43 protein-coding genes (1 of these 43 only partly in view) are annotated in these 42,682 nt (G+C 61.1%); 10 read left to right on the top strand and 33 right to left on the bottom strand.

Going from position 1 to position 42,682, the window contains the following annotated elements:
- A partial coding sequence (locus tag ACLEJQ_RS09815; RefSeq protein ID WP_440794411.1) for an RNase A-like domain-containing protein occupies nt 1–631 on the top strand: 631 nt, incomplete at its 5' end.
- On the top strand, nt 628–939 hold the full coding sequence (locus ACLEJQ_RS09810; protein WP_440794409.1) for a contact-dependent growth inhibition system immunity protein: 312 nt from the start codon (nt 628–630) through the stop codon (nt 937–939). The genes ACLEJQ_RS09815 and ACLEJQ_RS09810, both read left to right, overlap by 4 nt.
- A gap of 133 nt (nt 940–1,072) precedes the next feature.
- On the opposite strand, the gene ACLEJQ_RS09805 is transcribed toward ACLEJQ_RS09810, so the two are convergent.
- Both ACLEJQ_RS09805 and ACLEJQ_RS09800 read right to left on the bottom strand, forming a co-directional pair.
- On the bottom strand, nt 1,073–2,860 hold the full coding sequence (locus tag ACLEJQ_RS09805) for a bifunctional diguanylate cyclase/phosphodiesterase (RefSeq protein WP_440794407.1): 1,788 nt from the start codon (nt 2,858–2,860) through the stop codon (nt 1,073–1,075).
- Between the two features lie 129 nt (nt 2,861–2,989).
- Nucleotides 2,990–5,068, bottom strand: coding sequence for a carboxy terminal-processing peptidase (locus tag ACLEJQ_RS09800; protein ID WP_440794405.1), 2,079 nt, complete (start codon nt 5,066–5,068; stop codon nt 2,990–2,992).
- Between the two features lie 139 nt (nt 5,069–5,207).
- Here ACLEJQ_RS09800 and ACLEJQ_RS09795 point away from each other — a divergent pair, with 139 nt between their 5' ends.
- Both ACLEJQ_RS09795 and ACLEJQ_RS09790 read left to right on the top strand, forming a co-directional pair.
- The gene (locus ACLEJQ_RS09795) at nt 5,208–6,170 is read left to right on the top strand and encodes an NAD(P)H-quinone oxidoreductase (RefSeq protein WP_440794403.1); all 963 of its coding nucleotides are present in this window, start codon (nt 5,208–5,210) and stop codon (nt 6,168–6,170) included.
- Nucleotides 6,171–6,301: 131 nt separating this feature from the next.
- On the top strand, nt 6,302–6,916 hold the full coding sequence (locus ACLEJQ_RS09790; protein ID WP_440794401.1) for a hypothetical protein: 615 nt from the start codon (nt 6,302–6,304) through the stop codon (nt 6,914–6,916).
- 227 nt (nt 6,917–7,143) lie between these two features.
- Here ACLEJQ_RS09790 and ACLEJQ_RS09785 read toward each other — a convergent pair whose 3' ends face one another.
- From ACLEJQ_RS09785 to ACLEJQ_RS09760, 6 genes are all read right to left on the bottom strand, one after another.
- Nucleotides 7,144–7,797 carry an HAD family hydrolase gene (locus ACLEJQ_RS09785; RefSeq protein ID WP_440794399.1) on the bottom strand — a complete coding sequence of 218 codons (654 nt, stop codon included), beginning with the start codon at nt 7,795–7,797 and terminating at the stop codon, nt 7,144–7,146.
- 46 nt (nt 7,798–7,843) lie between these two features.
- The gene (locus ACLEJQ_RS09780; RefSeq protein ID WP_440794397.1) at nt 7,844–8,833 is read right to left on the bottom strand and encodes an ABC transporter ATP-binding protein; all 990 of its coding nucleotides are present in this window, start codon (nt 8,831–8,833) and stop codon (nt 7,844–7,846) included.
- Nucleotides 8,830–9,630, bottom strand: coding sequence for an ABC transporter permease (locus ACLEJQ_RS09775; protein WP_440794395.1), 801 nt, complete (start codon nt 9,628–9,630; stop codon nt 8,830–8,832). Before ACLEJQ_RS09775 ends, ACLEJQ_RS09780 begins: the two co-directional genes overlap by 4 nt.
- Nucleotides 9,617–10,453: an ABC transporter permease gene (locus tag ACLEJQ_RS09770; protein ID WP_440794422.1), complete on the bottom strand. Its 837-nt coding sequence runs from the start codon at nt 10,451–10,453 to the stop codon at nt 9,617–9,619. The genes ACLEJQ_RS09775 and ACLEJQ_RS09770 overlap by 14 nt, the downstream gene beginning before the upstream one ends.
- A gap of 5 nt (nt 10,454–10,458) precedes the next feature.
- Complete coding sequence (locus ACLEJQ_RS09765; protein ID WP_440794393.1) at nt 10,459–11,265, bottom strand: alkaline phosphatase family protein; 807 nt, start codon at nt 11,263–11,265, stop codon at nt 10,459–10,461.
- Between the two features lie 183 nt (nt 11,266–11,448).
- Nucleotides 11,449–12,516: an ABC transporter substrate-binding protein gene (locus ACLEJQ_RS09760; protein WP_440794392.1), complete on the bottom strand. Its 1,068-nt coding sequence runs from the start codon at nt 12,514–12,516 to the stop codon at nt 11,449–11,451.
- Between the two features lie 349 nt (nt 12,517–12,865).
- Here ACLEJQ_RS09760 and ACLEJQ_RS09755 point away from each other — a divergent pair, with 349 nt between their 5' ends.
- Complete coding sequence (locus tag ACLEJQ_RS09755; protein WP_440794390.1) at nt 12,866–13,597, top strand: UTRA domain-containing protein; 732 nt, start codon at nt 12,866–12,868, stop codon at nt 13,595–13,597.
- Between the two features lie 7 nt (nt 13,598–13,604).
- On the opposite strand, the gene ACLEJQ_RS09750 is transcribed toward ACLEJQ_RS09755, so the two are convergent.
- The 6 genes from ACLEJQ_RS09750 to minC form a co-directional block, all read right to left on the bottom strand.
- Nucleotides 13,605–13,787, bottom strand: a complete 183-nt coding sequence (locus ACLEJQ_RS09750) for a hypothetical protein (RefSeq protein ID WP_440794388.1) — start codon at nt 13,785–13,787, stop codon at nt 13,605–13,607.
- A 203-nt stretch (nt 13,788–13,990) separates the two neighbouring features.
- Nucleotides 13,991–15,280 carry a M18 family aminopeptidase gene (locus tag ACLEJQ_RS09745; RefSeq protein ID WP_440794386.1) on the bottom strand — a complete coding sequence of 430 codons (1,290 nt, stop codon included), beginning with the start codon at nt 15,278–15,280 and terminating at the stop codon, nt 13,991–13,993.
- 246 nt (nt 15,281–15,526) lie between these two features.
- Nucleotides 15,527–16,162: an RluA family pseudouridine synthase gene (locus ACLEJQ_RS09740; RefSeq protein ID WP_025214990.1), complete on the bottom strand. Its 636-nt coding sequence runs from the start codon at nt 16,160–16,162 to the stop codon at nt 15,527–15,529.
- A 106-nt stretch (nt 16,163–16,268) separates the two neighbouring features.
- Entirely contained in the window at nt 16,269–16,523 is a 255-nt protein-coding gene (gene minE, locus ACLEJQ_RS09735) for a cell division topological specificity factor MinE (protein WP_007960071.1), read from the bottom strand.
- Nucleotides 16,523–17,335: a septum site-determining protein MinD gene (gene minD, locus ACLEJQ_RS09730; protein WP_024779631.1), complete on the bottom strand. Its 813-nt coding sequence runs from the start codon at nt 17,333–17,335 to the stop codon at nt 16,523–16,525. Before minD ends, minE begins: the two co-directional genes overlap by 1 nt.
- Nucleotides 17,336–17,535: 200 nt before the next feature.
- Nucleotides 17,536–18,273, bottom strand: a complete 738-nt coding sequence (gene minC, locus ACLEJQ_RS09725) for a septum site-determining protein MinC (protein WP_440794384.1) — start codon at nt 18,271–18,273, stop codon at nt 17,536–17,538.
- A gap of 118 nt (nt 18,274–18,391) precedes the next feature.
- On the opposite strand from minC, the gene ACLEJQ_RS09720 reads away from it, so the two are divergent.
- Together ACLEJQ_RS09720 and ACLEJQ_RS09715 are read left to right on the top strand one after the other, a co-directional pair.
- The gene (locus ACLEJQ_RS09720; protein ID WP_440794382.1) at nt 18,392–19,324 is read left to right on the top strand and encodes a lipid A biosynthesis lauroyl acyltransferase; all 933 of its coding nucleotides are present in this window, start codon (nt 18,392–18,394) and stop codon (nt 19,322–19,324) included.
- Nucleotides 19,325–19,360: 36 nt separating this feature from the next.
- Complete coding sequence (locus ACLEJQ_RS09715; RefSeq protein WP_440794380.1) at nt 19,361–20,521, top strand: patatin-like phospholipase family protein; 1,161 nt, start codon at nt 19,361–19,363, stop codon at nt 20,519–20,521.
- Nucleotides 20,522–20,710: 189 nt separating this feature from the next.
- Here the strand turns inward: ACLEJQ_RS09715 and ACLEJQ_RS09710 are convergent, their stop codons facing one another.
- The 7 genes from ACLEJQ_RS09710 to puuE form a co-directional block, all read right to left on the bottom strand.
- Entirely contained in the window at nt 20,711–21,496 is a 786-nt protein-coding gene (locus ACLEJQ_RS09710) for an outer membrane protein OmpK (RefSeq protein ID WP_440794378.1), read from the bottom strand.
- Nucleotides 21,497–21,537: 41 nt separating this feature from the next.
- Nucleotides 21,538–21,720, bottom strand: a complete 183-nt coding sequence (locus ACLEJQ_RS09705; RefSeq protein WP_440794377.1) for a hypothetical protein — start codon at nt 21,718–21,720, stop codon at nt 21,538–21,540.
- A 179-nt stretch (nt 21,721–21,899) separates the two neighbouring features.
- The gene (locus ACLEJQ_RS09700) at nt 21,900–23,201 is read right to left on the bottom strand and encodes a urate hydroxylase PuuD (protein ID WP_440794375.1); all 1,302 of its coding nucleotides are present in this window, start codon (nt 23,199–23,201) and stop codon (nt 21,900–21,902) included.
- A 52-nt stretch (nt 23,202–23,253) separates the two neighbouring features.
- Nucleotides 23,254–23,757, bottom strand: a complete 504-nt coding sequence (locus ACLEJQ_RS09695; RefSeq protein ID WP_440794373.1) for an ureidoglycolate lyase — start codon at nt 23,755–23,757, stop codon at nt 23,254–23,256.
- Between the two features lie 146 nt (nt 23,758–23,903).
- The gene (gene alc / locus ACLEJQ_RS09690; protein ID WP_440794371.1) at nt 23,904–24,899 is read right to left on the bottom strand and encodes an allantoicase; all 996 of its coding nucleotides are present in this window, start codon (nt 24,897–24,899) and stop codon (nt 23,904–23,906) included.
- Nucleotides 24,900–24,964: 65 nt separating this feature from the next.
- Nucleotides 24,965–25,480: a 2-oxo-4-hydroxy-4-carboxy-5-ureidoimidazoline decarboxylase gene (uraD, locus tag ACLEJQ_RS09685; protein WP_440794369.1), complete on the bottom strand. Its 516-nt coding sequence runs from the start codon at nt 25,478–25,480 to the stop codon at nt 24,965–24,967.
- A complete protein-coding gene (puuE, locus tag ACLEJQ_RS09680; protein ID WP_440794367.1) occupies nt 25,477–26,418 on the bottom strand; it encodes an allantoinase PuuE in 942 nt (313 codons plus the stop codon). Before puuE ends, uraD begins: the two co-directional genes overlap by 4 nt.
- 410 nt (nt 26,419–26,828) lie before the next feature.
- On the opposite strand from puuE, the gene uraH reads away from it, so the two are divergent.
- The gene (uraH, locus tag ACLEJQ_RS09675) at nt 26,829–27,182 is read left to right on the top strand and encodes a hydroxyisourate hydrolase (RefSeq protein ID WP_440794365.1); all 354 of its coding nucleotides are present in this window, start codon (nt 26,829–26,831) and stop codon (nt 27,180–27,182) included.
- A gap of 93 nt (nt 27,183–27,275) precedes the next feature.
- Here the strand turns inward: uraH and ACLEJQ_RS09670 are convergent, their stop codons facing one another.
- From ACLEJQ_RS09670 to ACLEJQ_RS09650, 5 genes are all read right to left on the bottom strand, one after another.
- Nucleotides 27,276–28,589 (bottom strand): hypothetical protein, encoded by a 1,314-nt coding sequence (locus tag ACLEJQ_RS09670; protein WP_440794364.1) that lies wholly within the window; start codon nt 28,587–28,589, stop codon nt 27,276–27,278.
- Between the two features lie 421 nt (nt 28,590–29,010).
- Complete coding sequence (locus tag ACLEJQ_RS09665; RefSeq protein WP_440794362.1) at nt 29,011–32,736, bottom strand: calcium-binding protein; 3,726 nt, start codon at nt 32,734–32,736, stop codon at nt 29,011–29,013.
- Between the two features lie 139 nt (nt 32,737–32,875).
- A complete protein-coding gene (locus ACLEJQ_RS09660) occupies nt 32,876–33,505 on the bottom strand; it encodes a LysE family translocator (protein ID WP_440794360.1) in 630 nt (209 codons plus the stop codon).
- Between the two features lie 64 nt (nt 33,506–33,569).
- Nucleotides 33,570–34,919 (bottom strand): NCS2 family permease, encoded by a 1,350-nt coding sequence (locus tag ACLEJQ_RS09655; RefSeq protein ID WP_440794358.1) that lies wholly within the window; start codon nt 34,917–34,919, stop codon nt 33,570–33,572.
- A 336-nt stretch (nt 34,920–35,255) separates the two neighbouring features.
- A complete protein-coding gene (locus ACLEJQ_RS09650; RefSeq protein WP_440794356.1) occupies nt 35,256–35,687 on the bottom strand; it encodes a MarR family winged helix-turn-helix transcriptional regulator in 432 nt (143 codons plus the stop codon).
- An 80-nt stretch (nt 35,688–35,767) separates the two neighbouring features.
- Between ACLEJQ_RS09650 and ACLEJQ_RS09645 the strand changes: the two genes are divergently transcribed.
- Entirely contained in the window at nt 35,768–36,934 is a 1,167-nt protein-coding gene (locus ACLEJQ_RS09645) for a PLP-dependent aminotransferase family protein (protein WP_440794354.1), read from the top strand.
- 151 nt (nt 36,935–37,085) lie between these two features.
- On the opposite strand, the gene ACLEJQ_RS09640 is transcribed toward ACLEJQ_RS09645, so the two are convergent.
- The 5 genes from ACLEJQ_RS09640 to ACLEJQ_RS09620 all read right to left on the bottom strand — a co-directional run bounded on the left by ACLEJQ_RS09640 (nt 37,086) and on the right by ACLEJQ_RS09620 (nt 40,023).
- Entirely contained in the window at nt 37,086–37,457 is a 372-nt protein-coding gene (locus ACLEJQ_RS09640; protein ID WP_440794353.1) for a glutathione S-transferase N-terminal domain-containing protein, read from the bottom strand.
- 104 nt (nt 37,458–37,561) lie between these two features.
- The gene (folE, locus tag ACLEJQ_RS09635; protein ID WP_072431607.1) at nt 37,562–38,107 is read right to left on the bottom strand and encodes a GTP cyclohydrolase I FolE; all 546 of its coding nucleotides are present in this window, start codon (nt 38,105–38,107) and stop codon (nt 37,562–37,564) included.
- 77 nt (nt 38,108–38,184) lie between these two features.
- On the bottom strand, nt 38,185–38,742 hold the full coding sequence (locus tag ACLEJQ_RS09630) for a Smr/MutS family protein (RefSeq protein ID WP_440794351.1): 558 nt from the start codon (nt 38,740–38,742) through the stop codon (nt 38,185–38,187).
- 74 nt (nt 38,743–38,816) lie between these two features.
- On the bottom strand, nt 38,817–39,137 hold the full coding sequence (locus ACLEJQ_RS09625) for a hypothetical protein (protein ID WP_440794349.1): 321 nt from the start codon (nt 39,135–39,137) through the stop codon (nt 38,817–38,819).
- A 295-nt stretch (nt 39,138–39,432) separates the two neighbouring features.
- Complete coding sequence (locus ACLEJQ_RS09620; RefSeq protein ID WP_440794348.1) at nt 39,433–40,023, bottom strand: cysteine hydrolase family protein; 591 nt, start codon at nt 40,021–40,023, stop codon at nt 39,433–39,435.
- Nucleotides 40,024–40,277: 254 nt separating this feature from the next.
- On the opposite strand from ACLEJQ_RS09620, the gene prmB reads away from it, so the two are divergent.
- On the top strand, nt 40,278–41,186 hold the full coding sequence (prmB, locus tag ACLEJQ_RS09615) for a 50S ribosomal protein L3 N(5)-glutamine methyltransferase (protein WP_440794346.1): 909 nt from the start codon (nt 40,278–40,280) through the stop codon (nt 41,184–41,186).
- Between the two features lie 182 nt (nt 41,187–41,368).
- Here the strand turns inward: prmB and ACLEJQ_RS09610 are convergent, their stop codons facing one another.
- Together ACLEJQ_RS09610 and ACLEJQ_RS09605 are read right to left on the bottom strand one after the other, a co-directional pair.
- The gene (locus ACLEJQ_RS09610) at nt 41,369–42,157 is read right to left on the bottom strand and encodes a hypothetical protein (RefSeq protein ID WP_440794345.1); all 789 of its coding nucleotides are present in this window, start codon (nt 42,155–42,157) and stop codon (nt 41,369–41,371) included.
- A gap of 99 nt (nt 42,158–42,256) precedes the next feature.
- On the bottom strand, nt 42,257–42,682 hold the 3' end of the coding sequence (locus tag ACLEJQ_RS09605) for an alpha/beta hydrolase (protein WP_440794420.1). 531 nt of this gene lie beyond the right edge of the window; only the last 426 of its 957 coding nucleotides appear in the window; its start codon lies off the right edge, out of view; it ends in the stop codon at nt 42,257–42,259.

Here is a 42,682-nt window from a genome sequence, read left to right as displayed (position 1 = left end):
CGGCGAACAACTGGAACAACCGCTGCGCTTCCAGGGCCAATACTTCGACCCCGAAAGCGGCCTGCACTACAACCGGCATCGCTACTACAATCCCGAGACTGGCCGCTACCTGACACCGGACCCGAGTAAGTTGGCGGGTGGGCTCAATGGGTACCGCTACACCCTGAATCCGACGGGGTGGGTGGATCCGTTGGGGTTGGCGTGTAACTGTCCGGGCGATATTGAGGCCGACGGGCCGTTTAGCGAGATTGTGCCGGGAGGCGGCCTGGCGGCGCATGAGGCTCGCGGTGGGCATTTGATTGAGAAACATATTGGTAGGACGGATGCGCAATTGGCTAAAAGGATAGAGAAGGAGCCAAATGTTCCCGCCGCGTCGACGTTCCCAGATCGAACTACAGCTGAGCTATCAGCAGCTAGGACGCTAGCAGCAAATCAGAGAAAAATTGAAAAATTCTTGGCAAGTAAAAAAGACAAGACGACTGTAACTCATGTTTTTGCTCATCCAGTTGGAGTCAGCCTGATAAATGGCCGTACCGACTACCTGCCAGCACACAAAGTATTACTGGTCTTGAAGAAAGATAAACAACAACCAGCAGGATACTTTTTGATTACAGGATTTCCGGAAGTATGAATCAACGATTTCCAGAACTGCATGATTTTTTTGGGGCCTATTTTCATCAAGATTGGCCAGCTGAGTATCAAACCGCTGAACAAGCGCTAGATGCATTCCTTTCAGAATCTGACTCGGAAATCCTAAAGACAGTTCTGCAGGAACTTGACGTTCTACTCAAGCAAAGAAAAACCGAGTGTGAGATGCAGGGATATCTGCTAAGGGAACTGAGCTGTTACTACAGCTATTGGACTGCCTGGGAAACGAGCGAAGCATGGCTACATCATATTACTTGCAGAATAGCTCGTAAGATCGACCAGATTGGCTGAGCCAGACAACTCGGAGTATCAGGAGGAATGAGCTTGCTGCTTTAGGGCTGCTACGCAGCCCAGCGGGAGTAAGCTCCCTCGCCACAAGGTTAGTGTCCGGCGTTCCGGCCGAGAGCGGCAGTGGGGAATCCGCTCAAACCGATAACCCCAACTCCGCCACAGCCTTCCGCTCGACCAAACCATCAACTAAATACACACTTCCCCCCAAAATCCCCTTCGCATGATGCTTCGCCTGCGAAGCCAGTTCCGCCAACTGGCTCGCATCCAACTCCCCACACGCTTCCGACCTCAGATGCACCACGCCAATCGATAGCGACAGCAAAGCAAAATCCTGGCGAACCCCCTGTCTATTCAACGCCGTGAAGTACCCGGCTTCCAGGTGTTCAGGACGGTAGAAGCGGCGGCAGTGGGTCTGGAAGTCGGTCAGGAGTTGGTCGAGGCGTTTGCGCCAGTCTTCCGGGCCGAGGACCAGGAGGAAGTCGTCGCCACCGATGTGGCCGACGAAATCGCGGGTGGGGTCGATGCGTTCGTTCAGGCATTGCGCCAGGCACAGTAGGACTTCGTCGCCGCGGCCATAGCCGTAGATGTCGTTGAAGGGTTTGAAGCTGTCGATGTCGACGTAGCAGATCACCGATTCCTGGCGCTGCTGCAGCACGCGGGTGAGGCATTGCTGGATCGGTACGTTGCCCGGCAGCAGGGTCAGCGGGTTGGCGTAGCGGGCCTGTTGGATTTTCAGTTCGGTGATCAGCTTGAGCACGTCGATCACTCGGCCCAGGCCCAAGTAGCTGCCATTGAGGGTGATGATGAAGTCCTCCTCGATGCGTTGCCGGGCGCGGCTGGTGATGAGGCGGCTGACCTGTTGCAGCGACTGGCTCAGTTCCACCGCGAGGAAGTCGTCGCTCATCAGGCGGCTGATGGGCTTGCGAGCGAACAGGTCGGTGGCGAAGGGCTTGAGCAAGGCGTCGGAAAGGGAATGGCGGTGCACAATGCCACAGGGTTGTTCCCGGTCATCCAGCACGGCCAGGGAGTTGAGGTTGGCCTGGCGCCGAAATGCTTCCAGCACGGTAGCGGTCGGGGTGTCGTGGGCCACTGCCGGTTGTTCGTTGAGCAGCGCGCCGAGATCGTTGATCTCGTCGTTCAGTGACGCCACTCCAGCGTCCTGCTTGGGCATCAGCGTCCTCGCATCGCGAGCCGGTTGTTCCTGAGGCCGGGCGAGCAGATACCCCTGGACCAGGTCGACGCCCATTTCGATCAGCACCGCCAGTTCTTCCGGCAGTTCAATGCCTTCGGCAATCACCTGGGCCCGTGACGTACGGGCGATCTTCAATATTGATCCGACGAACTCGCGCTTGAGGGCATCCTGATGAATGCCGTCGATGAAATGCCGGTCGATCTTGACGTAGTCCGGGCGTAATTCGGACCACAGCCGCAGGCTGGAATACCCGGCGCCCAGGTCATCCAGGGCAATCGAGAAGCCCATGGCCCGGTAATGATGCAGCGCATTCTGCAAAAGCTGGAAGTCATCGATAGGTGTCTGTTCGGTCAGCTCGATCACCACCTGGCTGGGCGGGATGCCGAAGTCTTGCAGCAGTTGCAGCGTGCGCCCGGTCTGGTGCGCGGCTTCCAGGAGGGATTCGGGCGAAACGTTGAGGAACAGCTTGCCCGGCAGCTTCTGCTCGTTGAAGCGGTGGCAGGCGCTGCGGCGGCAGGCCAGTTCGAGTTCGCTGAGGCGTCCGGCCTGGCGGGCTACGGAGAGCAGGGCGATGGGGGAATGCAACGGGCTGTTGGACGGGCCGCGAGTCAAGGCTTCGTAGCCGACGATACGTCGTTCGGATAGGCAGAGGATCGGTTGGAACAGGCTGTGCAAACCGCTTTGAGCCAGGATCGAACTCAAGGCGCCCAGCTGTTCTGTCGTGGTCATGGCTTTCTCTGGCGATAAAAAATGGACCGGGCGCTATCCGCTCAGGAAGCGCCCGGTCCATATTTCACGACAGGATGATGTCAGTTTGATGACACTCCGACGCGCATCACCATTAAATCGCCATCATCGTCAGTGTTTGGCAACCGCCGTGTTGAGTTTCAGGTAATCCAGCAGGATCCGCCCGGTTTCGCTCAGGTAGGCATCGTCTTCCGGCTTGGTTTTTTCCGGCTCGGTGATGAGGTCTTCGTCTTCTTTTTTCAGCTCTTTGAGCGGTTCTTCGCCCTTGGCCTTGCGACGCAGGTTTTCCATCGCCAGTTGCTTGGCTTCGATGTCGGCGTGCTGCGCGCGACGGTCGGCTTCGTTGAGGGTGACGGTTTTTTCCAGCATCAGTTTTTGCGCCAGGGCCAGCTTGTCGCGGATGAATACGAACTCCGCGTCCTGGGCCGTACGGCTGTCATGTTCGGACTTGAGCTGGGCCAGGAATGGCTTGAACGGATCCACGGCCGGCTTGATCGCAGGCTTGATGGTGTCCCACGGCATGGCCTCGGGCAGGGCGCTCTCGCCGATTTCCTTGGTGTCGATGATCGACGGGTAATCGATGTCCGGCAGTACGCCCTGATGCTGGGTGCTCTGGCCGGAGACCCGGTAGAACTTGGCCAGGGTCAGTTTCAGCTCGCCATGGTTGAGTGGCTGGATGGTCTGCACGGTGCCTTTGCCGAAGGTCTGGCCGCCGATGATCAGCGCACGGTGATAATCCTGCATGGCGCCGGCGAAAATCTCCGAGGCCGAAGCCGACAGGCGGTTCACCAGCAGCGCCATCGGGCCTTTGTAGAATGCGCCCGGGTTTTCGTCTTCCAGCACGTCCACGCGGCCATCGGCATTACGCACGAGCACGGTCGGGCCCTTGTCGATAAACAGGCTGGTCAACTCGGTGGCTTCCTGCAGGGAGCCGCCGCCGTTGTTGCGCAAGTCGATGACCACGCCGTCGACTTTTTCCTTCTGCAGCTCGGTCAGCAGCTTCTTGACGTCGCGGGTGGTGCTCTTGTAGTCCGGATCGCCGGCGCGGAACGCCTTGAAGTCCAGGTAGAAGGCCGGGATCTCGATGACGCCGAGCTTGTAGTCCTTGCCGTCCTGTTTCAGGTTGAGAACCGACTTCTTCGCCGCCTGTTCTTCCAGCTTCACGGCTTCCCGAGTGATGGCTACGATTTTGCTGGTCTGATCGTTCGGTGCGTTGCTGGCCGGGATGACTTCCAAGCGCACCACCGAGCCTTTCGGCCCACGGATCAGCTTGACCACTTCGTCCAGGCGCCAGCCGACCACGTCGACCATTTCCTTGTTGCCCTGGGCAACGCCGATGATCTTGTCCGCCGGACCCACCTGCTTGGTCTTGTCCGCCGGCCCCGCCGGCACCAGGCGCACGATTTTCACCTGGTCGTTGTCGCTTTGCAGGACAGCGCCGATGCCTTCCAGGGACAGGCTCATGTTGATGTCGAAGTTTTCTGCGTTATCCGGCGAGAGATAATTGGTGTGCGGGTCGTAGGACATGGCGAAGGTGTTGATGTACGCCTGGAAGATGTCCTCGGCACGGGTCTGGTCCAGGCGCGCCAGTTGGTTCTTGTAGCGCTTGGTCAGGGTTTCCTGAATCTGCTTGGGCTCCTTGCCGGCGATCTTCATGCGCAGCACTTCGTCCTTGACACGTTTGCGCCACAGGTCGTCGAGCTCGGCGGTGCTTTTGAGCCAAGGCGCGTCCTTGCGGTCGACCAGCAGGGTTTCCTTGGCATTGAAATCGATTTTATCGACGCCTTTGTTCAACTCGGCGAGGGCGTAGTCCAGACGCGCCTTTACGCGGTCCAGGTAGCGCTTGTAGATGATGAACCCGGCATTGAGGTCGCCGCTCTTGAGGAAGTCGTCGAACTGGGTTTTCCACTTGTCGAATTCGGCGATGTCGCTGGCCAGGAAATAACTGCGCGACGGATCAAGCAACTTAATGTAACTGTCATAAATGATGACCGAGCGCGCATCATCGAGCGGCGGCTTGCTGTAGTGGTGACGCTTGAGCAGCTCGACGACGTTAAGGCTGGCTATCACCTCGTCACGATCGGGCTGAAGCTTGTCCCAGCTGTTGGCCGCAAACGTATTGCTCGAGAGCGTGGAAACGCCAAGGCCAATGAAAAGGGCAAGTGCAGTGCTGGGGAACAAACGCTTCATACTGATTCGACGCAGGGACAATTGATCACGCATATTAGGCCGTCTTTGAAGTCGCCGGTTCCATGTGGCCCGGGCGCATAATGCAAGAAAGCCCGGCGTTACAGCAGCGGGCCCAGTCGAGACTCACTATGGAGGCACCGTGAAAGCATTGCAAGGCGTTGAAGGCCAAGTGGTATGGGCACAGGAGCCAACTCCTGTGTGTGATGCAGGGCAAGTTCGCATCCGGGTAGCGGCCGCCGGCCTGAATCGGGCCGATTTATTGCAGAAGGCCGGGCTTTATCCGCCGCCGCCCGGCGCGAGTCAGGTGTTGGGGCTGGAGTGTTCCGGGGTCATCAGCGAAGTCGGACCAGGCTCGTCCTGGGCAGTCGGCGACCGCGTTTGTGCCTTGCTTGCCGGCGGTGGGATGGCCGAAGAAGTGGTGGTCGATGGCCGCCACGTGTTGCCGGTACCGGAGGGCCTGTCCTTGGCCGAAGCCGCCGCGCTGCCTGAGGTCTACAGTACTGCGTGGCTGAATTTGTATCAGCTGGCCGCGCTCAAGCCGGGTGAAAAAGTGCTGTTGCACGCCGGGGCCAGTGGCGTCGGCTCGGCTGCGATCCAACTGTGCAAGGCGTTCGGCAACCCGTGTTGGGTCAGTGTCGGCTCGGCGGATCGGCTGGCCTATTGCCAAGCCCTCGGTGCCCAGGGCGGGGTGATTCGCACCGACGATATCAACCGCTTGAGCGAATTCGGTCCCTTCGATGTGATCCTCGATCCCGTGGGTGCGAACTACGCCGGACTCAACGTGAAACTTTTGTCAGTTGACGGACGCTGGGTGTTGATCGGGCTTATGAGCGGCCGCTCGGCGGAGTTTGACCTGGCCCAGGTACTGGGCAAGCGTATCCAACTGTTGGGCTCGACCTTGCGCAGTCGTGACGATCAATTCAAGGCTGATCTGATCAGTGAGTTGGGCCGGCAAGTCTGGCCGCTGTTCAGCGAAGGCCGCCTGAGCCCGCAACTGGCCCGCACCTTTGCCATTGGGGATGCCGAAGCGGCGTTCAAGGAACTGGCGACCAACACGGTGTCGGGGAAACTGGTGCTGGTGATCGATGAGAGCCTGAGCTGATTCGGCACGTTGGATAGGCGTACACCCTGTCGGATCTGACAGTAGACACCCTCAAATGCCTGACTCTAGAGTCGAGGTGAGAGAAGGTGTCTCTCTGGCCAGTCTTTTCCCGATCCAGGCAGGGCCCTGTCATGTCCGATTACGCCGCTTTACGCATGCTGGTTATCACGCTTTCCCTGTTGGCCTACGAGGGCGCCCGGGGACAAGAGACCGGAAGAGTGCCTCCGGATACTTCAGAACAAGGCCAATGGGGAAATTGGGGACCCATGGCGTATTGCCCGCAGAGGCAACATGTCTGGGGCTTCCGGCTCAAGAGCGAGCCCTATCAGGGCAACGGCGACGATACCGCCTTGAATGCGATCCAGTTGATCTGCAAGAGCAGCGCCACGGGAGCGCCGACCTACATCCAGAGCCTGGAAGGAGGGTGGGGAAGTTGGGGCAAGGATTACGTTTGCCGCGAACATCCCGCCATAGCTTTTGCCATTCAGGTGGAGCGGTTTCAGGGCAGGGACAAGGAAAAGGGCTCGAAGGACGATACCGCCGCCGGCAATATCAAGATCAATTGCGGCTCGCAAATCCTGGTCGGTGACCCGCCCGCCGCGTGGGGGGAGTGGACCGGATTCTACCGTTGCGCCGACGGCATAGGTGGCGGGAAAGTGAATGGTTTCAGGACTCGGGTGGAACCCGACCAGGGCAACGGCGACGATACGGCCCTCAACGCCATGCAGGTGTCTTGCGCGTACTAAGGCAAGGCATTGGATAGTTCGAAGACGGGAGCCACGCTGGATCAGCCGGTTCTGCGACTGCTTCGCAGCCGAGCGGGAGCAAGCTCCTTCGCCACAGGATCCGGGCGCTGGTACATGTGGGAGCGAGCTTGCTCGCGATGGCGTCGGTCAGCAATGGAGGATTGACTGACACACCACTATCGCGAGCAGGCTCGCTCCCACAGGTGCGTCACAGACCCTAAAAGCATTTACTTCCAGGTATGAATCGGCCATCCCGCTGATTCGGCATGGGCTTTGAGCACCGGGTCCGGGTTGACGACGTGGGGGAAGTCCACCCGTTGCAGCAGCGGCAGGTCGTTGCGCGAGTCGGAATAGAAACTCGCGCCTTCGAGGTTTTCTTCTTCGGCATCCAGCCAGTCCAGCAGTCGGGTGATCTTGCCTTCGCGGTAGGTCAGGGTGCCCACGGTCTTGCCTGTGTAAGCCCCGTTGACGACTTCAAGGTCGATCGCCAGGATCTCATCGATACCCAGGCGTTCGGCGATGGGTTTAACCAGGTGTGTGCCCGAGGCCGAGATCACCAGGATCCGGTCGCCGGCCTTGCGGTGCTCGGCGATGGCGCGGGTGGCGTCGCTGAAGATGATCGGTTCGATGAAGTCTTCCACCCACGGCGTCACCAGGTGTTCGATTTCCTCCGGGGTGCGGCCGATCATCGGCTCCAGGCTGAAATCCATGTAGGCCTCCATCAGCAGCTTGCCGTGGCTGTAGGCGTCCATCAGCTCGTTGTTGCGGCGCATGAAGGACTCGGGATCGACCCAGCCCAGGCGGCCCATTTGCTCGCTCCAGAGGGTGGCGCAATCGCCGTGGATCAGGGTTTCGTCCAGATCAAAAATTGCCAGGGCCATCAGCGCGTTTCCCTTCTCAAGATCAGCTTCAAAATCAACAAGGCCATCAGGCTACCTCACACAGGGCCGACGGATCGATGGAAAGCGACAGCCGAGCCCCATCGGGATGCAGATCGGCCGCCGAACGGTTGAGGACATCGACCACCAGCTCCACGCCACGGGCCTCGACCCGGTAGCGGATGACGTTGCCCAGCAGGCTGTGGCTGTGGATCAGCGCATCCGGCTCGCCGTTGCGACTCAGCTCGATGGCTTCCGGGCGAATGGCGATGCGTGCCGTCACCGGGCGTTGCAGCAGCCGGCTGGCGCTGTCGGCGTCCAGCAGGTTGTAGTTGCCGATGAAGCCGGCGGCGAACACATCGACGGGTGCTGTGTACAGGGTTTCGGCATCGCCGCTCTGTACGATCTTTCCCTGATTCATCAGGAAAATCCGGTCTGACATGGTCAGCGCTTCTTCCTGATCGTGCGTGACGAAAATCGTGGTCAGGCCCAATTCGCGCTGGATCTGACGGATCTGTTCGCGCAGGTGCTTGCGAATCCGCGCATCGAGGGCCGACAGCGGCTCGTCCAGCAGTAACAGGCGCGGGCGGGTCACCAGAGAGCGGGCCAGGGCCACGCGCTGGCATTGGCCGCCGGACAGCTGATGGGGATAGCGACCGGCAAATTCATGCAACTCCACCAGGCGCAAGATCTCCAGCACCCGCTGGCGGCTGTCCTGAGCATCGACCTTTTGCATGCGCAGGCCAAAGGCGACGTTCTGTTCCACGGTCATGTTGGGAAACAGGGCGTAGCTCTGGAACACCATGCCGATGCCGCGCTTTTGCGGGCTCAGCGGGACGATATCTTGCCCGTCCAGCAGGATCTGGCCGGCGTCCACTGGCGTCAGGCCGGCAATGCAGCGCAACAGCGTGGACTTGCCGCAGCCGGAAGGGCCGAGCAGGGTGACGAACTCGCCCTTGCCGATCTGGCAGTTGATGTCGCTGAACACCGGCGTGCCGGCATAGGTTTTCTGCAGGTGTTGGACGCTGACGTAGCTCATTGGCTTTTGTCCCTGTTCAAGATGTTGGCCGCCCAGGTCAGGACCAGTACGAAGAGGAAGTAGGAGATCACCAACGCACTGGTGAAGTGACCGCTGCTGTTACGCATGTTGTTCAGGTACACCTGCAGGGTTTCATAGCGGGTGCCGACGAGGATGTTGGCAAACACGAACTCGCCGAACAGGAAGGAGAAGGACAGCAGCAACGCGACCATCAGGCCCTTGCGCAGATTGGGCAACACCACCAGCACGGCGGCCTGGAAGGTGCTGGCGCCGAGCAGTTGGGCGGCGTCCATCAGGTCCCGCAGGTTGATGGCTTGCAGGTTGTTGGTGATCGCCCGGTACATGAAGGGCAGGGCGACGGTGAAGTAACAGCCGATCAGGATCCATGGCGTGCCCACCATGGCCATCGGTCCGGAGCCGTAGAGTTGCAGCAGCCCCACCGATGACACCACCGGCGGCACCGCGAAGGGCAGCAGGATGAGGATGTTCATCAGCGCGTCGAGTTTCGGGAAGTGGTAATGCACCACGAACAGCAGCGGCAAGATCAATACCACCGAAAGCACCAGCGCCCCGACGCAAACCAACAGCGACTGACCGAAGGCGCTGAGAAAGCGCGGATCGCTCCACAACTGCACATACCATTTGAAGGTGAAGCCTGCGGGCAGCACGGTGGCCGACCAACTGCTGGCGATGGAATAGATCAACGTGCCGGCCAGGGGCAGCAGCAGGATGGCGAACAGCAGGTACACCACCGCCCGATGATAGAGCCCGGCCGGGCTCGATTCAGCGCGAGACATGGTAGCTCCTCTTGAGCAACAGCTGATGGATCACGGTCACCAGGGTCATCAACGCCACCAGCACCACGGCCAGGGCGCTGGCCATGTTCGGGTCCAGGGAAATGTCCCCGGAGACCATGGCCGCGATGCGAATCGGCAGCACGTTGAAGTTGCCGGTGGTCAGCGCATAGACCGTGGCATAGGCGCCGAGGGCATTGGCCAGCAGGATCACGAAAGTTCCCAGCAGCGCCGGCGTCAGCACCGGCAGGCCGATGTGCCGCCAGAACTGCCAACCGCTGGCGCCCAGCAGTTCTGCGGACTCGCGCCAGTCTTCACGCAGGGCATCGAAGGCCGGATAAAGCAGCAGCACGCCCAGGGGAATCTGGAAATAGGTGTAGAGAATGATCAGTCCGGTCTTCGAATAGAGGTTGAAGTCCTCGATGATTCCCGCCTGCTTGAGCATCAGGGTGATGCTGCCGTTGAACCCCAGCAGGATGATGAAGGCGAAGGCCAGGGGCACGCCAGCGAAGTTGCTGGTCATGTTGGCGAATGCGTTGACGAAGTTGCGCAACCGCGAATCGACCCGGCGCAGCGAGTAGCTGCCAAGCACTGCGATGACGATACCGAACACGCTGGACCAGAAACTGATCTCCAGGCTGTGCTGGATCGCTTGCAGGTAAAACTTCGAATTGAAGATCTTGCTGAAATTGGCCAGGCCCCAGCCGAATTCTTCGGATTCCAGGCTGTTGACCAGCACCCAGAGCAGCGGGGCGATCTGGAACACGATAAAGAAGATCGCGAAGGGCACCAGGCATAGGGCCGCCAGCCATTTGCCGCGGGTCATGGCATTCACTTGAGCAGCTCCCGGCAATAGGGTTTGTCGTGGTCGACACCGAGCAATTGGCAGATGGTCCCGCACAGTTCGGTCTGTCTCGGTGCCGCGCCAGGGTCGAGGCTGAAGCCTTCACCGAGGACAAACAGGGGCACTTCGCGTTCTTCGGCCAGCAAGCCGTTGTGGGAACGGTCGTTGTTCATGCCGTGGTCGGACGTCACCAATACCTGGTAACCAGCGTCGAGCCAGTCTTGCAGATAGACCGCCAGGTTGATGTCGGCCGAGCGGGCACTGTTGCGGTATTGCGGGGTGTCGAGGCCGTGCTTGTGGCCGGCGTCGTCGATGTTCATCGGATGCACCAGCAGGAAATCCGGCCGGTAGCGCACCCGCAGGTGCTCGGCATCGGCGAACAGGTGGGAATCGGGATAGTGGTCATTCCAGTAGAAATGTCCGTATTGAATCGGCAGTTCGGTGTTGTCGGTATGGCGGTCCCTGCCGGCCACGAACGGTGAAGCATTGTAGAGTTCGCTGACCCAGTGATAGGCAGCGGCCGCCGTGCTCAAACCGGCATCGGTGGCGTAGTGGAAAATGCTGCGCTGGTTCGACAGGCGCGAAACATTGTTGTGCACGATACCGCTCTCGATGGGGGCGACGCCGGTAAGGATGCATTCGTAGAGTGGGCGGGACAGGGCCGGCAGCTCACATTCCAGTTTGTACAGCGCCGCGCGTCCTGCGCCGACATACGCCTGCAAATGCCCCATGGCGTGCCGGGCGACTTCGTAATTGAGGCCGTCGAGCACCACCAGGATGACGTTGTGCTTCATGGGGACCGGGACTCCGGAGGGGAACCAGAAAGTTCGGATTCACTGTGGTCTCCTGTGGGAGCGAGCCTGCTCGCGATCGCGGAGTATCAGTCGACTTCAATGTCGAAAAGTAGACCGCTATCGCGAGCAGGCTCGCTCCCACAATGAACCTCGGTTGGATATCCGAGCGGGCTGATTACCGCCTCACTGCATATTGATGATGACTTCTTCCTGCCATTTCTGCGGCAGCGCCTTGGAGGTCTTCTCCCAGGCATCGGCGTCCTTGATCGGTGTCACATGCTTGTACTGCTCGTTCGGCAGCAGCTTGGCCTGGACTTCTTCCGGCAGCTTCAGGTGCTCGGCGCGGATCGGCCGGGCGTTACCCTTGGCCAGGTTGATCTGGCCGGCGTCGCTGAAGATGTACTCACGGGTCAGTTTGGCGGCATTCGGGTGCTTGGCGTATTTGTTGATGATGGTGGTGTAGCCGGAGATGACCGAGCCGTCGGATGGGATCAGTACGACGTAGTCATCCGGGTTGGCCATCTTGGCCTTGTAGCTCAAACCGTTGAAATCCCAGACCACGCCGACCTCGACTTCACCTTTTTCCATGGTGGCGATGGTCGGGTTGGCCATGGACAGGCGGCCTTGCTTGGCAATCTCGGCGAACATCAGCAGGGCCGGTTGCAGGTTCTTCTCGTCGCCACCGTTTGCCAGGGCCGCGGCCAGCACGCCGTTGGCGGCCTGGGCGGCGGTGCTCACGTCACCGATGGAAACCTTGTACTTGCCGCTCTTCAGGTCAGCCCACTTGGTCGGTATTTCGGAGCCGTGCAGCAGCTTTTTGTTGACGATGAAAGCGATGGTTCCGGTATAGGCCAGGGCCCAGTTGCCATCCTTGTCCTTGGCCCAGGCAGGCACTTGGTCCCAGGTGCTGGGTTTGTAGGGCTGGACTACGCCTTGCTTGACCGCAATCGGGCCGAAGGCCGCGCCTACGTCGCCGATGTCGGCGCTGGCGTTGTCTTTCTCGGCGGCGAACTTGGCGATTTCCTGGGCCGAGCTCATGTCGGTGTCGACGTGTTTGAGGCCGTATGTTTTCGCCAGGTCTTCCCAGGTGCCTTTCCAGTTTGCCCAGTCATCGGGCATGCCGACGCTGTTCACGGCGCCTTCCGCTTTCGCAGCGGCTTCCAATGTTTTCAGATCGGTATCAGCGGCCATGGCGGCGGTGCACATGGCGATGGTCGAGCCTAACAGTGATGCCAGGAAAAGCTGTTTCATCCGAAGCTCCTATGGGCGTTTTCAACGCTGCGATTGCGGTTGTGTTGGTCTAGGTCAGCAATACCTGAGCCAATTTAGGCGAGCCCTGTGACAATTTGATGTCTGCGGTAGCGCGTTCAATCACGACCAGGGTCCTGCGCGTCGGCTGCGAATTAAGCGTAGACCATGCTTAAACGCCTGATATGAAAGGTTCTGGCTATAATTTTGCAGGGCTTGTCCGCCGACCGTTCAGCGCCGCTGTCATCGATCAGTCATGTGCGGTGCCTAGGCTTACAGGATGAAAATGGGGGCGATGGGAAATCGATCCTGCTCGAAAACAGTGCTGGTCTAGTCCAGATAGGTAACGTTGATGCGCATCGATGCAACCAAAGCGGTGACAACCATCGGACAGGTCCTGCAGGAGCAGCTTGACCACGGGCTGCTGGCCGCCGGCAGCAAGCTGCCGGCCGAGCGCAAGCTCAGTGAGTTGTTCGGGACCACGCGCATCACCGTGCGCGAAGCGTTGTTGCAGCTCGAAGCCCAGGGGCAGATCTATCGGGAAGAGCGCCGGGGCTGGTTCGTCTCGCCGCCGCGCCTGGCCTATAACCTGATGCAGCGCAGCCACTTCCACGCGATGGTCGCCGCCCAAGGGCGGGTGCCTTCTACCCAGGTGATTTCTGCGCGCCTGCAACCGGCTTCGGCGGCCGTCTGTGCCTGGTTGCAGTTACCGGCGCTGTCCAGCGTGATCCAGATCTGTCGCGCCCGACGTATCGATGAGCGATTGGTGCTTTACGTGGAACACTACCTGAACCCGCAGTATTTTCCGGACATCCTCGAGTTCGATCTCAACCAGTCGATGACCGAGCTGTACGCCCGGCATTACGACCTGCACTACGGTCGGGTGAAGTTCGAAATCGTGCCTACCTCTTTACAACCGGAAGCTGCGGCGGCGCTGAAGGTCTCGGTGGGTAGCCCCGGGCTGAGGATCGCCCGGGTCAATTACGACCAGCACCAGCGGCTGATCGACTGCGACCTGGAGTTCTGGCGCCACGATGCGATTCATGTCGGCGTCGATGTGCCCGAGCAACCGCCCGCGAATTGAAGCGAGGTCAGAGCGACTCGTTAAGTTTGGCGAGGATCTTGAACACCACCGTGGCGAGGATCAGCAGCATGCCGATCCACATGGCGAACACCCCGACGCCCTTGTCCCGGAAGTTGAAGCCGATGGCCAGCAGGATCATGCCGGCGATGATGGGCACCAGCATGGCGTGGAACGCAGACATCGAGATCATGACGACGGCCTTGTCGAGGGGGCGATAAGGTCAGTCTAGTTGGGGTTTGGTAGTAGGGTGACGGTATATGCCTTGGCCTTTGTGGCGAGGGAGCTTGCTCCCGCTCCAGTGCGCAGCACTGGCAACCGTGCATTCAGTTGCAGATGTTGGGGCTGCTGCGCAGCCCAGCGGGAGCAAGCTCCCTCGCCACGGGTTAGCGTTGACTATGGCAGTTCGCGAGACGCATAGAACGCACTCAACACCTTCACCAGGTGCGCCAGGTCATGGCTGCCGCACAGCTCGCGGATCGAATGCATGGCGAACGTCGGCAGGCCGATGTCCACAGTGCGTACGCCCAGCTGGCTGGCAGTGATCGGGCCGATGGTCGAGCCGCAGCCCATGTCGCTGCGCACCACGAAGCTCTGCACTGGCACTTCTTCGGCCATGCACAGGTGACGGAAGAACCCGGCGGTTTCGCTGTTGGTGGCGTAGCGCTGGTTGCTGTTGACCTTGATCACCGGCCCGGCGTTGAGCTTGGGACCGTGGTTGGCGTCGTGCTTGTCGGCGTAGTTGGGGTGCACTCCATGGGCGTTGTCCGCCGACACCAACAGGGATTTCTGAATAGTACGGACGAACTCTTCACCCTCAGGCAACAGGCGTCGCAGGGTCTGTTCCAGCATCGGGCCGTCAGCGCCACAGGCCGAGCAGGAACCGACTTCTTCGTGGTCGTTGCACACCAGGACGCAGGTTTCTTCGGTGTCGGCGTTGAGCAAGGCTTGCAGGCCGGCGTAGCACGACAACAGGTTGTCCAGGCGTGCACCGGCAATGAAATCGCCATGCAGGCCGATGACCGCGGCGCTCTGGATATCGTAGAAACTCAGTTCGTAATCGAGCACCACATCGGCATTCAGGCCGTGCTCGCGGGCCAGTTGGTCGGTGAGCACGGCACGGAAGTCAACGCGCTCATCACCGGCGAACTGAGCCAGGATCGGTGGCAGTTCGTTCTGCGGGTTGATCGCCCAGCCCTGGTTGGCCTCGCGATTGAGGTGGATGGCCAGGTTCGGAATCGTGGCGATGGGCGCCTGGAAATCGATCAACTGGCTCTCGACCTTGCCGTCGCGGCGGAAGGTCACGCGCCCGGCCAGGGACAGGTCGCGGTCGAACCACGGTGCCAGCAATGCGCCGCCGTAGACTTCCACGCCCAGTTGCCAGAAGCCATGGCGTTGCAGTTCCGGTTGTGGCTTGACCCGCAGGCAAGGGCTGTCGGTGTGGGCGCCGACCAGGCGAATGCCGTCGTGCAGCGGGGCATTGCGGCCCAGCTTGAAGGCAATGATCGAGGAGTCGTTGCGCGTGACGTAATAGCGACCGTTGGGCTCGGTGGCCCAGGTCTCGCGCTCGTCCAGACGCTGATAACCCGCCGCTTCCAGGCGTTTGGCAAGGCTGGCGGTGGCATGGAATGGGGTAGGGGAGGCCTTGAGGAAGTCGATCAGGCCCTGGTTCAACTCTGCGCGCATAAATAACTCCAGACAGCAATGGGCGGGAGTTTACCGTATTGGCGGGGCGGGTGATCAGTGGAAAATAACACTGTGACGAGGGCAGTAGAGTTCAGACTGCGAACATAATGCTGTTGTGGCGAGGGAGCTTGCTCCCGCTGGAGCGCGCAGCGGTCCCAGGCTTTTTGGGGCCGCTGCGCAGCCCAGCGGGAGCAAGCTCCCTCGCCACAAAAGCGCTTTTGCCAAAGAGGCTTTGTTTGCCAAGTCTCAAAACGGTGCCGGGCACTCGAAGCGCAGGCGTTCGCCGCTTTGCGGGTGGGTGAAGCTCAGCATGCTGGCGTGCAGACACAGGCGCGGCCAGGCGGCCAGGGCTTGCGGGTGGGCGTAGAGCCCGTCGCCCAATAGCGGGTGGCCGATGGACAACATGTGCACGCGCAGTTGATGCGAGCGCCCGGTGATCGGTGTCAGCTCGACGCGGCACCAGTCGCCGCAGCGTTCCAGCACGCGCCAGAAGGTCAGGGCATGTTTGCCGTGCTCATGGTCGACCACGTGGCGCGGCTTGGTTGGCGGGTCATAACGCAAGGGGAGGTCGATGCTGCCGCTGTCCAGTGCCGGCTGGCCCCAGCACAACGCGGTGTAGGCTTTTTCGGTTTCGCGATCATGGAATTGCCGGGACAGTTCGCGATGGGTGTCCGGGTCCCGGGCCAGCAGGATGATGCCGGAGGTTTCCCAGTCCAGCCGGTGCACGATTCGCGCTTCCGGGTAGCCGTTTTCCTGCAAGCGGGTGATCAGGCAGTCCTTGTTGTCGTCGGCCCGGCCGGGCACGGACAGCAGCAGGGTCGGCTTGTCGACCACCAGCACGGCGGCGTCCTGGTGAATGATGCGGATATTGGAAAGGGGCATTGAAAACAGTCTCGGTACAAACGCCAACGGCGGCTCGGGCCCTTGCTCTCTAACCTTTGGGGGATAGAGGGAAGGGCCCGAGCCGCCGTGGCTCCCGCAGGATCGATCAGCGATCCGGCAGGGTGATGTTGAGTTCCAGAATCGAGCAGCTGCCCTGGCTTTCCAGCGCGACATGCACGTCATCGTTACCGATGTTGACGTACTTGCGGATCACTTCGACCAGTTCCTTCTGCAAGGAGGGCAGGTAGTCCGGGGTGCTGCGTTGGCCGCGTTCGTGCGCCACGATGATCTGTAGACGCTCTTTCGCGACCGAGGCGGTACTGGGCTTTTTGTTGGCACGAAAGAAGTCAAAAAGGTTCATTACCTACCTCCAAACAGGCGCTCGAAGAATCCCTTCTTCTCGACGTTGAGGAACCGGTGTTCCAGGTCTTTGCCCAGCAAGCGGTCGACGGTATCGCTGTAGGCCTGGCCGGCGTCGCTCTGGTCGTCGAGGATGACCGGGACACCCTGGTTGGAGGCCTTGAGCACCGCCTGGGATTCCGGGATCACGCCCAGCAGCCGGACGGCGAGGATTTCCTTGACGTCTTCGACGCCGAGCATTTCGCCTTTCTCGACACGCTCCGGGTGGTAGCGGGTGATCAGCAGGTGTTCCTTGATCGGCTCTTCGCCTTTCTCGGCACGACGGGATTTGCTTGCCAACAGGCCCAGCATGCGGTCGGAGTCGCGTACCGAGGACACTTCCGGGTTGGTCACGACGATCGCTTCGTCAGCGAAATACATCGCCAGGTGGGCACCTTTCTCGATACCGGCCGGGGAGTCGCAGACCACGAACTCGAATTGTTCCTTGAGCTCCATCAGGACTTTTTCCACGCCTTCCTGGGTCAGCGCGTCTTTGTCGCGGGTCTGGCTGGCGGCCAGCACGTAGAGGTTCTCAAGGCGCTTGTCCTTGATCAGGGCCTGTTGCAGGTTCGCTTCACCGTTGACCACGTTGACGAAGTCATAGACTACGCGGCGCTCGCAACCCATGATCAGGTCCAGGTTACGCAGGCCGACATCGAAGTCGACGATGACTGTCTTGTGGCCGCGCAATGCGAGGCCGGTACCGATAGCGGCGCTGGTGGTGGTCTTACCCACACCACCCTTGCCGGATGTAACCACGAGAATCTTGGCCAAGGTGTTTCACCCCTAAGGAAAAAGGACTTTGTCAGCCCCTGAAAAACATCTCTAGAGAACGGCGGCAATTGTACAGGCCTGGCTGGAACAGGGCGCGGGACGAGGTTCACCTCCGGTAAACCCTGCCTGATCCTGTTTCCTACGTCGTTTCAGCCGTTTCGCTACGTTTTAGAGATGCTTGGAAAATGCGGCAGTATCCGTTAAAGCCGAATGATGTTCAACACGTCGCCCGACAGGCTGACCTGCACGCCGGCGCCCCACAACGGGTCACGGCGCAGATCCTCGGAAACCTTGTACTGCCCGGCGATGGAAACCAGTTCAGCGCTCAATTGCTGACAGAAGATCCTGGCTTTGGTGTCGCCCTTGACGCCAGCCAGCGCACGACCGCGCATCGGGCCGTATACATGGATATTGCCATCGGCCAGAAGTTCCGCACCCGGGCTGACCGAGGACACGACCACCAGATCGCCACCCTGGGCGTAAATCTGTTGTCCGCCGCGCACCGGCGAGGTGATGACCCGGGTCGGCTTGACGGTCGGCTCCGGCGGCTTTTCCGGGACTTTCCTGGTTTCGACGGGACTCAGCTCCAGCACCCGCTCCCGGGCCCCGGACGGTGGCAACACCGGGATGTCCACGGCGATGGCAGCGGCGATGTCTTCGATGCGGCTGGCGCGGATCGCCAGGGTACGCAGACCATGCTGGCGGCAGACGCGCATCAGGCCCGGCAGGTCCACCGAGCCCTGGTCGGCCGGCAATTTGTCGAGGGCCAGCACCAGGGGGGCATTGCTGAAGAAATTCGGCGCCTGGGCGACTTTGGCCGCGAGCTGCCGGTCAAGGCCCTCCAGGTCGTTGCGGGCCAGCTCCAGCACCGTAATGGCGAGCATGCTGCCCTTCAGCTGGAACACGGGATCTTGGTCTAGCGGTTCGGTTTGGCTCATGGTCGGCGTACAACGGCTTGTCACTAAAAGTGCCGAGACTTATAACGAGATCGCCCGCGAGCCGCAAGCCGGGTCGAACGATGTAGAATGCGCGGCCCATGTCTTTGTGGAAGCTGTAATGGATCGCCCGCGTTTTCGAGCTGCATTTTTTCATCCGCGTTTCTGGCTGCTGTGGTGCGGCCTGGGGCTGTTGTGGCTGATCGTCCAGTTGCCTTATCCCTGCCTGTTGTGGATCGGTCGTGCATTGGGTGCGCTGATGTACCGGGTGGCCGGTGACCGACGGCGCATCGCCCGGCGTAACCTGGAGCTGTGTTTCCCGGAAAAATCCGCCGCCGAGCGCAAGCGCCTGCTCAAGGAGAACTTTGCCTCCACCGGCATCGCCTTCTTCGAGATGGCCATGAGCTGGTGGTGGTCGCGTTCGCGGCTGGCGAAACTGGCCCATGTCGAAGGCCTCGAGCACCTCAAGCAGGCTCAGCGCGAGGGCAAGGGCGTGATCCTGATGGCCCTGCATTTCACCACGCTGGAGATCGGCGCGGCGCTGCTCGGCCAGCAGCACACCATCGATGGCATGTATCGCGAGCACAAGAATCCGCTGTTCGACTACATTCAGCGCCGTGGCCGCGAGCGGCATAATCTCGATTCCCTGGCCGTAGAGCGTGACGACGTGCGCGGCATGCTCAAGCTGCTGCGCGCTGGCCGGGCGATCTGGTATGCGCCGGACCAGGATTACGGTGCCAAGCAAAGCGTGTTTGTGCCACTGTTCGGCATCCAGGCCGCGACCGTCACGGCCACCAGCAAGTTCGCTCGGCTGGGCAAGGCGCTGGTGGTGCCTTTCATCCAAGAGCGCCTGGCCGACGGCAGTGGCTATCGTCTGGTGATCCAGGCACCGCTGGAAGATTTCCCGGGCGAGACCGAAGAGGCCGATTGCATCCGCATCAATCAATGGGTCGAGCGCTCGGTCAGCGATTGTCCCGAGCAATACCTCTGGGCCCACCGGCGCTTCAAGAGTCGTCCGCCGGGTGAGCCGAAGCTGTACGACAAACGCGGTTGAGCCTGTAGTCCACCTTCATGAGCACGGAGCAATGCGATGACCCCAGCTGAACCGGTAACGGGTTTGATTCTTTCCGGCGGCGGGGCTCGGGCGGCGTATCAGGTAGGGGTATTGGCAGCGATTGCCGAATTGTTGCCCGCCGGGGCAGATAATCCGTTCCCGGTGATCGTCGGCACGTCGGCCGGGGCCATCAACGCGGTCAGCCTGGCGAGCGGGGCGATGGATTTCAAGACCGCCATCGAACGGCTGACAGCCTTCTGGCAAGCGGTGCGCAGCCATCAGGTGATGCGCAGCGACTGGCGCGGCGTGCTGGCCCAGGCGACGCGTTTCATCACCCATAGCCTGCTCGGCCTGGGCGCCAAGTTGCCGGTGGCGCTGATTGACAGCTCGCCGTTGCGCGAACTCCTCCAGGCGCAATTCCACGCCTCGGGTATCGAGCAGGCCATCGCCGCGCAGCAATTGCGAGCGGTGGCGGTGACGGCGTTCGGTTATGAGTCCGGCCAGGCCGTGACCTTCTATCAGGGCCGCGGCACCATCGATGCCTGGCTGCGACATCGGCGCATCGGCGTGCCGACGCCATTGTCGGTGGAGCATCTACTAGCCAGTTCGGCGATTCCCTTGCTGTTCGCACCGGTCAAGATCGGCCCGCAATACTTTGGCGACGGCGCCGTGCGGCAATCGGCGCCGATCAGCCCGGCCCTGCACCTGGGGGCCAATCGCGTGCTGGTCATCGGTGTCAGTGGCAACCCGCGAGGCGCCGGCGGGCGGGATCCCATGGAGCGCAGCTACACCGGCCTGCAACCGACTCTCGCGCAGATCGGTGGCCACATGCTCAACAGTACGTTCATCGACAGCTTGGAAAGCGACATCGAGCTGTTGCAGCGCCTGAACGGCTTCAGCCGCTGGTTGCCCGACGACGTCGCGGCCCATACCTTGGGCGCGGCGCCGGTGGAGGTACTGGTGATTTCCCCCAGCCAGCCCATCGACGAAATCGCCGCCCGCCACCGCCAGGAATTGCCCCGCGCGCTACGGGTGTTCCTGCGCGGGCCGGGTGCGACCAAGACCAGTGGCGCCGGGGTGCTGAGTTATCTGTTGTTCGAGGCGGGGTATTGCAGCGAGCTGATCGAGCTGGGGCGCCAGGATGCGTTGGCGCAGCGCGAGGAGTTGCGGAGGTTTTTGCGGTTGGCTCAGGAATGACACAAAGAGCCAGTCGACCCAAATCCCGAGTGGGAGCGAGCCTGCTCGCGATGACGATTGGTCAGTCACTGCTGAGTCGACTGATGCGACGCTATCGCGAGCAGGCTCGCTCCCACAGGGGATTTGTGGCGAACGCTGAATCCGAATCCAATACAGGCCCCCCTGTGTATCAAGGAGCAAGTTGGGTAATCAGAAATGATACTTCAGCAAAAAGCTGGTATTGCTCTGGTTGGTCTTGAACCCTTCGCTGTCTTCGATCCCGTACTTGTTCTTCCAGTAGTCGTACTCCACACCCACATACAGCTGCTTGGCGACCAGGTGCAGGGCCTTGCCCAGGTCATACTTGATCTGCGGGTTGATGTGCAGGTTGGCGTGGTAGGTGCCTTTGGAATTGCTGTCGTTGTCCACCACCCAGTCGATGAAACCGTCGATCAGGATGTCGGACGAGCCCACGGCAACGGTATAGGCCCAGGCCGGGGTGATCTGCCAGACGTTGTCGCCGGCACGTGGGCCTTCGGTCTGGCGGTTGTAAAAGTTCAGCTGGAAGTAATCGAAGCCGGGAATCGCCAGGTCGAAGCCGGGGCCGATCAGGTAGGACTCGTTGTCACCTTCGCCGAACTCGTAGGTCATCGCCAGCAACACATCCTTGATCGGGCCCAGTTCCAGCTTCTGGTCGAAGATCTTGCCGAACGACAGGCGCGGGCTGAACTCGCCGTAGTAGGTGTTCGGGCCCGACTGGCCGTCTTCCTTGCCGTTGTAGAAGATCCGGTCGAGGAAGAAAAAGTTGTCGCCGTATTTCCAGGCATCGGCGTGTTCGAAGGTCACGGTCTGCTGGATGCGTGGGTTGACCTGAAAATCCTTGCCGTACAAATAGGTCAGGCTGTTGTTCTGCCACTGGAACAGATCGTCGGCCATGGCCTGGCCCCCGGCCAACAAGGATCCTGCGAGTACCAGGCTGGTGCACGTACGTTTCATTCGGTTTGCTCCCAAAGGTAAGTGATACCGTTTTTTTTCAATCAGCGCTCTGATGTGGCGCCTTTTTTCGGCGGATGAAACATCCGTTCGGTCAGCTTTTTGCTCGTGACAAAGGCTGACAGGATCTGGGCCATGACCGGAAAGGACTGGCAGTAGGTCAGGCGTTTTTTGGAATTATTGGAGTCGGCCGGATTCGAACGGCCGCGCAGGATACGGGCTTGCATCAACGGGCTCAAGTGGCCGGCGACGGCGCGTCAGCGCTGGTTCTGCAGCGGTGGGGCGGGGCTGGATCATCGGTCGCTTCGCTCTTGCTGTTATTGTCGAGGCGCAGCCTGCCGCCGGCAGGCGACCGGTCGTGTTCCGGCCTGCCTGTCAGCGGTATAACGGTGGTGCAGTGTTCGGCTCAGTTGGTCCGTGCGCCCTGGGTGATCCAGGCGCCGATCAGGTCGCGTTCCTGCTGGGTCATCTGGGTGATGTTGCCCAGGGGCATGATCTGGGTCGTCACGGCCTGGGCCTGGATCCGCGCGGCCTGTTGCTGGATCTGTTGCGGCGTATCGAACATCACCCCGCCGGGCGCAGCGCTGAACAGCGGACTGGTGGGCTTGGCCGAGTGGCAGACCGCGCAGCGTTCCTGAATCACGCCGTGGACTTTTTCGAAGGATGGACCTTGGGCAGTGGAAGCCTGGGCTGGAGCCGTCGCGGGAGCGGTCGGCGCGGCTTCAGGCTTGGCGCCGCCACCCATGGCGGTTTCCGGCAGCGGCTGGTACTCGATGGCCGCCGGCGCCTTGGCCACGTCTGGTGCGGTGGAGACAGGCTTGGGACCGGTGACGTAGGCCAGGCAGATCATCGCCAGGGCGCCGACCGGCAGCGTCCAGGCAAACCGGTTGCTGTCGTGGCGGGTGTTGAAATAGTGCCGTACCAGCACCGCCGCCACTGCAATCCCGGCCAGGATCAGCCAGTTGTATTGGCTGCCGTAGGTGCTCGGGAAATGGTTGCTGATCATGATGAACAGCACCGGCAGGGTGAAGTAGTTGTTGTGCCGTGAACGCAACAGCCCTTTGGCCGGCAGTGCCGGATCAGGCGTGCGATTCTCGGCAATGGCTGCTACCAGCGCACGCTGTGCCGGCATGATGATGCGGAACACGTTGCCGACCATGATCGTCCCGATGACCGCCCCGACATGCAGGTAGGCACCGCGACCGCTGAATACCTTGCTGAACCCATAGGCAGCGGCGATCAATAGCACGAACAGGATCAAGCCGAGCAAGGCGGGGCGCTTGCCCAGGGCCGAGTCGCAGAGAAACGAATAGATGAACCAGCCGACGAACAACGAGCCAATGCCCAGGGCAACGCCTTCGGGCCCGCTCAGGCCACTGCCGGGCGCCAGCAGGTAGACGGTCGGGTTCCAGTAGAACACCACGCACAGCAGCGCGATGCCCGACATCCAGGTGAAGTAGGCTTCCCATTTGAACCAGTGCAGGTTGTCCGGCATGGACGGTGGTGCGAGTTTGTATTTTTCCAGGTGGTAGATGCCGCCACCGTGGATGGCCCACAGATCGCCGGCCAGGCCGCTCCGGGGATTGACGCGATTGAGGTTGTTTTCCAGCCAGACGAAGTAGAACGACGCGCCGATCCAGGCCACGCCAGTGATCATATGAACCCAGCGAATGCTCAGGTTCAGCCATTCCAGCATATGTGCTTCCACAGTCTTTACCTCTCGCCCGTCACGCTTGTCTGCGCGTGATCGGACGCTTCTCTTATTGGTGGGGGGCGAGGATCAGTAACTCATCCTCTTTGAAGAAATGCTCATCGCAGTTATTGCCTGTGCCACTGCGATCAACCACCAGGAAGTCATCCCGCTTTTCGATCGTCAGCACCGGGTGGTGCCAGACGCCGCGATGGTAATTGATGCCCTGCCTGCCGTTGGTGACGAAGGCGCGGGCCAAGCCTGATACAGGTGCATCGCCAAGTGGCGCGACCACGATCAGAAAGGGGTTGCCGAGCAGCGGAATGAACGCCTGGCTGCCCAGCGGATGGCGCTCCAGCATGCGCACGGTCAGCGGCATGTCCAGCGCGTCGGCGCGGAAGATGCTGATGATCGCCTTGTCGTCAGGCAGGGCGGTTTCCACCGTCGCCAGGCGATGGAAGCGCATGGTCGAACCGTTGTTGATCATGAAGTGATCGCTGCCATCGGTTTCGATTACGTCACCGAACGGGGCGAAGGCTTCTTTAGTCAAGGGTTCGATCTTGAGTGTGCGCATGCTGGTCTTCTTAATCCAAAATTCTGTGTTGTCGGTTCAGCTTTTGTGGCGAGGGAGCTTGCTCCCGCTGGGTCGCGAAGCGGCCCTCAACAATGGGACTGCTGTGCAGTCCAGCGGGAGCAGGCTCCCTCGCCACAGGTGCTGGTTTACTTCGCGACCTTGCCCAAGACTCGCAGGCGACTCACACCCCCATCCGGGAACACGTTCAGGCGGATGTGGGTGATCGGGCCCAGGGCCTTGAGCTGCTCGGCGAAGGTATGTTCGGCATGCATCTGCAATTTCTGGCTCGGCAGCAGTTCGCGCCAGAACAGCGACTGGGTTTCGATCTGGCTGTCGGTGCCGCCCTTGACGAACGCGCCCTGGATCGAGCAGCTGTCAGGGTAGTTGCCCTTGAAGTGCAGGGTGTCGACGATGACTTTCTCGACCTCGCCGGCATGGCCCAGGGCGACGATGACCCAGTCGTTGCCTGGCGTGCGACGGCGCGCGGTTTCCCAGCCGTCACCCATGTTGATGCCACGGCCAGGGTTGAGGATGTTGCTCATGCGTCCGAAGTGCTCGTCCGAGCAGGCCAGGGCACGGCCACCGTTGAGGGCGGCGGCCAGGTCGATCTGTTCGTTGTCGCCTACGGCCGACCAATCGCGGTACGGGATGCCATACACCCGCAGGCGGGCCACGCCGCCATCGGGATAGATATTGAAGCGCAGATGGCTGAAGGCTTGGTCGTTGCTGATTTCATGGTAGTGGTGGCTGTTGCCCTGCAACTCGACCGCCGAGAGCACTTCTGTCCATTGGGTGTTTTCGTCCGGCTCGCCTTCGGTCAGGAAACAGGCTTCCAGGGACGCCGACGGCGGATAGTTACCGGTGAAGAACGAGGTATCGATATCCACGCCCTTGATCGAGCCCGCCACGCCCAGGCGGATCACTGCACTGTCGTAGCCTTCGAAGCGCTTGCGACGTGACTCCCAGCCGTCCATCCATTTGCCGTTGTCGTCGAACACGCCTTCTTTCCACACCGCCGGGGTCGGCTGGAACAGGCGGTTGGCGTCGGCGAACCAGTCATCGGTGACCGAGATGATCCTGGTGCCCAAGCGGGCGTCGGCCAGGTTGACGAACTTCTCGAAAGGTACGGCGTAAGCTTTCATTCTTCTTGTCTGCCTTTAATAAGTTTGGCTGGGGATGCTTGCAGTGCTGTTCGGCAGGCTGCTCGCTAGAGGGTCAGTAGTCGGAACAACGCGATTTTGTTGATCTCTGCCAGCGCGCATTTGAATTCAGTCTCGACCGAATGGTGGATGCGCGTTTCGAACGCCGCGAGGATCTGGTGCCGGTTGCTGCCTTTTACCGCCATGATGAAGGGAAACCTGAACCTGGCCTTGTAGGCTTCGTTCAGCTCGGTGAAGCGCTGGAACTCTTCAGTCGTGCATTGATGAATACCGGCGCCAGCCTGTTCGTTCGTGCTGGCCTCGGTCAGTTGCCCCTGGACGGCAGCTTTGCCGGCCAGGTCCGGGTGAGCGTTGATCAGCGCCAGCTGACTGGCTTGATCGGCACTCAACAGGATGTCGCTCATGCGCTGGTGCAGGGTTTCGATCTCGTCGATCGACGGGTCCTGGCCCAGGTCGAAGGCTTTTTCAGCCACCCATGGCGAATGTTCGTAGATCTCGCCGAAGGCTTCGACGAACGCCTCGCGGCTCAGGGTGGAGGGCTTGAGGGTCTGGAACGTAGTCATTTCGAACCCCCCGTTTTAGACGCGCCCGGATGCGGATGGACCTGCTGCCAGTGCCGGGCAATGTCGACGCGACGGCTGAACCAGACCTGCTCGTGGCTCTTGGCGTACTCCAGGAAACGCTTGAGGGAGGCGAGGCGGGCCGGGCGGCCGATCAAACGGCAGTGCAGGCCGATGGAAAGCATCTTCGGCGCTTCGCTGCCCTCGGCATATAGCACGTCGAAAGCGTCCTTGAGGTACTGGAAAAAGTCGTCGCCGTTGTTGAAACCCTGGACCTGGGTGAAACGCATGTCGTTGGTGTCCAGGGTGTAGGGAATCACCAGGTGCGGCTTGCCGTTGGGGGTGTTCGGCTCCCAGTAGGGCAGGTCGTCGTCATAGGTGTCGCTGTCGTAGAGGAAGCCGCCTTCTTCCATCACCAGCCGTCGGGTGTTGGGGCCGGTGCGTCCGGTGTACCAGCCCAGCGGACGTTCCCCGGTGATCTCGGTGAGGATGCGGATCGCCTCGAGCATGTGCTCGCGTTCCTGGGCCTCGTCCATGTATTGGTAGTCGATCCAGCGGTAGCCATGGCTGCAGATTTCATGGCCGGCGGCGACCATCGCACGGATCAGGTCCGGGTGACGCTGGGCGGCCATGGCTACGGCGAAGATGGTCAGCGGGATATCGAATTGCTTGAACAGCTTGAGGATCCGCCAGACCCCGGCACGGCTGCCATACTCGTACAGCGATTCCATGCTCATGTTGCGTTCGCCTTGCAGCGGTTGCGCCGCGACCATCTCGGAAAGGAACGCTTCGGACTCCTTGTCGCCGTGCAGGATGTTGCGCTCGCCGCCCTCCTCGTAATTGAGCACGAAGGACAGGGCGATGCGGGCATTGCCCGGCCACTGGGGGTGGGGAGGGTTACTGCCGTAACCGATCAGGTCGCGTGGGTAGTCAGCGCTCACTGCAGTCTTCCTTCTTGTTCGAACCATGTGGGTGGCGCCTGGAGGATGAATCGGGTCTGGCGTCACGACGATGGATTGATTGTATACAACTTTATGCGCGATTTGTAAGCCTGATTTTTTGCATTTTTCGCTCGACGCTCCCCATGACCTACACTGCAAGAAATCTGCCCGTTTGGTCAATTTATGCTTGGGAGGGCCGGATAACCATTGGTTTAACTCAATACCAGGTCGGGGAGGTCAGCAGGCTCGGGCGGAGGTAAAGAACTGTTTTTTATTGTGTACAATTTCGTTTTAAAGTGTCTTAATTCGTCATCGCCGCGCTGTTCGTGCCTTGAAACGGTGCGGCCTGTCTTTCAACTGATTCAGGAGGCGTCGGGCCGGGCTGCCTTGCAGCGTGGCGCGCACAATCAATGGGACGTTTGACTACTCACGTTTTGGATGCTGCACACGGCTGCCCAGGCAGCGCAATCACAATCGAGCTATACCGCGTGGAAGGCACGCAGTTGCAATGGGTTGCCAGTGCGCAGACCAACAGCGACGGCCGTTGCGATGCACCGCTGCTGCAAGGGGAGGACTACCGATCGGGGGTCTATCAATTGCAATTTCATGCCGGCGACTACTACCGCGCCCGTGGCGTCCAGTTGCCCGATCCGGCGTTCCTGGACGTGGTGGTGTTGCGCTTCGGCATTTCGGCCGAGCAGGAGCACTATCACGTACCCCTGCTGATTTCGCCTTACGCCTATTCAACCTATCGAGGCAGCTGACCCCAAGCAGTTGCCTGATCCTGGAAGCCACTGCGCATAAAGCTTCTCTGGTTTTCGCCCGCCCACACTGCGGGCTTTTTTTTGCCCGCGGGTTTACAGCCGGGCGTTGTCATCGCGGATGATGAAAACGGTGTCGGCAGCGCCTGGCAGGATCTGCGAACCGCCCCTGAGCCAGATGATCCTGTTGGCTTCGTGGGCGTCCTTGACGACTTGTGCGGCGGCGTCTCCGACCTGGGTTTCCAGGCTCATGCCCGTCGTGTTGGGGTTGTTTTGCGTGGGCATGGACAGCTTCGGGATCCGGGTGCGGTGCAGGCTCATGAAAAACAGGTAGTCATGGCCTGTGCGTCGAAAGACCAGGGCCGGAAAACTGTTGAAGCTGTTGGGCTCCATGACCGTGTAGCCATTGCGCCTCAGCAGATCGGCCATGAAGCGCTTGAAATCCACAGTGGAGTAGGTGTTGAGGAAAAATTCCCATTGGCGCCGAAACCGCATGGGGTCGAAGTCCAGCCGGTTCAAGGCACCCGTCGAGGACGGGGCAGGCAGCTCGATCGTGCGTGATGTATTGGTGATGCCTGATGTGGTGGGAAGAATCGACAGCATCAGCAACGGATCACTCCATTGCGGGTGCGGGGAAGGGGTGGCGTGTTTCCAGCTGTGGAAAATCTGCCGCAAGGCAGTCAGTCCTGCGGCGTCGGCATACGGTGAGCTGTTGGCCAGCTCGAATTGCTTCCTGGCGATGTTTTCCAGGGTGACAGTGGTGACCTCCGGAAAAATATCCCTGACATGAGCCGTCAGTGGTTTTTCGAAAGGCAGCCGGGTGTCGATTTCCCAGTGATCATCCGGTGGAACACGTATCACGGCCCTGGGCTGTTCCTCCGGTGTGTGCCTGAGAATGGCTTCCAGCACATCGAAATCATAGGCCGGATGCGTGGGCGGCTGGATGTACAGAATAGGGAATTGGCGTGCATCCATGCGGCTCATGACCTTGTAGTGGACATCGTTCACGGTGATGAACTGGGGCAGCGCGAGTGTCGGCGTGAACGCCCAATCCGGCCTGAAGAGCGCCGGCGCTTGCTCGGTGGCTTCGTTTTGCGGGGGCGGTGTCGTGCGCTGGCGCTTGGAGGTGGTCGAGGCGTCATCGTCCGACGAGCTGTGCAAGGTGATGGTCAGCACTGAGTCACTGCTGTCTGCATCGACCGCAACGACAACTTGCCGCCACAGCAGGCTGCCTGCCACTTGTTCCAGGCGTGGTCCGGAGGCCACCAGTTCGGCGCTAGAGCGGGCCCTGTAATGGCCTTCGGCATCGTGGCCCAGCAGCACCGTCCCGCCTTCTTCCAATTCGACGTACGTGCGTGTCCTGAAGGTGCGGATTCCCGAAATGGCGTCGGGCTCCGATAACAGGGGCACCAGTTCCGGTGAAAGGTAATAGGGGTCCAACGACAGGGCGACGGATATCGCTCCGACCGGCGCCGGTGAACTGATCTCGGAGAGGTGGACGGGGGTGTGCAGCGGCTCTGGTGCCTGGGTGTCGCTTCCTGACGATGAGCTGGAGCCCGGGTCAAAGCCATCCCCCCTGATGGGATTTCTGGGTAATGTCGGGGCCTGCGTATCGCGCGGGCTGTGGGGCGTCTCGGTGGATTGGCCTGGCACCGTGGGCCGAATAGGACGTTTTGGACTCATGAAATGTGTCTGCTCCTGGATTGAAAAATGATCGAGCCTGCGGCCTGTCGCGCTGACAGGCCGCGGTCTTGAAGATGTTCAATGAAAAGGCGCAGGCGGGTGCGTTACATAGATATGCCGTTCGAACGAACCTTTCGTAAGACGCGCCTCAGGGCTGGGAATGTCCTGGCAGCACTTCATCCAGCGCCCGAACCCAGGTGGAATAAGGGAGTTGCGGGCCGAATGTCGGGCTCAGGCTGACGGCGTAGGCCAGCATCAGCGACTTGCTCAGCGTAAAGCCCTCTACCAGTTTCACGCACTGTTCCCGCAGTCGGCGCAGTGCATTGTCGTCCAAAGGTGGGTGCTGGCTGAGGCCTTCGCGGACGAGGTCCTGATAGATCTCGAGATGGTGGTCGCACAGCTCGGTCTTTTTCAGCTGATGCGCCCTGATGACCCGGGAGGGTTGTGTATCGAGGCGCCATTGACGTGACTTGAGGTGATAGCTCAAGGTGCCGGATGAGCCGTCCTTGAGGGCCATATGTGAGACTTTCAAGGATTCGGCCGCGACCTGGGCCAGCTCCGGTGGCCAAGCGTCGACGTCGATCATGGGCGCCAGGTAGCGGCCATCCAGCGATTCTACGTAGACCCGCTCGAACAGGCTGTCGACCTCATAGACGACACCTTGCGCCGTAATCACCCGTATCCGGTCGACCAGGTCCTGCGCCCCATAGGCAGGGAGATAGATGACCGTTGCGCCGATGTGCAGTCGGTTGGAGACCAGGGTGATCCGGACCGGGCCGAGGGCCGTGGCGTCGAGTTCCCAGGTGGAGGCGTGGGGCAAGCGGGGTTTGGCACTGGCCAGGGCGCCGGGCGTGGACAGGCGCAGCGTCATGTTCGGGCTCAGGTGGACAAGGTACGTCGCGCCCTGGCCGATCAGGACTTCGACACCGCTCTGTTGCACAGAGGCCGTGAGCTTGGCGCAGGTCGCCCGCTGGCCCATGTAATGCGGCTTCTTATCCAGCGGTTGTAGGTAGGCATAGCGCTTTCGAGTGGGCGTGAGCGCCTCGGGCGCTTCGGTCGTCCAGCTCACCGGAGCTTTGTCGATGAAGCGCTTGTCCAGCAACAGGCCGTAGTCGGGAGCGGGCTGAGCCAAGCGGTAGGACGTGCCGTCATTCATGACCAGGATGAACACATGCTGGGACACCAGGGCGGAAAAGGCCCGGCGCCCGGTGGGCTTTATTCGTGCGGTGTAGCGCTCATCGGAACTGGCCAGGTTGTTCAGCACGACCCGCCGTTCGCCGAAGTGCAGCGTCAGCCCACATTCGCCGTATCGGACGCTGTCGCCTTCGTCTTCCTGAGTGACATGGGCATTGTAGTGGGCGTCGATCCGGGTCAGTTCGGCGCGGGTGTAGTCCAGATGAAGGGTGGTGGACCGGTCACTTTTCTGCTTGACGTTCAGGGTGGTGAGTTCGACCAGGCGGGACACATAATGGCTCGTGTCTCGGTCGTGGGCGATCGAGACCTCGCTGCGATCGTTGAGGATGCTCGGGTTCCGCGGTGTGCCCTGTTGCACCATGATGGCTTCTACGGCAAGCCGGTGGCCATCCTCGATGCTGTCGGGCAGGTCGGGCACCCAATGAAAGCCGTCCTGGGTGATGAAGGTCAGCTTGTTGTTTTGCAGTGCTCTTGGGTAGGCGGTGTCGCTGTAGACGTGGTTGACGGTCACGGTGCGAACATCCCAGTCGTTCGCATCGAAGCAGGCCGTCATCACCAGGTTGCCGGCTTCGATGGCCCAGCTTTCAATCAGGTCCGCGCGCCAGTCCAGCGCGATGACACTGTGGTCTGCGCCATCTTCGCTGATCGAGACATGGCCGGGGCGATGGGCGATGGCATAGACGTCAGCCCCCGGCCCGCCATCTGCGTTGCGGTTGCTGCCGCCGAGGATGTGAATCCGGTCATCGCCGGCGCCGGCTTCGATGGAGTCGTGGCCGCGGGACTTCAATATGTTCGAGCCGGCCGTTCCTTTGATGACGCTGGTTCCGCCTTCGAGGATTTCGACGTGTTCGATGCTGTCCAGGACGGTCGGGCGGTAGGCGCCACTCGCCGCTTCAGGTGCTTGCGCGATGACGCTGACTTGCCCGGCGGCGAGGTCGACGTGATACCCCAGTCGCGGCGCCTGGGGGTTGCTGTTGCGGCCGGCCAATATCAGCGTGTCGCTGCCTGCACCGCCCACCAGGCGATTGGGCGAGGGCGCCGGCTCTGGCGCGACGATTTCTGGCAAACCCTCGAAAATGAACACGTCATCTTTCGCGCCGCCGGTCAGCGTTTTGACACCGCTGCCGTAATGGAACACGTTCGGCTTGTTTTCGGCGCCCAGGAGGGTGTCGTTGCCACCGCCGATGTACCAATGAATGCCCTTATGGTCCGCCGCCGCTTCAATAACGGCGCCGGGGGTTTGCTCGGTGACACCGTTTCGTGCGTCGATTGTGTCATCGCTGTCTTTGATTCGCGGGCGCACGGTCGTCGCTTGCTGGCGTTCGCCGGTCCACCAGTTCCAGGTGCTGTAGGTTACCCGTTCGAGTTCTACGGTGAAGTTGCCGTTCACGATCGCTTCGGTGCTGTCCTTCAACGGTCCCCTGAGCAGGTTCAGGGCGTTGGCCCGCAGCCGCCGGGTGTGCTCGGCGGTGGCCTTGGCGACGAGATAGCGATCGCGGATGTCGTCATCCGGGCTGATCATCCAGAAGGCGAACCAGCCCGTGCGCAGGCGTTCATGCACGGTGAGTTGCAGGTAGTCGTCGATTTCATCGACTTGACGAATGGCGCCCCAGACCTGTGAACCGACCACCAGGATCAGCCCTGCCGCCAGGCCCGCGGGACCGGCCGAGGTGAACCCTGCCAACGCGGCGACACCGAGGGTCACGGCCATGGCGGCACTGGTGACGCTCAAGGCGGCGCTGACGTAATGATCGGTGGCTTCCCGGCCGGTGGCGGTGGCGGCGGCCTTGAAGGCATCGACGGCGGCGATGATGTCGAAAGGCAGGGTCAGCACGCTGGCGATCAGGCCGCTGCCACGGGCCAGCCGGATGGCGAACGTGGTCTTGCCGAAATCCCCCAGCGAGCGCTGGCCCGCCTTGATCATCTGGGTGGCTTGCCGGGTCACCAGCGCCTCGACGCCGATGGACGCCACCTCGGCGCTCAGGCTGGCGCCGTTGAACAGCGTCTGGTAAGCGTCCTGGTCGCGGATGGCGTCTTGCAGACCGCGCAGGCCGCTGTAGATACCGAAGGCCTGGAGACCCAGACCGGTAGGAATGAGTACGTGGCTCTTGGCCTGGTTCAACCAGCTCAGTGACTGTTGTGCCAAGCCACGGCTGTCGAGGTTCTGGGCCAGTTTCAAGAGCCTGTCCAGCGTATTCCGGTAACTGCCCGGCTCAGCCTGGGTTTGCCGAGGTTGTCGCAGCAATGGGCGCGCGGCCCGGGACCGCAGGCTTGCCATTTCGAAGAGCAGGGTGGGCAGGCGATAGTCGTTGGCATCGGTGGTGTGCGTCAGGCGGGTTTCGATGGCATCCGGGTTGAACTGCAATGAGTCCAGGAAGAAGCGGCTGGGGATGCGAAAGAAAGTGTTGTCGCCATTCAGCGGCTGCCCATCGGTCGTCGCGCCCAGTGCATCCAGGGCCGAACGAGTGACGGCCACGGAGCCGATGTGGAGCGGGCCATAAAGTTGATCGACGACCTTGAGCTGGGCGCGTCTGTGGGTGTGTTCGGGGCTGGGCGGCGCCTCATCGGGCACTCGGAAATCGAGTGTCGCGGGGGTGTGTTCATTGGTATGCAGACCCAGGTCCGTGACGACGACACCGTGGTCGTCAGGAGCAAAGGGGGGTGGTGTAACCTCGGCCATGATGAACTTCCTTGTTCAACGGTACGTGAAATGGCCTTCTATCTAAGGTGTTTTCCCCAGAGGTGTATATCGATGGGTTGTTGCCACGTTTTGCCAAGGCCGGGGCTCGAACGCTCCGGCCACTGGTGGCAATCGATGCTCAGTGGGCGGACATCAGCGATGCCGCGCCCGCGCCGCCGAACAGGCCGGCGCTGATCCGGTTGAACCAGCTCTGGCCCCTGCCGGTGCGCAGATAGCGCGCCGCGCCGTGGGCGCCGAGGCCGTAGGCCAGCTTGCAGAGCAGGTCGAGGACGGTCCAGGTGGCGATCATGATCAGCAGTTGTGGCAGGAACGGCTGCTGGGCGCTCAAGAACTGCGGCAGGAACGCGGCGAAGAACAGGATGTCCTTGGGGTTGCTGGCGCCCAGCACGAACGCCCGCCCGAACAGCGCGCGAAACCGCGGGACGGCGGCGGCCTGGGGCACTTCGGCGCCCTGGGCGGGTTGGCGCGATTGCTGCCAGCTCTGCCAGGCCAGGTAGAACAGGTACAGCGCCCCGAGGATCTTCAGTGCACTGAACAGTTTTTCCGAGGCCAGTAGCAAGGCACCGAGCCCCAGGGCCGAAGCGCTCAGCAGGCAGATCGAGGCGAACACGCCGCCGAGAAACGCCGGATACGAACGACGCAGGCCGTAGTTCAGGCTGTTGCCGATCATCAACAGCGACAGTGGGCCGGGGATGAGGATCACCACCAGGGCTGCACCGCTGAACAACAGCCAGGTTTCCAGATTCATTGCTTTGCTCCTGATAGACAAAAGCCTCACCCGGCGGGGTGAGGCGGATGAAACCGTGGATCGCTTACAAGAAGATGAACTTGGCGATGAAAATCGCGCAGAGCACCCACAGGCTGACGGAAATTTCCTTGCGCTTGCCGGTGCCGGCCTTGAGTACCACGTAGGTGATGAATCCCAGTGCGATACCGTCGGCTACCGAGAACGTCAGGGGCATCATGATGGCCGTGACAATGGCCGGGATGCTGTCGGTCGCTTCGTCCCATTCGATGTGGGCCATGCCGCCCATCATCAGCATGGCGACGTAGATCAGCGCCCCGGCAGTGGCATAGGCGGGGATCATCCCGGCCAGCGGCGCGAAAAACATGGCGGCAATAAATAGCACACCGACGGTCACGGCGGTAAGCCCCGTACGACCACCCGCGGCGACACCGGCGGCGCTTTCCACGTAGCTGGTCACCGGCGGCACGCCGACCATGGCGCCAAAGACGCTGGAGGCGCTGTCGGCCTTCAAGGCGCGGGACAGGTTTTCGATCTTGCCATCGGGCTTGACCAGCCCGGCGCGCTGGGCCACGCCCATCAAGGTGCCGGCGGTGTCGAACATGTGCACGAACAGGAACGCCAGCACCACGCTGATCATGCTGACATTGAACACGCCGGCCACGTCCATCGCCATCCAGGTCGGCGCCAGGCTCGGAGGCGTCGACAGCACGCCGTTGTACTGCACCAGGCCCAGGCCCCAACCGGCCAGGGTGACGGCGATAATGCTGATCAGGATCGCGCCGAATACCCGGTGATAGCTCAGCACGGCGATCATCAGGAAACACACGGCGGCCAACAGCGGACCGGGCTCACGCAGCGAACCAAGCCTGATCAGGGTGGCGGGGCTGTCGACGATGATACCGGCGGTCTTCAGGCCGATCAGTCCAAGAAACAACCCGACCCCGGCGCCCATGGCGAACCGCAGGCTCACCGGAATGCTGTTGAGCAGCCACTCCCGGACCCGCGAGAGAGTCAGGACCATGAACAGCACTCCGGAAACGAACACCGCGCCAAGGGCGGTTTCCCAGTGGTAGCCCATGGTGCCGACCACGGTGTAGGTGAAGAAGGCGTTCAGGCCCATGCCCGGCGCCAGGCCCACCGGCCAGTTGGCGTACAAGCCCATCAACAGGCAGCCCAGGGCGGCGGCGATGCAGGTGGCGACGAATGCGGCGCCATGGTCGATACCGGCGTCGGCCATGATGTTGGGGTTGACGAAGATGATGTAGGCCATGGTGATGAAGGTCGTCAGGCCGGCAATCATCTCGGTCTTCACCGTGGTGCCATGCAAGCTGAGTTTGAAGAGGCGTTCCAGCCAGCCACTGCGAAGGGGCGGCGAAAGGTCCAGCGGCTGGGCTTCGGGTTTGCGGCTTTCCACAGCGAGTACTCCTCAAGAGTTTTATTGTTATTTCCAGCGCCGCACGCCCTGAGGCTGGTTGCGAGGCTTTGAGGCAGGTAAGGCTGGCGAAGTTGTTGACCGGATGGTCAGGAACTCGCACGAAGCGAATTATGCTTTTGTATACAAATAAAGCAAATAATGTTTTTCGTTTTGTGGACGAAATGTTGGGCGATAGGGATATATCGGCCTTGAGGAAGTCATCGCGAGCAGGCTCGCTCCCACAGAGGACTGTAGTGGCTGAAGGATTTGTATCGACGACGCTATCCTGTGGGAGCGAGCCCGCTCGCGATAGCGTCAGCCCAGGCAATCTCTGACCTAAGCCTTCCCCAACCCCAGGTTCACCGCCAACCACCCATTCACCGCCTCTTCCCCAGCCTCGGCAAACACCCGCTCCAGCAATTTCACCTGCTCACGCCGCAATGCCTGTTCGAACCGCTCGCCCTCGGCCGTCAGCTCCAACAAGCGCTTGCGCTTGTCAGTCTCGGAGGCAACGCTGTTCACCAAGTGCATTTCCATCAACTGGCGCAACGGCATGTTCAGCGCCTGTTTGCTCACGCCCAGCAGCGCCAGCAGTTCTTTCACGCTCAAGGATGGGTAGCGGGCGATGAAAAACACGATGCGCTGGTGCACCCGACTCAACCCACGGCGCTCCAGCATTTCATCGGCCTTGGCGGTGAACGCCTGGTAACCGAAGAAAAACGCTTCCATGGCCATTTGTTGGGATATCGGGTTTTTAAGGTCAATCATCTTGACGTATCCAGAGAGGGCGGAGTAATTTCGGTCAACCAGTTTGACTCATTATTCCCGCGACCGGCTACAGGTGACCCATGGCTTTTTCCGAACGTGTCTCGCGCCTCAAAAGTTCTCTGATTCGAGAAATCCTCGCGGCGGCGCAGCGCCCCGAGGTGATGTCGTTCGCCGGTGGCCTGCCGGCCGAGGCCATGCTGCCGAAAGTGCAGTGGGAAGACATGCCGCTGTCCATGGGCCAATACGGCATGAGCGAAGGCGAGCCGGCGCTGCGCGAAGCCTTGGCGGCGCAGGCGCGTTCATTGGGACTGGCCTGTGAGGCGAGCCAAGTGCTGGTGGTCAGTGGCTCCCAGCAAACCCTCGATCTGGCGGCGAAGCTGCACATCGATGTCGGTACCGAAATCATGCTGGAAGCGCCCACGTACCTGGCGGCGTTGCAGATTTTCCAACTGTTCGGCGCCGATTGCATCACGGTGCCCTTGGAAGCCGACGGTCCTGACCTGCAACAGCTGCGGGCCCGATTGGAGCGTCATCGCCCGGCATTCATCTATCTGATCCCGACGTTCCAGAATCCCTCGGCGGTGCGCTACAGCGAAGCCAAGCGCGATGCAGTCGCCGCCTTGCTGGATGAGTTCGGTGTCACCCTGATCGAAGACGAACCCTACCGCGAGCTGACGTTCGATGGCGCCAGCGCCACGCCGATCACCAGTCGCTTGAAAAAGGCCAGTTGGATCTACACCGGTACTGTGTCGAAAACCCTGTTGCCGGGGCTAAGGGTCGGTTATCTGATTGCCAGCCCGGACTTGTTCCCGCACCTGCTGCGGTTCAAGCAGTCGGCGGACTTGCACACCAATCGCATCGGCCAATGGCAGGCGTTGCAATGGATCGGGACCGAACAGTACCGAAGCCATTTGAGTGAACTGAGGGATTTCTACCGGGACCGGCGCGACCGCTTCCAGGCCGCGCTGCACAAGCACTTTCATGACATCGCGGACTGGGACGTGCCCCAGGGCGGGCTGTTTTTCTGGCTGACCCTCAAGCAACCCCTGGACACCCGCACCCTGCTCGCCGCAGCGCTGGCGGCCGATGTGGCGTTCATGCCGGGCGAGCCGTTCTTCCCCGAGCCGGACAAGCACCCCGGGCATCTGCGCTTGAACTTCAGTCACATCGATCCGGCGCGACTGGATGAAGGGCTCAAGCGGCTGGCGGGAGTAGTGCGGGAGGCTCTGGCGGCAGAGGCGGCTTGATATCAGGCCTTGTGGTGGCTATCCGCGCCCCATCGCGAGCAGGCTCGCTTCCACAGGGTTTTGGGGCACGTCTTGATAAGCTGGACGATCACAGTCCCAGTGTGGGAGCGAGCTTGCTCGCGATGAGGCCAGTAGCGACACCGGACAATTGTCAGATTGCCGCGAACCGCTTATCCAGATAATCAATGATCACCTTGGACTCATACATCCAGGTGGTCTTGCCATCTTCTTCAATGCGCAGGCAGGGCACCTTGATCTTGCCGCCTTGCTCCAGCAACGTCTGGCGATCCTGCTGGTTGTTTTTCGCATCGCGCAGGGCCACCGGCACGTTGAGGCGACGCAAGGTGCGGCGGGTCTTCACGCAGAACGGGCAGGCATGGAACTGATAGAGCGTCAGGCTGCGGGCTGCCTGGTCGACCTGCGCCTGGGCATCGGCCGGACGCTGCTTTTTGCTCGGGCGGGTAATGAAATCGATGAGGATGATCAGCTGGCCCAGGCCAACCCGAAGTGCTTTGACGATCACGGAACAAGCCTCGCGGCAGGGAAGAAGAGGGGCGCGCAGCTTACCTGATTTTTCACTGGCGAAAAAAAACCGGCGATGGATGCCGGTTTTTCTCGAGCGACAGTTTACTTGATGAGACTGAGGAACTCGCTGCGGGTCGCGGCGTTTTCACGGAATTCACCGAGCATCACCGAGGTGATCATCGAAGAGTTCTGCTTTTCCACACCGCGCATCATCATGCACATGTGCTTGGCCTCGATCACCACCGCCACGCCCAGGGCGCCGGTCACCTGCTGGACCGCGTCGGCGATCTGGCGGCTGAGGTTTTCCTGGATCTGCAGGCGCCGGGCGTACATGTCGACGATCCGCGCGACCTTCGACAGCCCCAGCACCTTGCCGCTCGGGATGTAGGCCACGTGGGCCTTGCCGATGAAAGGCAACAGGTGGTGCTCGCACAGCGAGTACAACTCGATGTCCTTGACCAGCACCATTTCGCTGTTGTCGGAACTGAACAAGGCACCGTTGGTGACTTCTTCCAGGGTCTGCCCATAACCACGGCAGAGGTACTGCATGGCCTTGGCAGCGCGCTTGGGCGTGTCGAGCAGGCCCTCGCGGGAAACGTCCTCGCCCAGTTGGCCGAGAATCGCGGTGTAATTCTGTTCCAGAGACATGAAACTACCTGTGGGATTTTACGCAAAGGGCAAGGGTACGGTGGCGGACACGGCGCTGCAAGCTCGGCAATCGTCGGCTACTCGTCGCGGCCTTCCATCATGGTGCGCTTGAGCATCACGTACACCGCGCCGGCGCCGCCGTGTTTCGCCTGGCAGGAGGTGAAGCCCAGCACTTGCGGGTGCTGGCGCAGCCAGGTGTTGACGTGGCTCTTGATCATCGGCCGCTTGCCGTCCAGTCGCACCGCCTTGCCGTGGGTGACGCGCACGCAGCGGATTTCGAACTTGGTGGCTTCGGCCAGGAATGCCCAGAGGGTTTCCCGGGCCTTTTCGACGTTCATGCCGTGCAGGTCGAGGCTGCCTTCGAAAGGGATCTGGCCAGCCTTGAGCTTGCGCATCTGGCTGTCCTGGACGCCGTCACGGGCCCACATCAACTCGTCTTCGGGGCCTACGTCGATCACGAACTGGTCGGACAGGCCGTCCACGGTGGTGGCGTCGGTGCGTACGGTGGCCGCCTGGCGCAGCTTGGCGATCTGGGCGCGATCGGCTTTGGGTTTGCCGGTCTCGGCGCGATCGTGTTTGATCGGTTTAACACCCTGGATCGCACTTTTGAACAGGGAAAAATCGTCGTCTTGCATGTCAGCCTCCGCGAAGGCCGGCCAGTTTACCCAACTCCAGCGGGGTCGGGCGCGACAAAACGTCGGATGGTGGGTCAGTCGTGCTTTTTCATCAGGTGCGGAGCCATCGCCAGCTCCAGGGATTGGCGGGCGCGACGGCGGCAGCGGCGCCAGAGCCAGACGCCCAGCCACAGCACCAGCAGGCCGACGACCAGGATGATGGTCGAACCGACCGGGGTGGCGTTCAAGTCGCCCAGGGCAGGGGGGCGGCCCAGCAGGCTGGCGGCACCTGCCATGGCCAGTAGCACACCGAGCGTTGCCAACAGCGCAGCGATCGCCGCGCCGATACGAAACCGCCAGTTGCTCTGGCCTTTGGGCCGCAACCGACGTGCGTCAAAACCATCGGATAACTTCATTCCGACCTTCCTCAATGGGTATCGGCCCTTCGACCGGAAGATGTTCGGGTTGTTCCTGAGGCTAGTGTCCTGTTTCGCTAATACGTTTTTTTTTTGACGAGTGGCTGTTGTCGTCAGGCAAGGCGCCGCGACGAGTCATAGCCCGCTATGGCGAGGAGCGGCAACGCAGCATGACGGCAACAGACGCCGTCAAAAAAGAACAGTATTTGTGATACAGGACACCAGGGCAATTGCCGCGAGTGAGAGGCTTTTGCGGATGAGCGGCTCCAGTTGCCGCTCACCGAGGATGATCGGATCAAATCAGGTCGTGCGTCAGGGCCAGGGTGGCGAAGTTGTCCGCCATGATCGCCATCTCGGTCTGGTGCACGTGTTCGGCGCTGAGCACGCCGCCCTTGTGCGGCAGGTCGCGGGTGGCGCAGGCGTCTTCCACCAGGGTGCAGCGAAAGCCCAGGTTCTTGGCGGCGCGCACGGTGGTGCTGACGCTGGAATGGCTCATGAAGCCGCAGACAATCAGGTCCAGCGGGCCGAACTCTTCCAGACGCTTTTTCAGTTCGGTGCCGTGGAAGGCACTGGGCAACATCTTGCCGATAATGGTTTCGTCGCCCTGGGGGTCGAGGCCGGAAATGAACTCGCCGCGCTCGCCCTGTGGATCGAACAGCCCGCCATGGGTGCCCAGGTGTCGCACATGCACCACCGGCCGGCCGGCCGCACGGGCCGCGCCGAGCAATTGCTTGATGTTCGCGACGGCTGCGTCCATGCCACTCAGGGCCAGGGGACCGGCCAGGTATTCTTTCTGGGCATCGATGATGATCAGGGTCGCTTGACTCAGGTTGGCCGCTGCGTAACCGCGACCGCTGAGTTGAAACATCGTTTTTGGAACGGACATTCTGGGGCTCCTTCGGGTGGGGCTTTTGCGACATTCTCCTCTGGCTGAGCGGTTCTGTGAATCGCTTCCATTGCAGGCGCCGTCATTGCTGGCCTACAGCCTTGTCAAGATGGTCGTCCTGTTCAATAGGTCGAGCAAAAAACGGAGATTTCCTACGGTTGGGTCGGTGTTTATCTTTCATCCCGGAGCCGGGTTTGGGTGCTGTCGCGTTTGGCTGCTAGACTCGCCCGTCGATTTTTCTGGAGTTTGCCGCCGTGATCACTTCCCGCCTTCGCACCCTGCGTGACCATATCCGTTGGGCCGTCAGCCGTTTCCATGGGGAGGATCTGTTTTTCGGCCATGGCACCGACAATGCATGGGACGAAGCCCGGCAACTGGTGTTGGGTGCGCTGCATCTGCCATGGGAAATCGCCGACAGCTATCTGGACTGCCGTCTCGAAGACGAGGAACTGGTGCATGTCCAACGCCTGCTGCACCGACGTATCGCCGAGCGGATCCCTACCGCCTACTTGCTGGGTGAGGCCTGGTTCTGCGGGATGTCGTTCATTGTCGATGAGCGCGTGCTGATCCCGCGCTCGCCCATCGGTGAGTTGATCGAAAAGCGTTTTGAGCCGTGGCTGGGCCAGGAGCCGGCGCGGATTCTCGACCTGTGCACCGGCTCCGGCTGCATCGGTATTGCCTGCGCCTACGAGTTTCCCCAGGCTGAAGTGGTGCTGGCGGACCTGTCGTTCGAAGCGCTGGAAGTGGCGAACCAGAACATCGAGCGCCATGGGCTCGACGAGCGTGTGTTCACGGTGCAGGGCGATGGCTTCGAAGGTTTGCCCGGACAGCGCTTCGACCTGATCGTGTCGAACCCGCCCTACGTCGATGCGGAAGATTTCGCCGACATGCCCCCGGAGTACCAGCACGAACCGGAACTGGGCCTGGCCTGTGGCGACGACGGCTTGAACCTGGTGCGCCGGATGCTGGCCGAAGCGGCGGATCACCTGACCGAGAAGGGCCTGTTGATCGTCGAGGTCGGCAACAGCCAGGTTCATGTCGAGGCGCTGTACCCTGAGGTGGATTTCGCCTGGCTGGAGTTCGAACGCGGCGGTCACGGCGTGTTCATGCTCAGCGCCGAACAGTGTCGTCAGCACCAGGCGTTGTTCGCTTCGCGGGTTTAGTTTATCTGGGAGGTGTGACTGCTTCGCTCTTGTGGCGAGGGAGCTTGCTCCCGCTGGGCTGCGAAGCAGCCCCAAAAGCGTCATAGCAGTTCCAGGAAAATCGCATCGCTGGCGTTCACGACTGCTGCGCAGCCGAGCGGGAGCAAGCTCCCTGGCCACAGGGGTTGCGATGAGCCCGGCTCTTAGCGCCGCGTCGCAATCCAGATCAGCAGCCCGGCCTGGAACATGGCAAAAGCCACCAGGCAGGTGATGGTGAAGCGCAGGCCGGTGTCTTCGCGCTTGAACTTGTTGACCTTCTCTTCATGCTGCTTGAGTTTGACTTCCTGTTCCGCCAGGTTCTGCTCGGCTTGTTGCAGCATCTGCGCAGCTTCGAGGATTTCCACGAACTGCAGTTTCTCGGTGTTCCAGTCCCCCACCAGATCGCCAACCTGGGCTGGCTTGATGCTGCCTTTGAGGTGCTGGGCGTCGGCGTACACCACCTCGAAGCCCTGGGCCTTGAGAAAGCGGTCACGGCGCAGACGGGTGTCTTCGTTCAGCGCGTCCTTGTTATTGAGATCCAGGCCATCGACCCGGTAGCCTGGCCAGCGTTTCTTGGCCCAGGTGATGCCCTGGGCGGCGAGAAAGCGGCCGATCCCACGGTTCAACGGCTCGACTTGCAGATTGTCCGGGGAAAAGGACAGGCACTTCTCGACGTGGTCGGCCCAGACATCCAGATGATTCTGTTCCTTGCGCACCCGCTGACCCGGCAACTGAATGCTCATGCGTAGCAGACTGTGTTCCTTGCTGTGGCGCTCGGCATAGCTGAACTCGACGAACCGCAGCGGCCGCACACCGGTGGCGCGGTCGGTCTTGAGCGGCGCCAGCCGCAGCATCTTGTGATGTTCGGCCTGCACGTCCGCCCAAGGCAACTCCACCGCTGGCGGGGCGGGCGTTTCGGTGGCAGTGTCGGGTGAAGCTTGAGTTTCGGTCATAACGGCAAAATCCTGTCCAGGCCGGCGGGTCGGCAGCCGTTGCGCTGTCCGACACCGGTTTATCGGCCGTTCTGGCCAGGACTGGAGGGTTAAAAGAGCTTAACGAGCCGTTATCGAGTCAATAAAACCCACGATCCGCTCGCCGAGCTCGGCGGCGAGGGGCAGGTTGGGGTCTTTATAAGAGGCCAGTTGCCGTTTCACGTCGTTGGGCACGATGCGCAGCACGTGGTTCATGCCCTCGATCAGCGCCAGCTCGGCGTCGGGCTTCGCGGCTTGCAACAGCCGGGCGTCATCGACGCTGACCTGGATGTCGCTACTGCCCTGGATGATCAGCGCCGGGATCTTCAGCGCCGCGAAAGCCTGGGCCGGATCCTGGCGAAACAACGAAATCAGGTACGGCTGCACGCTCGGGCGGAAGATGACTTGCAATTGCGGCGGTACATTCGGGTCGGGCCGGCCGGCCTTGAGACTGTCGAGCAGCTCATTACTGCGCAGCATCAAAGGCGGCAGGCGGCTGCTCAATTG

The organism is Pseudomonas sp. SMV71, from assembly GCF_052042015.1.
Lineage (GTDB): Bacteria > Pseudomonadota > Gammaproteobacteria > Pseudomonadales > Pseudomonadaceae > Aquipseudomonas.
The sequence above is the reverse complement of the archived record's forward strand: the minus strand, read 5'-3'. Positions and strand labels throughout refer to the sequence as shown.

Bases quoted from the DNA above. Each gene is read 5' to 3' on its own strand.
- ACLEJQ_RS09810 (WP_440794409.1), top strand. From the start codon at position 628: ATGAATCAACGATTTCCAGAACTGCATGATTTTTTTGGGGCCTATTTT.
- ACLEJQ_RS09805 (WP_440794407.1), bottom strand. From the start codon at position 2,860: ATGACCACGACAGAACAGCTGGGCGCCTTGAGTTCGATCCTGGCTCAA.
- ACLEJQ_RS09800 (WP_440794405.1), bottom strand. From the start codon at position 5,068: ATGAAGCGTTTGTTCCCCAGCACTGCACTTGCCCTTTTCATTGGCCTT.
- ACLEJQ_RS09790 (WP_440794401.1), top strand. From the start codon at position 6,302: ATGTCCGATTACGCCGCTTTACGCATGCTGGTTATCACGCTTTCCCTG.
- ACLEJQ_RS09785 (WP_440794399.1), bottom strand. From the start codon at position 7,797: ATGGCCCTGGCAATTTTTGATCTGGACGAAACCCTGATCCACGGCGAT.
- ACLEJQ_RS09780 (WP_440794397.1), bottom strand. From the start codon at position 8,833: ATGAGCTACGTCAGCGTCCAACACCTGCAGAAAACCTATGCCGGCACG.
- ACLEJQ_RS09775 (WP_440794395.1), bottom strand. From the start codon at position 9,630: ATGTCTCGCGCTGAATCGAGCCCGGCCGGGCTCTATCATCGGGCGGTG.
- ACLEJQ_RS09770 (WP_440794422.1), bottom strand. From the start codon at position 10,453: ATGACCCGCGGCAAATGGCTGGCGGCCCTATGCCTGGTGCCCTTCGCG.
- ACLEJQ_RS09765 (WP_440794393.1), bottom strand. From the start codon at position 11,265: ATGAAGCACAACGTCATCCTGGTGGTGCTCGACGGCCTCAATTACGAA.
- ACLEJQ_RS09760 (WP_440794392.1), bottom strand. From the start codon at position 12,516: ATGAAACAGCTTTTCCTGGCATCACTGTTAGGCTCGACCATCGCCATG.
- ACLEJQ_RS09755 (WP_440794390.1), top strand. From the start codon at position 12,866: ATGCGCATCGATGCAACCAAAGCGGTGACAACCATCGGACAGGTCCTG.
- ACLEJQ_RS09750 (WP_440794388.1), bottom strand. From the start codon at position 13,787: ATGATCTCGATGTCTGCGTTCCACGCCATGCTGGTGCCCATCATCGCC.
- ACLEJQ_RS09745 (WP_440794386.1), bottom strand. From the start codon at position 15,280: ATGCGCGCAGAGTTGAACCAGGGCCTGATCGACTTCCTCAAGGCCTCC.
- ACLEJQ_RS09740 (WP_025214990.1), bottom strand. From the start codon at position 16,162: ATGCCCCTTTCCAATATCCGCATCATTCACCAGGACGCCGCCGTGCTG.
- minE (WP_007960071.1), bottom strand. From the start codon at position 16,523: ATGAACCTTTTTGACTTCTTTCGTGCCAACAAAAAGCCCAGTACCGCC.
- minC (WP_440794384.1), bottom strand. From the start codon at position 18,273: ATGAGCCAAACCGAACCGCTAGACCAAGATCCCGTGTTCCAGCTGAAG.
- ACLEJQ_RS09720 (WP_440794382.1), top strand. From the start codon at position 18,392: ATGGATCGCCCGCGTTTTCGAGCTGCATTTTTTCATCCGCGTTTCTGG.
- ACLEJQ_RS09715 (WP_440794380.1), top strand. From the start codon at position 19,361: ATGACCCCAGCTGAACCGGTAACGGGTTTGATTCTTTCCGGCGGCGGG.
- ACLEJQ_RS09710 (WP_440794378.1), bottom strand. From the start codon at position 21,496: ATGAAACGTACGTGCACCAGCCTGGTACTCGCAGGATCCTTGTTGGCC.
- ACLEJQ_RS09705 (WP_440794377.1), bottom strand. From the start codon at position 21,720: ATGCAAGCCCGTATCCTGCGCGGCCGTTCGAATCCGGCCGACTCCAAT.
- ACLEJQ_RS09695 (WP_440794373.1), bottom strand. From the start codon at position 23,757: ATGCGCACACTCAAGATCGAACCCTTGACTAAAGAAGCCTTCGCCCCG.
- alc (WP_440794371.1), bottom strand. From the start codon at position 24,899: ATGAAAGCTTACGCCGTACCTTTCGAGAAGTTCGTCAACCTGGCCGAC.
- uraD (WP_440794369.1), bottom strand. From the start codon at position 25,480: ATGACTACGTTCCAGACCCTCAAGCCCTCCACCCTGAGCCGCGAGGCG.
- uraH (WP_440794365.1), top strand. From the start codon at position 26,829: ATGGGACGTTTGACTACTCACGTTTTGGATGCTGCACACGGCTGCCCA.
- ACLEJQ_RS09665 (WP_440794362.1), bottom strand. From the start codon at position 32,736: ATGGCCGAGGTTACACCACCCCCCTTTGCTCCTGACGACCACGGTGTC.
- ACLEJQ_RS09660 (WP_440794360.1), bottom strand. From the start codon at position 33,505: ATGAATCTGGAAACCTGGCTGTTGTTCAGCGGTGCAGCCCTGGTGGTG.
- ACLEJQ_RS09650 (WP_440794356.1), bottom strand. From the start codon at position 35,687: ATGATTGACCTTAAAAACCCGATATCCCAACAAATGGCCATGGAAGCG.
- ACLEJQ_RS09645 (WP_440794354.1), top strand. From the start codon at position 35,768: ATGGCTTTTTCCGAACGTGTCTCGCGCCTCAAAAGTTCTCTGATTCGA.
- folE (WP_072431607.1), bottom strand. From the start codon at position 38,107: ATGTCTCTGGAACAGAATTACACCGCGATTCTCGGCCAACTGGGCGAG.
- ACLEJQ_RS09630 (WP_440794351.1), bottom strand. From the start codon at position 38,742: ATGCAAGACGACGATTTTTCCCTGTTCAAAAGTGCGATCCAGGGTGTT.
- ACLEJQ_RS09625 (WP_440794349.1), bottom strand. From the start codon at position 39,137: ATGAAGTTATCCGATGGTTTTGACGCACGTCGGTTGCGGCCCAAAGGC.
- ACLEJQ_RS09620 (WP_440794348.1), bottom strand. From the start codon at position 40,023: ATGTCCGTTCCAAAAACGATGTTTCAACTCAGCGGTCGCGGTTACGCA.
- ACLEJQ_RS09610 (WP_440794345.1), bottom strand. From the start codon at position 42,157: ATGACCGAAACTCAAGCTTCACCCGACACTGCCACCGAAACGCCCGCC.